General features: G+C 74.1%; 50 protein-coding genes and 2 pseudogenes (1 of these 52 only partly in view). 31 read left to right on the top strand and 21 right to left on the bottom strand.

The features are described 5' to 3' along the window. Positions 1-871: 871 nt before the first annotated feature. On the top strand, positions 872-2662 hold the full coding sequence (locus ABD353_RS09945) for a serine/threonine protein kinase (RefSeq protein WP_344623129.1): 1791 nt from the start codon (positions 872-874) through the stop codon (positions 2660-2662). Between the two features lie 102 nt (positions 2663-2764). Here the strand turns inward: ABD353_RS09945 and ABD353_RS09950 are convergent, their stop codons facing one another. The 4 genes from ABD353_RS09950 to ABD353_RS09965 form a co-directional block, all read right to left on the bottom strand. Next, positions 2765-4351 carry an alpha/beta fold hydrolase gene (locus ABD353_RS09950; protein WP_344623130.1) on the bottom strand — a complete coding sequence of 529 codons (1587 nt, stop codon included), beginning with the start codon at positions 4349-4351 and terminating at the stop codon, positions 2765-2767. Beyond that, complete coding sequence (locus ABD353_RS09955; protein ID WP_344623131.1) at positions 4351-5655, bottom strand: alpha/beta fold hydrolase; 1305 nt, start codon at positions 5653-5655, stop codon at positions 4351-4353. The genes ABD353_RS09950 and ABD353_RS09955 overlap by 1 nt, the downstream gene beginning before the upstream one ends. A gap of 511 nt (positions 5656-6166) precedes the next feature. After that, positions 6167-9400 (bottom strand): NACHT domain-containing protein, encoded by a 3234-nt coding sequence (locus ABD353_RS09960; RefSeq protein WP_344623132.1) that lies wholly within the window; start codon positions 9398-9400, stop codon positions 6167-6169. Between the two features lie 185 nt (positions 9401-9585). Further along, complete coding sequence (locus ABD353_RS09965) at positions 9586-10761, bottom strand: hypothetical protein (RefSeq protein ID WP_344623133.1); 1176 nt, start codon at positions 10759-10761, stop codon at positions 9586-9588. A 444-nt stretch (positions 10762-11205) separates the two neighbouring features. On the opposite strand from ABD353_RS09965, the gene ABD353_RS09970 reads away from it, so the two are divergent. Next, the gene (locus tag ABD353_RS09970; protein WP_344623134.1) at positions 11206-11931 is read left to right on the top strand and encodes an SDR family NAD(P)-dependent oxidoreductase; all 726 of its coding nucleotides are present in this window, start codon (positions 11206-11208) and stop codon (positions 11929-11931) included. 64 nt (positions 11932-11995) lie between these two features. Here ABD353_RS09970 and ABD353_RS09975 read toward each other — a convergent pair whose 3' ends face one another. Continuing rightward, positions 11996-13951: a S41 family peptidase gene (locus tag ABD353_RS09975; RefSeq protein WP_344623135.1), complete on the bottom strand. Its 1956-nt coding sequence runs from the start codon at positions 13949-13951 to the stop codon at positions 11996-11998. Positions 13952-14046: 95 nt separating this feature from the next. Then, positions 14047-14250 (bottom strand): hypothetical protein, encoded by a 204-nt coding sequence (locus ABD353_RS09980; protein WP_344623136.1) that lies wholly within the window; start codon positions 14248-14250, stop codon positions 14047-14049. 279 nt (positions 14251-14529) lie between these two features. On the opposite strand from ABD353_RS09980, the gene ABD353_RS09985 reads away from it, so the two are divergent. Then, positions 14530-15123 carry a hypothetical protein gene (locus ABD353_RS09985; RefSeq protein ID WP_344623137.1) on the top strand — a complete coding sequence of 198 codons (594 nt, stop codon included), beginning with the start codon at positions 14530-14532 and terminating at the stop codon, positions 15121-15123. Positions 15124-15160: 37 nt separating this feature from the next. Beyond that, positions 15161-15460, top strand: a complete 300-nt coding sequence (locus tag ABD353_RS09990; protein WP_344623138.1) for a hypothetical protein — start codon at positions 15161-15163, stop codon at positions 15458-15460. Positions 15461-15552: 92 nt separating this feature from the next. On the opposite strand, the pseudogene ABD353_RS09995 reads toward ABD353_RS09990, so the two are convergent. Next, positions 15553-16266: pseudogene (locus ABD353_RS09995) on the bottom strand (cytochrome P450); the annotation flags it as partial. Between ABD353_RS09995 and ABD353_RS10000 the strand changes: the two are divergent. Together ABD353_RS10000 and ABD353_RS10005 are read left to right on the top strand one after the other, a co-directional pair. After that, positions 16264-16713 (top strand): annotated as a pseudogene (locus tag ABD353_RS10000) (aldehyde dehydrogenase family protein); the annotation flags it as partial. The pseudogenes ABD353_RS09995 and ABD353_RS10000 overlap by 3 nt on opposite strands. Next, positions 16710-17456, top strand: a complete 747-nt coding sequence (locus ABD353_RS10005) for a gamma-glutamyl-gamma-aminobutyrate hydrolase family protein (RefSeq protein WP_344623139.1) — start codon at positions 16710-16712, stop codon at positions 17454-17456. The pseudogene ABD353_RS10000 and the gene ABD353_RS10005, both read left to right, overlap by 4 nt. A 31-nt stretch (positions 17457-17487) precedes the next feature. Here ABD353_RS10005 and ABD353_RS10010 read toward each other — a convergent pair whose 3' ends face one another. Then, positions 17488-18063 (bottom strand): MarR family winged helix-turn-helix transcriptional regulator, encoded by a 576-nt coding sequence (locus tag ABD353_RS10010; protein ID WP_344623140.1) that lies wholly within the window; start codon positions 18061-18063, stop codon positions 17488-17490. A 166-nt stretch (positions 18064-18229) separates the two neighbouring features. Here ABD353_RS10010 and ABD353_RS10015 point away from each other — a divergent pair, with 166 nt between their 5' ends. Next, on the top strand, positions 18230-18535 hold the full coding sequence (locus tag ABD353_RS10015; protein WP_344623141.1) for a DUF3040 domain-containing protein: 306 nt from the start codon (positions 18230-18232) through the stop codon (positions 18533-18535). 104 nt (positions 18536-18639) lie between these two features. Here ABD353_RS10015 and ABD353_RS10020 read toward each other — a convergent pair whose 3' ends face one another. The 4 genes from ABD353_RS10020 to ABD353_RS10035 form a co-directional block, all read right to left on the bottom strand. Then, positions 18640-20358 carry an aldehyde dehydrogenase family protein gene (locus ABD353_RS10020; protein ID WP_344623142.1) on the bottom strand — a complete coding sequence of 573 codons (1719 nt, stop codon included), beginning with the start codon at positions 20356-20358 and terminating at the stop codon, positions 18640-18642. A 43-nt stretch (positions 20359-20401) separates the two neighbouring features. Next, the gene (locus ABD353_RS10025; protein ID WP_344623143.1) at positions 20402-21703 is read right to left on the bottom strand and encodes an MFS transporter; all 1302 of its coding nucleotides are present in this window, start codon (positions 21701-21703) and stop codon (positions 20402-20404) included. Positions 21704-21753: 50 nt separating this feature from the next. After that, complete coding sequence (locus ABD353_RS10030) at positions 21754-22680, bottom strand: TauD/TfdA dioxygenase family protein (protein WP_344623144.1); 927 nt, start codon at positions 22678-22680, stop codon at positions 21754-21756. A 150-nt stretch (positions 22681-22830) separates the two neighbouring features. Continuing rightward, positions 22831-23376, bottom strand: a complete 546-nt coding sequence (locus ABD353_RS10035; RefSeq protein WP_344623145.1) for a TetR/AcrR family transcriptional regulator — start codon at positions 23374-23376, stop codon at positions 22831-22833. A gap of 227 nt (positions 23377-23603) precedes the next feature. Here ABD353_RS10035 and ABD353_RS10040 point away from each other — a divergent pair, with 227 nt between their 5' ends. Together ABD353_RS10040 and ABD353_RS10045 are read left to right on the top strand one after the other, a co-directional pair. Next, positions 23604-25424 carry a glycoside hydrolase family 15 protein gene (locus ABD353_RS10040; RefSeq protein ID WP_344623146.1) on the top strand — a complete coding sequence of 607 codons (1821 nt, stop codon included), beginning with the start codon at positions 23604-23606 and terminating at the stop codon, positions 25422-25424. 17 nt (positions 25425-25441) lie between these two features. Beyond that, positions 25442-26404, top strand: a complete 963-nt coding sequence (locus tag ABD353_RS10045; protein ID WP_344623147.1) for a cyclase family protein — start codon at positions 25442-25444, stop codon at positions 26402-26404. A 9-nt stretch (positions 26405-26413) separates the two neighbouring features. Here the strand turns inward: ABD353_RS10045 and ABD353_RS10050 are convergent, their stop codons facing one another. Then, positions 26414-27376 (bottom strand): 2-hydroxyacid dehydrogenase, encoded by a 963-nt coding sequence (locus ABD353_RS10050; protein WP_344623148.1) that lies wholly within the window; start codon positions 27374-27376, stop codon positions 26414-26416. 87 nt (positions 27377-27463) lie between these two features. On the opposite strand from ABD353_RS10050, the gene ABD353_RS10055 reads away from it, so the two are divergent. The 5 genes from ABD353_RS10055 (at position 27464) to cydB (ending at position 33662) form a co-directional block, all read left to right on the top strand. Then, positions 27464-28093, top strand: coding sequence for a gluconokinase (locus tag ABD353_RS10055; protein ID WP_344623149.1), 630 nt, complete (start codon positions 27464-27466; stop codon positions 28091-28093). A 63-nt stretch (positions 28094-28156) separates the two neighbouring features. Continuing rightward, positions 28157-29737 (top strand): GMC oxidoreductase, encoded by a 1581-nt coding sequence (locus ABD353_RS10060; RefSeq protein WP_344623150.1) that lies wholly within the window; start codon positions 28157-28159, stop codon positions 29735-29737. Between the two features lie 17 nt (positions 29738-29754). Then, a complete protein-coding gene (zwf, locus tag ABD353_RS10065) occupies positions 29755-31128 on the top strand; it encodes a glucose-6-phosphate dehydrogenase (protein WP_344623151.1) in 1374 nt (457 codons plus the stop codon). Between the two features lie 123 nt (positions 31129-31251). After that, positions 31252-32634 (top strand): cytochrome ubiquinol oxidase subunit I, encoded by a 1383-nt coding sequence (locus tag ABD353_RS10070; protein ID WP_344623152.1) that lies wholly within the window; start codon positions 31252-31254, stop codon positions 32632-32634. 11 nt (positions 32635-32645) lie between these two features. Then, a complete protein-coding gene (gene cydB, locus ABD353_RS10075) occupies positions 32646-33662 on the top strand; it encodes a cytochrome d ubiquinol oxidase subunit II (protein ID WP_344623153.1) in 1017 nt (338 codons plus the stop codon). Positions 33663-33682: 20 nt separating this feature from the next. Here cydB and ABD353_RS10080 read toward each other — a convergent pair whose 3' ends face one another. Both ABD353_RS10080 and ABD353_RS10085 read right to left on the bottom strand, forming a co-directional pair. Beyond that, positions 33683-34408 carry a class I SAM-dependent methyltransferase gene (locus ABD353_RS10080; protein ID WP_344623154.1) on the bottom strand — a complete coding sequence of 242 codons (726 nt, stop codon included), beginning with the start codon at positions 34406-34408 and terminating at the stop codon, positions 33683-33685. Between the two features lie 147 nt (positions 34409-34555). Beyond that, complete coding sequence (locus tag ABD353_RS10085; RefSeq protein ID WP_344623155.1) at positions 34556-35848, bottom strand: MFS transporter; 1293 nt, start codon at positions 35846-35848, stop codon at positions 34556-34558. A gap of 159 nt (positions 35849-36007) precedes the next feature. On the opposite strand from ABD353_RS10085, the gene ABD353_RS10090 reads away from it, so the two are divergent. Both ABD353_RS10090 and ABD353_RS10095 read left to right on the top strand, forming a co-directional pair. Continuing rightward, entirely contained in the window at positions 36008-37537 is a 1530-nt protein-coding gene (locus ABD353_RS10090) for a hypothetical protein (protein WP_344623156.1), read from the top strand. A 197-nt stretch (positions 37538-37734) separates the two neighbouring features. Then, positions 37735-39660, top strand: coding sequence for a lamin tail domain-containing protein (locus ABD353_RS10095; RefSeq protein WP_344623157.1), 1926 nt, complete (start codon positions 37735-37737; stop codon positions 39658-39660). Between the two features lie 91 nt (positions 39661-39751). Here the strand turns inward: ABD353_RS10095 and ABD353_RS10100 are convergent, their stop codons facing one another. Next, positions 39752-40642: a S41 family peptidase gene (locus ABD353_RS10100; protein ID WP_344623158.1), complete on the bottom strand. Its 891-nt coding sequence runs from the start codon at positions 40640-40642 to the stop codon at positions 39752-39754. 113 nt (positions 40643-40755) lie between these two features. Between ABD353_RS10100 and ABD353_RS10105 the strand changes: the two genes are divergently transcribed. The 3 genes from ABD353_RS10105 (at position 40756) to ABD353_RS10115 (ending at position 45655) form a co-directional block, all read left to right on the top strand. After that, positions 40756-41655 carry an aminoglycoside phosphotransferase family protein gene (locus ABD353_RS10105; protein WP_344623159.1) on the top strand — a complete coding sequence of 300 codons (900 nt, stop codon included), beginning with the start codon at positions 40756-40758 and terminating at the stop codon, positions 41653-41655. A gap of 307 nt (positions 41656-41962) precedes the next feature. Further along, on the top strand, positions 41963-43564 hold the full coding sequence (locus tag ABD353_RS10110) for a hypothetical protein (RefSeq protein ID WP_344623160.1): 1602 nt from the start codon (positions 41963-41965) through the stop codon (positions 43562-43564). Between the two features lie 9 nt (positions 43565-43573). Continuing rightward, complete coding sequence (locus ABD353_RS10115) at positions 43574-45655, top strand: WD40 repeat domain-containing protein (RefSeq protein ID WP_344623161.1); 2082 nt, start codon at positions 43574-43576, stop codon at positions 45653-45655. Positions 45656-45714: 59 nt separating this feature from the next. On the opposite strand, the gene ABD353_RS10120 is transcribed toward ABD353_RS10115, so the two are convergent. After that, positions 45715-46257 (bottom strand): MarR family winged helix-turn-helix transcriptional regulator, encoded by a 543-nt coding sequence (locus ABD353_RS10120; protein ID WP_344623162.1) that lies wholly within the window; start codon positions 46255-46257, stop codon positions 45715-45717. 215 nt (positions 46258-46472) lie between these two features. Between ABD353_RS10120 and ABD353_RS10125 the strand changes: the two genes are divergently transcribed. Together ABD353_RS10125 and ABD353_RS10130 are read left to right on the top strand one after the other, a co-directional pair. Then, entirely contained in the window at positions 46473-47537 is a 1065-nt protein-coding gene (locus tag ABD353_RS10125) for an alkene reductase (protein ID WP_344623163.1), read from the top strand. A gap of 101 nt (positions 47538-47638) precedes the next feature. After that, positions 47639-48544 (top strand): quinone oxidoreductase family protein, encoded by a 906-nt coding sequence (locus tag ABD353_RS10130; RefSeq protein WP_344623164.1) that lies wholly within the window; start codon positions 47639-47641, stop codon positions 48542-48544. 47 nt (positions 48545-48591) lie between these two features. Here the strand turns inward: ABD353_RS10130 and ABD353_RS10135 are convergent, their stop codons facing one another. Next, positions 48592-49221, bottom strand: a complete 630-nt coding sequence (locus tag ABD353_RS10135) for a TOPRIM nucleotidyl transferase/hydrolase domain-containing protein (RefSeq protein WP_344623165.1) — start codon at positions 49219-49221, stop codon at positions 48592-48594. Positions 49222-49519: 298 nt separating this feature from the next. Here ABD353_RS10135 and ABD353_RS10140 point away from each other — a divergent pair, with 298 nt between their 5' ends. The 7 genes from ABD353_RS10140 (at position 49520) to ABD353_RS10170 (ending at position 53622) form a co-directional block, all read left to right on the top strand. Continuing rightward, positions 49520-50098, top strand: a complete 579-nt coding sequence (locus ABD353_RS10140; protein WP_344623166.1) for a hypothetical protein — start codon at positions 49520-49522, stop codon at positions 50096-50098. A 64-nt stretch (positions 50099-50162) separates the two neighbouring features. Next, a complete protein-coding gene (locus tag ABD353_RS10145) occupies positions 50163-50918 on the top strand; it encodes a nucleotidyltransferase domain-containing protein (RefSeq protein ID WP_344623167.1) in 756 nt (251 codons plus the stop codon). A 145-nt stretch (positions 50919-51063) separates the two neighbouring features. Further along, positions 51064-51333, top strand: coding sequence for a hypothetical protein (locus tag ABD353_RS10150; RefSeq protein WP_344623168.1), 270 nt, complete (start codon positions 51064-51066; stop codon positions 51331-51333). A 67-nt stretch (positions 51334-51400) separates the two neighbouring features. Continuing rightward, positions 51401-52162 (top strand): SDR family NAD(P)-dependent oxidoreductase, encoded by a 762-nt coding sequence (locus ABD353_RS10155; RefSeq protein WP_344623169.1) that lies wholly within the window; start codon positions 51401-51403, stop codon positions 52160-52162. Positions 52163-52209: 47 nt separating this feature from the next. Further along, the gene (locus ABD353_RS10160) at positions 52210-52563 is read left to right on the top strand and encodes a MerR family transcriptional regulator (RefSeq protein WP_344623170.1); all 354 of its coding nucleotides are present in this window, start codon (positions 52210-52212) and stop codon (positions 52561-52563) included. A gap of 91 nt (positions 52564-52654) precedes the next feature. Continuing rightward, positions 52655-53167, top strand: a complete 513-nt coding sequence (locus tag ABD353_RS10165) for a MarR family winged helix-turn-helix transcriptional regulator (RefSeq protein WP_344623171.1) — start codon at positions 52655-52657, stop codon at positions 53165-53167. After that, complete coding sequence (locus ABD353_RS10170; RefSeq protein ID WP_344623172.1) at positions 53164-53622, top strand: MarR family transcriptional regulator; 459 nt, start codon at positions 53164-53166, stop codon at positions 53620-53622. The genes ABD353_RS10165 and ABD353_RS10170 overlap by 4 nt, the downstream gene beginning before the upstream one ends. Before the next feature lie 153 nt (positions 53623-53775). Here the strand turns inward: ABD353_RS10170 and ABD353_RS10175 are convergent, their stop codons facing one another. Further along, positions 53776-54192: a VOC family protein gene (locus tag ABD353_RS10175; RefSeq protein WP_344623173.1), complete on the bottom strand. Its 417-nt coding sequence runs from the start codon at positions 54190-54192 to the stop codon at positions 53776-53778. 60 nt (positions 54193-54252) lie between these two features. Here ABD353_RS10175 and ABD353_RS10180 point away from each other — a divergent pair, with 60 nt between their 5' ends. Then, entirely contained in the window at positions 54253-54711 is a 459-nt protein-coding gene (locus tag ABD353_RS10180; RefSeq protein ID WP_344623174.1) for a MarR family winged helix-turn-helix transcriptional regulator, read from the top strand. 14 nt (positions 54712-54725) lie between these two features. Here ABD353_RS10180 and ABD353_RS10185 read toward each other — a convergent pair whose 3' ends face one another. Continuing rightward, positions 54726-55148 (bottom strand): ATP-binding protein, encoded by a 423-nt coding sequence (locus ABD353_RS10185; RefSeq protein WP_344623175.1) that lies wholly within the window; start codon positions 55146-55148, stop codon positions 54726-54728. Between the two features lie 569 nt (positions 55149-55717). On the opposite strand from ABD353_RS10185, the gene ABD353_RS10190 reads away from it, so the two are divergent. Together ABD353_RS10190 and ABD353_RS10195 are read left to right on the top strand one after the other, a co-directional pair. Further along, positions 55718-56302 (top strand): AMIN-like domain-containing (lipo)protein, encoded by a 585-nt coding sequence (locus ABD353_RS10190; RefSeq protein ID WP_344623176.1) that lies wholly within the window; start codon positions 55718-55720, stop codon positions 56300-56302. A 52-nt stretch (positions 56303-56354) separates the two neighbouring features. Continuing rightward, the gene (locus tag ABD353_RS10195; RefSeq protein ID WP_344623177.1) at positions 56355-56756 is read left to right on the top strand and encodes a hypothetical protein; all 402 of its coding nucleotides are present in this window, start codon (positions 56355-56357) and stop codon (positions 56754-56756) included. Between the two features lie 57 nt (positions 56757-56813). Here ABD353_RS10195 and ABD353_RS10200 read toward each other — a convergent pair whose 3' ends face one another. Continuing rightward, positions 56814-56868 carry the 3' end of a DUF1905 domain-containing protein gene (locus ABD353_RS10200; RefSeq protein ID WP_344623178.1) on the bottom strand. The gene runs 254 nt beyond the window's last position, so only the last 55 of its 309 coding nucleotides appear in the window; its start codon lies off the right edge, out of view; its stop codon occupies positions 56814-56816.

The raw sequence follows: 56868 nt of genomic DNA on the forward strand, positions 1-56868 counted from the left end.
GATCTCCACCGCCTCGTACGCGCCGACCCGGCGGTACAGGCGGGCGGCGTCGGCCGGTGGCAGGGGGGACGGGTGGCCGGCGACCCGGTAGCCGGAGAGGTGGACCAGGCGGCGGGTGGTGGGTCGGGCGGCGGCCCAGCGCAGTACGTGGACGGCGCCGTCGCGGTCGGCGGCGGAGGCGTCCCGGCAGCGGCGCTGCAGCCAGTCGAGGACGCGCGCGGCGGACTCCGCCTCCTCGGCCGGGTCCGGGCCGCGGTCGACGCCGCCCAGGAAGGCGAGGACGGGAGCGAGGTCCGGCCGCCCGGCCGCCGTCTCCGCCTCCGCGAGCCCGCGCAGGGCCCAGCGGGGGATCTGCGTGTCCGGCACGGCGACCAGCGGGAAGGCCTCGTGGCACAGGCCGAGGGCGCCCGCCCGGTCGCCGAGCGGGTCGGTGGACAGGGCCAGGCCGACCAGGGCGGTGCCGCGCAGCGGCCGCAGGTGCGGCGGCGCCAGGGCGAGCCGCTCGGCGAGCCGGGCGTACCGGCGCCGCGCCTGCTCCGATTTCCCGGCGGCGAGCCGGGCGGCCGCCGCGGCGAGCGCCTTGGTCGCCGAGGCGGTGTCGAGGGCACGTCGATGGCGGACGAGGACGAAGCCTCCCACGCCGGCGAGCGCCGCCGCGATCAGCAGCAGCACGAACAGCGCCATGCAGTCTCCCCCTGCGGTCCGATGGGTCGGTTCCATGAACAACTGAGCATGGAATCGGTCACCTTGACGTACTGTCAACCGGTGTTCGGGCGAGATCAGAATAGGCCGCCTCCGGGGCATCCGGGCAGGAAAAAGCACTATCGTGGGGGTCGGGAGGCCAGGACCGACCGGTCAGGCGGGGGGCGGAGTGTCTGAGTCACGCTGGGTGCCGGGGCTGCGGTTCGGGCCGGAGTTCGATCCCGAGCAGTACGAACTGCTCGAGTTCCACCACCGCGGCGGAGAGGCCGAGGTGTGGCGCGCGGTGCGCACCGGCCGCAGCGGGCTCAAGGAGCTCGTCGCCGCCAAGATCATGCTGGAGCGCGACCCGTCCGAGGTGCGGCGCTGGCTCGGCCGCTGGGACGACGTCTCGCACAACGCCCACCGCCTCGCCGTCACCGACCTGGTGGTGCCCAGCTTCCTGCTCGGCCCCTCGCCGCACCGGCCGGGCAGCCCGCCCGGTGACGGGGTGATGGGCTACCAGATCTCCCCGTGGGTCGAGGGCGTGCCGCTGCACCGGTGGGCACGGGCCAACCGGGACGGCCTGCCCGCCGTGGCCGAGGTGCTCGTCCGGCTCTGCCGGATCGTCGACGAACTCCACCGCAAGCGGTGGGTGCACCGCGACATCTCGCCCGCCAACGTCCTCGTGGAGCCGGAGGGCCGGGTCAAGCTGATCGACCTGACCTTCCTCGCCCCGCTGGACCGCACGCTCACGGTCGCGGTCTTCACCCCCGGGCACGTCCCGCCGGAGGCCGAGCAGGTCGGCGGGTTCCCGGCCACCGCCAAGGACCTGTTCGCGGTGGGCACGCTCGCCCGCAGCCTGCTGCTGCCCGAGCACGGCCGGCTCGACCAGCGGACGGCCGCCCAGCAGGCCCGCCGCGAACTCCTGGCGGCCGGCTTCAGCGGCGAGCTCGCCGACTGGGTCGCCGAACCGCTGCACCACGACCCGGACCGCCGCCCCGCCCCGCTCGGCCCCTGGGCCGCCCGCGGACGCGAACTGCTGCGCGCACACCGGCCGCTGCCGCGCACCTCCTGCCTGGCCGTGCTGCCCGACACCGCGGGCCGGCCGCTGGTGGTCTCCGGCGGATCGGACGGCGTCGGCTACACCGGCCCCGGCCTCTCCCCGCCGGAGCTCCCGGCCACCCGCACCAACCAGGGCCCGCCGACGCTCCGGGAGATCGTGGCCGGACGGTCCGGCCGGGCGGCGGAACTCGCCGTCTTCGCCGAGGACGGCGCGGGAGCGCTCTGGGTGGGCAACCGCTCCGGCTGGTGGGAGGTGGCGCGCGGCGTCGCCGGCGCGGCCGGCGCGGTCAACTCCGCCGGCGAGCTGGTCGTCTGGACGGCCCGCGCCGGCGTCCTGCAGTCCTTCCGCTGGTCGCCCGGGGCCACCGTCACCGGGCAGGAGATGCCCGGCTGCCCGGCCGACCGGGTCCTCGCGGCCACCGAGGAACGCGTCGGAACGTGGTCCGTCCTGGTCGAGCACCAGGACCGGGTGCTGTGCTGGCAGGTGGGCTCCGGCACCCGGGCCGAGCGGATCTCCGCACCGGCCCGGGCCCGCGGCGCCGCACTGGCCAGGTCCTCCGCCGGGCCGCAGGCCGTGATCCTCGGCCCCGACGGCACGGCCCGGCTGTACCCGCTCGGCGGCGGCGCGCCGGTCGAGATCGGCGAGTCCGAACCCGCCCTCGGCGTGGCGATGGCCGGCCACCGCGGCGGCCCGACGATCGCGCTCGCCGGCACCGGCGGCGTCCGGCTGCGCCTGCCCGCCTCCGGCGGGGCACGACGGCCCCGCTGGTGGCGGCCCACACTGCGGCCGGCCACCCGGGTCGCCCTGTCGGTCGGCGACGACTGGCGGCTGTGCCTGGCCGCGGTCGTGGAGGACGAACTGCAGTGCTGGCAGGAGGACGCCGCCTACCGCTGGCAACCCGTCCGGCTGGACGTCTGACGCACGGCCGGGATGCACCACGCATAGGGGCGTGTGGGGGGCACCTCCCGGCCCGAAGGCAGGGGGAGGTGCTCCCCACGCGCCTCTTGGGGTAGATCCGCCCTACGGCGCGATCTCGAAGGCGGGCGGCTGGAGACCGGCGAGGCATCCGGTGTCCGGGGCGGTCGGGGTGTCGAAGAAGGACGTGGTGATCGACTGGGCGCAGGGCGAGTCGGCGAAGACCACGTGGGCGACGTACGGGACGGTGACCTCGGTGGCGCGGCTGAGCGTGCGGGCGGCGTACGGCCCGCTGCTCGGCGCGGTCTGGGAGTCGAAACCGCCGGACAGGACGAGGGTCGGGATGCCGCTGCGCGTCACCGCCCGGACGGAACGCGGGGCGGCAGGGACGTCCCAGGCGCGGCAGTCCGCGTGCAGCCAGGCCAGCCCCGGTGCGTTGGCCAGCACGGACTCGGGGAACGACGGGAAGGCGCGCCGTCCGGCCCGGAGGACGTCGGCCTCGCTCTCGAACGGTGTCCACTCGCTGCAGAAGACGCCGTAGGCGAGCCCGTGCGACAGCCTGCCGATGGCCTGGGGGCTGAGCTTGCCGCCCGCCAACTGCTCGGCGATCCGCTGCGGGTTGCCGTGGGCCAGCTCGTCGAGGGAGCGGGGCACTCCGGCGGCCAGGTGGCTGGCGAAGGTCAGCCAGTTGACCAGGGTGCCGCCGTCCAGCACGACCTCCACCGGCTCCGGGTGACCCGGGACCGTGACGGTGGTGGTGACCGGCCGGGCCTCCAGCTGGCGGACGAGGCGTTCGAAGGTGGCCTTCAGGTGCGGGTAGCGGTCGTTGCAGGCGGGCTGCTGCGCGCAGGCGTCGAAGATGCCGTCGAGGCCCTCGCGTGCGGCCTTCCAGGTGACGGCTCCGCTGGCGAGGGACGGCGGCAGGACGCCGTCGATGCCGACCGACCGGATGCCCTCCGGGTGCAGGCGCATGTAGAGGAGGGCCAGGTCGGTGCCGTAGGAGATGCCGAAGACGTTCCACCGCCGGATGCCCAGCGCGACGCGCAGGTCGGCGTAGTCGGCGGCGCTCTCGGTGCTGTTGTAGGCGCCCGGGTCGGCCCCGAGACCCACCAGTCGGTCGCGGCAGGCCCGGGTCGCCGCGACGTGCAGGCGTCCGGTGGACGGCGCGCCGTAGACGAGGCCGAGGGCGTCCGCGTTGAACTGGTCGATGTTCGGGCAGGTGAGCGCAGGGTCGGCCGAGTAGGTGCCGCGCTGGGACATGAAGACGACGTCCCGGTCGCGGTTCAGGTCGCCGTTGAGCGCCAGCTGGATCTCCGAGTTCGCGTCGTCGCCGGGACCGCCGGCGAGCCACACGATCGGGTCGGGTGCCCGCTTCTGCACGGCCGGCACGATCGCGACCGCAAGGGTGATCTTCCGCCCCCGGGGCCGGGAACGGTTCTCGGGCACGGTGAGCGTTCCGCAGTGGGCCGTCTCCAGGGCCGGGGTCGGGTCCGCCGTCCTCGGGCAGGGGCCCGGCTCGAACCGGGCGTGGCCCGCTGTCCGGGCGGCCGTGCCCAACGGTTCCTCGGTGCCGGCGTCGGCGCGGGCGGGCAGCGCGGCGAGGCCGGCGAGGAGAACGCCGGCGGTGGCCCCGGCCAGTGCGGTCCGCAGCCGTCGCACGGCGCGCCGGCGGTGGGATGGGCAGACGGGCATCATGTGGTCTCCGGCTCGGGGGTGATGGTGAACGGCGCGGGCGCCAGCCCCGCCACGCAGGACGTGTCGGGCGCGGTCGGGCGGGCCAGGAAGGAGGTCAGGACGTCGGCCGCGCAGGGCGACTGGGGAACCACCCAGTGGCCGATCCCGGGAATCAGCACGGTGGTCGAACGGGACAGCGTCCGGGCGGTGTACGCGCCCCAGCTCGCCCCGGTCTTCGCGTCGAAGGTCCCGGAGACGAGGAGTGTCGGTACGTCGCTGCGGGTGGCCACCCGCTGGACCGCGGTGCGGTCCGGGACGTTCCAGGCACGGCAGACGTCGTGCTCGAAGGGCAGCTGCGGGGCCTGGGCCAGGACCGTGTCCGGCCATCCGGGGAAGGCCCGGCGGCCCGCCTGCAGCAGGTCGGACTCCGAGTGGCCCGGAACCCATTCGCTGCAGGCCACCGACTGCGTCAGGCCGTGGGCGACCTCACCGACGACGGGCGTCGCGCCGGCGGCCTGGGCACGGGCGAAGCGCTCCGGGTTCCCGTGGGCGAGTTCGTCCAGCGCCGCCGGCACGTCGACCGCCTTGACGGCGTTGGCGACCAGCAGGTTCACCAGCGCGCCGCCGTCGAGGACGACCCTCACCGGGTCACCCCCCGCCGGCGGCCGCGCCGTCAACCTCAGCGGGTGCGCCTCCAGCCGCCGCACCTGCTCCGTCAGCGTGCGCGACAGGTTCGGGTAGCGGTTCGCGCAGAGCGGCTGGGCCGCGCACGCCGCGAAGATCGCGCCGATCCCCTCCCGTGCGCTGTCCCAGGTCCACGGCAGGCTCACGACCTGCGGGGGCACGACCGAGTCGATCGCCACCGAGCGGACCCCTTCGGGGTGCAGGCGCAGGTAGGTCAGGGCCAGTTCGGTGCCGTAGGAGTACCCGTAGACGTTCCACCGCCCGATGCCCAGCGCCGCCCGCAGGTCGGCGAAGTCCGCGGCGTTCTCGGTGGTGTTGTACGCGCTCAGCTCGACGCCGGAGGCCGTCAGACGGTCCCGGCACTCCGTCGCCGCGCGCACCAGCCGCCGCCCGGTCGACGGCGCGTCGTAGACCGACCCCACCGCGGCCGCGGAGAACCGGTCGATCTCCGGACAGGCGAGGCTCGGCTGCGAGTGGAGCGTCCCCCGCTGCGCCATGACGATCAGATCGTGGTCACGGTTCACGCCGGCACCGATCAGGAAGGGGATGCTCCCGAACGCGTCGCCGCCGGGACCCCCCTCCATGAACACCACCGGGTCGGCCGCCTTCGCCGCCGACACGGCCGGGACGATCGCCACGGCCAAGCGGATCGTCCGCCCGCGCCGCCCGCCGGGCCCGCGCCGCTCGCGGCTCTCGGGCACCTCCAGGAACCCGCACCGCCCGGGCACCGGATCCGCCGTCTCCGGGCAGGCACCGGGCACGAACCGCACCGAAGGCGCTGACACGCCCTCACGAACGGGTGACGGCACGGCGCCGCCCGGCACCGGACCCGCCGCGCCCACGAGGGCCAGCACACCCGCGACCAGCGCCACCCCCGGGGGAACACCCCGCGCGCGTCCCCGCGCGTACCGGCGCTGCGCCCACCTCCGTACCGACCCGCCGGTCCCGCGAACGGGTGGCGGACACCCCCGTGCGCTGCCCTGCTTCACCATGTGCTGCCGTCTCTCTGACGTCCCGTCCGCCCCCACGGGGAACGCCGCGTGGAGGTGCCCGCCGCGGTTTTCGGGCGGGCACTGACAGCCTGTGGTGACGCGGACGGGTCCACCACTCACGGGCTCCACCTGGAGCAGACCCGTGCGCGGCGAGGTCCTACGGTTCCTCGACGGCCGAGGGCGTCCGGGTGCGTTCCGCCATCGCCGTCCAGAACCGGCCGAGCTCACGGTCGGTCATGCCCTGCCAGCCCGCCTTCCTCCGCCGGGCGGTGCGCCGCCTCAGCAGGGCCTGCTGCTGCCGGCAGAACGGCTCGCGCAGCTCGCCGTCCGGCTGCGCCCCCTTCGCGGGGTACGGGCACAGCTCGAACTGGCAGCTGCGCAGGCAGCTCGTCCCGGGTTCGGCCGTCCCGGCCATGCCGACCGTGCGCTCGGGACGGAGCGCCGTGCGGTCCTTCGTCAGGCAGGGCGGGAGGGTGGTGCGGTTGGTGCGCTCCAGCCGGCTGTCGACCAGCTGACCGTCGCGTTCGGTGAGGTTGAGCAGCAGCAGGATGTCGGCGAGGAGCTGCTGGGCGCGCGGATGCAGGGTGCTCCACCCGACCGACGGCGGGATCCAGAGGTTGTGCTTGCGGTAGACCGTGGGGTCGGCCGGCTGCGAGCCGATGTTGGCCATCGTCCCCTTCTCGTCGATCCAGATGAACCGCTCGGGACGCCGGGTCTCCAGGGCGAGCGCCGCGAGGTCCCCGGCCTCGGCGACGAAGGGGTGCAGCCGGTTCCCGCCCCGCACCGACAGCTCGTCCGCGGGCCGGTCGCCGGGGGCCTGCTCGCTGCCCGCCATGGCGAGCCAGCGCTCCACGGCCTGCAACGGGTCGGAGCCGGACCGCCGGCCGTTCTCGCCGCCCTCCACCACCTCGTCGGTGCTGTCCGGCAGCTCCCACAGGCACAGCGCGTGGACGAGGGTGACCTGGGAGTACCAGTAGCGGGCGTGCGTCAGCATGTGCTCCGCCTGCTCGATCAGGTACTCGCGGGCCTCGTCGGAGGTGGCGGGATGCCGGCTGCGGCGGTTCGCCGCGGCCTTGAAGCCCTGGGCGAGGGCGATCTCCAGGGAGATGGGCAGGTCGGCGCGGCCCGTCGCGGGGTTGGGCGCGAGGTGCTGCAGCCACAGGCCCATGCGCTCCCGGGCCTGCTCGCACCGGTCGTTGCTCACCGAGCCCACGATCATCGGGACCAGCCACGCCCGGGTGACGAACTCGCGCCAGATCTGCTCCCCGGTCCGCGGTCCCCGCTCGGTGCCGTCCGCGGGGTCGGGAGGGCCGATCCTCCGCTCGCGTTCCGCACTCTCCCGGTGCTTCTGGAGCTCCATGGCCGTCTTGTACTGCTCCCAGGGGTCGTAGACCTCGACCGCGCTGTCCTTCCTCCGCTTCGGCCACGGGAAGAGCCTGCGCAGCGCGTCGAAGGCGTTGTCGCCGCCCGCGCCGATCTCCTGGGCGATGGCCAGCCGGACGGGATAGCTGGGCTCGACCCAGGTGACCCTCATCAGGTCGCCGTAGGCCGGCTTGGGCCACTTCTCGGGGTCGTCCCGGTTCGAGCGGTCGAGCCGCCGCGCCACCTCGCCGAAGGCGTGCACCAGCCGCAGTTTCGCCTCGTCGACGGTTCTCGGATCGCCGTCGACGATCTCCGGCCACCGCTGCAGGATCGTCCTGGCGAGGAGGGCGTGGGCCGAGTCGTCGGCCTGGCAGGTGTCGATCTCCAGTGCCGCGGCGAACAGGTCGAGGGCCTTGTCGTCCCGGCGTTCGCGGGCCGCTTCGAGCAGCAGGTCGACCGTGGCGCGCTTCAGGGTCTCGCCCTTGCGGCGGGAGCGCAGGACCAGGGCGATGAGGAGCTCGCGGCCGGGTTCCTCGAGCGCCCTGTCGAGGAGTCCGGCGTCGTCCCGCTGGACGACGTCGAGGAAGGAGGCCCCCAGGTAGGACTGCAGGATGCTGTGCGGGAACCGCACCTTGAAGCTCTGGGCCTCCACCAGCCCGAGTTGTTCACCGCGTGCCGCGTAGCGCGACAGGGCGGTGCGCCAGCAGGCGTCCTCGTCGTTCCTGGGCAGGCCCTCGACGCTTTGGCGCAGCGCCCGCAGGACCGCCCGGTAGGGGACCTCCGCCTCCTTCGGGTGGTCGCCGCCGTGGCCGGTCCAGCCGATGAGTTCGTCGAACCTGACCTCCAGCCGGTCGTTGAGCAGTCCGATGCAGGCCAGCGCCGACATCACGGCCACCGTCCGCCTGCGCTGCTCGGAGGAGATGTCGAAGCGGGCCTGGAGGTGGCCCTGGACGAGTGCCCTCATCCAGGAGTCCAGGAGGCTGAGCCGGATGCAGGTCCGGTCGCCGCCGCGGGTGTTGACGTGGTCCCACTCCTTGCTGTTCTCGAAGTGCTCCATGAGCTGGTGCTCCCGGAGCTGGCGGGCGATCTGGAGGTAGAGCGGGGACTCGGCGACCGCGGCCGTCTCGACGATCCAGTCCAGCCTGCGGTTGTCGACACCGGGTTTCCGGTGCGCGAGGTAGCCGAGTGCGGCCTCCTCGCTGAGCGGTTCGAGGTCGATGACGGCGGCCTGGGTGCCTTCGAGGGCGGGGTGCGGGCGCGAGGCGATCACCAGGGGGAGCTTCTGCTTCTGGGCGCGGCCGATCGCGCGGCGGATCAGGCTGTCCCGGTTCGCCTGTTCCTCGTCCTCGCAGAACGCCTCCTCCAGCCCGTCCGCGATGACCACGGCCTTGTCGTCCATGCAGAGCTGCCGCCACACCCGTTCGGCCTGGGCCCGGGAGATGACCCCCGGGTCCACCTCGTCGCAGAACCGCCGCTTGGCCAGTTCGCCGAAGTTCAGGTCGGCGCCGTCGAGGTCGATGCGCCGCAGGTGGATGGGGACGGGCACGGCGCCGTTCTCCGCCAGCACCTGGGTCAGCTGCACCAGCACGGCCGTCTTCCCGCTGCCGACGCCGCCCACCAGCACGTACGGCCGGCGCCGGCGCCGGTCCCGCAGCGCCTGGGCGATGACCGAGCACAGCTCCTGCCGGCCGACGACCTCGTCGACGATCGTGCCGGCCGTGGGCACCAGCTGCTGCGGGTTCTTCCGAGCGGTCCGGCCGATCGGCCGGATGGTCTTCCAGCGGCGTACGCCGAGGAAGACGGCGGTGCTCAGGGAGAGCACCAGGAACGGCGTGGTGAAGCTGATGACCACGCTGCAGGACTGGCTGGTCCGGCGGCAGGTGTTCTCCACGAACCCGGGACTTCCGCCGACGATCACGTTCAGGGCCAGCGCCAGCCAGCCCAGGAGCAGTAACGTGCCGATCCACGACAGGGCCTTCACGTAGTTCCCGGGCGTCCACCTCCCGCGCCACTTCTGGGGAATGGCCACCCGCTGCCGGCTCTCCTTGCGGACGCGCCGCATCCGCCACCGTCTGAACACCCGGAACCGCAGCCAGGACAGGACGCGCCTGCCCCGAACGAAGCGCGGCTCGCTCGGCGCTCGGAACCTCCCCGCCGGATGCCGGATGACCTGGTTCATCGGGGCCTTCCCTCAGAGGCGTCCACGACCGGCCGTCAGGACAGCCCGCCGTCGTCGGCGGTGAGGACGCAGCCGCGGACGGAGGCGTCCCCGTCGGCCCCCGTGTTCGTCCAGGACAGGAAGACCCGCTGCGGAGAGCCGTTGCCGAAGACCGCGGCCGCGCTCAGGTCGAACCGGTTGACCGCGGCACCCGTGCTGGCCCGGACCTGCGGACCGATCTCGAGCGCGCTGTCCGAGCAGAGCTGCGCCGTCACGGTCGGCACGGTGTCGTTGGTGTCCGCGCTCTTCTCCACCCAGGCGAGGACGAAGCGCCCGCCCGGCAGCGCCGTCAGCGCGGGCGAGGTCCGGTGGAAGTGCTTCGGTGAACCCGCCGAGGCGCTGGCGAAGACCTCTCCGTCGCCGCCCGGGTCGATGATGCCGGCCACCGCGGTGGTCTGCAGGACACCGAGGTCGCTCGGCACGGTCGCCTTGACGTGCGCCGCGACGAACCGTCCGTCGTCGAGGGCCGTCAGCACGCTCCGGCCCAGTCGTCCGAAGCCGGTGATGCCGGGGCGGATCTCGCCCGTCAGGGGTGTGCCTTCGGCGTCGAAGACCCGGTACGTCAACCCGCCGCCGCCCACCGCCGCACCGTCGGTCCAGGCGACCACGACGTCCCCGTCGCTCAGCAGCGTCGCGGTCGCATCGGTGTGGAAGGCCTCGCTGGTGTTGACGGCGATCTCCGCGCCCTGCTTCTGCCCGTCGGGGCCGAACCGCTGGGCGCGGACGCGCTGCTGGGGGCTGCCGCCCGTCCAGGTGACCAGGCAGCCGCCGTCGATCATCCGGGTGACCGTCGGCGGACACGAGGGATCGATGGAGTCGGTGCTGACCTGCACCGGCGGCCCGCCCGGCTGCGTGCCGGAGAAGCGCCGCAGGACCACGTGCGGAGTCGGCGGGGGCAGGTTGAACGGCTGCTCGATCCAGGCGGCGAAGGTGGTCCCGCCGATGGAGTCCACGAAGGGCCGCTGCCGGTCGGTGTTGTTGCCGGGCGGCGTGTCGCTGACGAGGAACTCGGCCCCGAGCGGCGTTCCGCCCGTGTTGACGTGCCGGCCCTTGATGCCGGCGTCCGCGCTGTCCGCCCAGACGGCGGTGAACAGCTCGCTGCCGATCAGCGCGTCGGCGCACGGCTGCGACTGGACCCCGGCGACGGATGTGTTCACGGCGAAGTCACCCATGATCGTCCTCCAAGACGGTGGGCGGCGGCGGATGTGTCGGACCACACCCCGGCCTGCGGCCGGAACCCGCCCACCGAGCGGCAGTCGTGGCGTCCGGTCCGGCCGGAACACGTGGGCGTCGTGCGTCCCCGGGGCTCTCGCGACGCTCCACAAAGGCCGCGAACCGGCGGGGGGTTGTCGGCGGGGGGTCAAGTTCCAACGTAACGCCACACGAACGGTGCAGGCATGTGGATCAAGCACGGGCCCTGGGGCGGCCCCGGTCACGCAGCGGAGCGCCCCGCCGACGGGTGCCGGTGACAACGGGTCATGGCGGGAGTGCGGTCACCACCCGGAGACACCGGACGGTCGACTTCGGTCGCTCGCCGCCCACCGGGGAACACGCGCGCAGAATGGAGACGGACCGAGCAGGAGACGACAGCGGGGCGAGTACAGGGAGGTGACCCGGTGAGCCGCATCCTGGTGACCGGTTCCACGGACGGCCTGGGCCGGGCCACCGCGGAGACGCTGCTGTCCGCCGGCCACCGGGTCGTGCTGCACGCCCGGAACCCCGAGCGGGCGACCGCCCTGCGACCCCTGCTCGACCGGGGAGCGGACGCCGTCACCGGCGACTTCACGGACCGTGACGCCGTCCGGCGGATCGCCGCCGAGCTGAACGACGCCGACCCGCTCGACGCGGTCGTCCACAACGCCGGGGTGTGGCGCGGCCCCGCCGTCATGCCGGTCAACGTCGTCGCCCCGTACCTGCTCACGGCCCTGCTGCCGACACCGCGCCGACTGGTCTACCTGAGCAGCGGCTCGCACTTCGGCGGGCACCCCACGCCGGAGGGGGTCGACTGGCGCGGCCGGAGCGCCGGCTCCTACGCCGACAGCAAGCTGTTCGTCACCACCCTCGCGGCCGCGGTGGCCCGGCTGCGCCCCGGTGTGCCGAGCAACGCCGTCGACCCCGGATGGGTGCCGACCAGGATGGGCGGCCCCGGAGCACCGGACGACCTCGAACTCGGGCACCGGACCCAGGAGTGGCTCGCCACCGGCGACGAACCCGGGGCCCTGACCACCGGCGGCTACTGGTACCACGGCGAACTCAGGCCACCCCACCCCGCCGTCCACGACGAGGCCTTCCAGGACCGCCTGCTCGCCGCACTCGCCGCGGAGACCGGCACCGCCCTGTGAGCGGGGCGCGCCCGGACCCCGGCGGGTGGATCCGCCGGGGTCCGGGAGGTCGGGGCCGGGGCCGTCAGTGGAGCTGCTCGGTGCGGCTGGCGACGAGTTCGCCGTCCACGTAGCCCTCGACGCGGGCGGAGTTCGCGGCGGCCGCGTCCGGCACGGTGACGTCCGCGTGCCCGTCGAGCAGGTCGAGGGAGGCCTTGGGACGCTGGTCGATGTAGACGTCCAGCCGGTCGATGTTGGTGGTCTTGACCTTGAGGCGCAGGGCGCCGCCGGTCGTGGCGGTGTCGGTGATGGCCACGGCGTGCGGGGTCATCGCCTTGAGGAGCTGTCCGGCGCGCTCCATCAGGTCGGCGTTGCCCTCCAGGAGGTCGCGCCGGGTCATCCGGTGGAGTTCGTCGGGGGTGACGCCGAGGTCCTCCACCGGGGTGCCGGACTGGGCGCCGACGCGCAGGGTGCGGCGGATGGCGACGCGCATGCTCGCCTCCGCGGGCAGCGGCCGGTACGGCGTCGCGGGGTCGTCGGCGAGGAGGGCGGAGAGCAGGTCGTGCGTCCACACGTTGGCCCCGCCGGCACCGGTGTTGCGGTCGACGCCGAGGACGGTGCCGATCCGGTGGTCCTGGAAGCCCGCGGTGAAGATGTCGGTCGCCGAGTAGCAGCGGGCGTTGGTGACCAGGACGACGGGCCCGGAGTAGCGCTGCCCGACGGCGTTGGCGCCGTCCTCGGGGGTGATCGGGAACGCCCGGGAGAAGGCGGCGCCGATCTCGACGGCCTGTTCCATGGACGGCACCCAGGCGCCGAGGTCGATGTCCGGGTCGTTCTGGTGGCGGCGGCAGATCCGCAGGTTGAGCGGGGTGCTGATGAACTGGGTGGGCTCCGGGGTGATCCGGCGCGGGGTGAGCGTCTGCAGGGTGAACTCGGCGGCGAAGATGTGGCCGCCGCCGTTGTCCCGGACGTCCAGCACCAGGCCGCGGTCCGGCAGGAGGCCGACCAGACGGACGAACTCCTCCACGAAGGCGACCGGGTCGTCCACGGCGAAGGTGAAGATCCGCAGGTGGCCGAAGGTGCCGGAGGCGGTGGTGACCTCGCGCGCCTTGAAGACCTTGGGCATGGTGGTGGCGATCTCACCGGCCTCCAGGCCGGGTGCGGGCTCGCCGGCCTCGACCGCCCGCTGCTGGGCGACCACCCTGGGTGCGAAGAGCAGCACCTTCGCACGGCCGACCTCGTCCGTCTCCAGGTCGATGCCCTGGGAGGCGCCGGCGGTGCCCAGCGTGCCGGTGCCGACGAGCGGCGGCAGGTTGTCGACGACCTGCCAGTCCTCGCGGAGCTCGCGCGCGGTGCCGTCGGCGTCGAGGTAGCTGACGGTCACCCACTCCTCGAACGGGGGCAGGTGGATGCGCAGCGGACGCAGGGTCAGCGACTGGACGCCGCGGGTGCGGCGGGCCTCGACGTTGCTGCCGGCGAACCGGGCGGCGTGCAGGTCGACGGCGGTGGAGATCGGGATGCCGCTCCAGTGGGTGATCTCGGTGCCGGGCCCGAACCCGGGCGGGGCGAAGCCCTGGGCGACCCGGGTGACGAGGAAGCGCTCGGCGGCCGTGCCGTCGCCCTGCTCGGTGAAGCTCTCGACGAGGAACGGCAGGAACGCGATCTTGCCGTTGAAGGGGGCGGGCAGCAGGTAGTTGGTGTGCAGGTCGCGGACGGAGAGGAAGATCTCCGAGACCTCGGCGTGGAAGGTCCACTCGGGCGGCATGTCGGCGTCGGTCTGCCGTTCCAGGCGCCGGGCGAGCAGCCGCAGCCGCTGCACCGGGTTCACGGCGTACATGGCGGCCTTCAGCGGCAGGTGCACGTAGTTCTGTTCGAGCAGGACGAGCGCCTGGTCGACGATGACGCGGCGCTCGTCGAGGGTGAGGGTGCCGGCGGTCTGCAGGAACGACGCCAGGGTCGTGGCGGCGGCCAGGTGGTCGCGGACGGGTGCCGCGGCCTTGGCGATGTAGTCGGGGACGGGGCGGTCCGTACGGGTGCTCATGGGGTCTCCGGGGGTGGCGGGACGGAGGTCGGTGCCGCCGGTCCCGCGGTGCGAGGGACGCGCCGCGGGACCGGCAGTCGTTCGACGCCTTGCTCCTAGAACAGGGCGAGGAGGTCGACCTGTCCGTCGGTCCGGGTGGCCATGATCGCCTCGCCCGGCCCCTGGGCGGGCGGGAGGTTGAGGTAGTTGGCTGCCGCGTCCGCGTCCGGCTGGATGACGTGGCGCCAGGTCTTGGTGGCGGCGGCCTCGCTGGCCATCGCCCTCTTGGTCTCTGCGGCGGTCGCGCTGAGCTGGGTCATGAGTCACTCCTTCGCATGGTGGTTCGAGAGTGCCGTCCCGAGCGGGCGGCAGCTGGAAGCTACCATCGGTAGTCGGACGAATACGTTGAGACACGGCGGTGGTTCGTCTCCGAACTGAATTCGGGTGGATGGGATGTCGTGGACGTCGCGGATGAGTCCGAGCCGGCTCCCGCCGCGCCCCGCATCGAACGTGCGTACGTCCCGGGGCCCGAAATCCGCCCCGGACCGTCGCCCCCTGGCGCTAACCTCTCGCCAGGAACACGACGAGGGGTGGGGCTCATGGCGTACGGCGGGAACACGCTGCCGGGACACGGTCCGGGGAGGGAACCCGGGCGCGGACTGACCGCGATCGGAGTGCTGCTGCTGGTGTACCTGGGGATCTTCGCGATCGCCGTGGTCGTCAGCATCATGCAGGGCAACTACGGCTACCTCATCGGGATGGCCCGCCGGCAGGCCGACCTGCCGGCACTGGCCGTCGCCGCCTACTTCACGCCGCTCGCCGTGACGTTGGCCTCGACCGCGGTGCTCGCCGTGCTGGCGTTCCGGGGGGTGTCCTGGGTGCGGCCCGCCGCGGCGGTGCTCCTCCTCGTGACGACCCTCTCCGCCTCCGGACAGCAGCTCTTCGCCCAGCTGACCACCCTGCGGCTGCACAACGTCTTCGACCTGCCGTTCGACGCGATGTTCATCATGCTGCAGCCGTACTTCGCGCTCGCCGTGGCCGTCGCGGTGACGGTCGTCGGGATCGCCACCCGCGCGCCCCGGCCGGGGCCGGGCGCCACCGGGCCGTTCGCCCCGACCTACCTGCCTCCGGCGCCCCCCGCTCCGGCATCCGGGCCCACCTCGCCCGCGGACGGGCCGAACCCCGCGCCGTAGCAGCCGGACCGGGACCGCCCCGTCGGCCCGGTGCCGGGTGTGCGCGAGGCAACGGGCCGAACCCGGCGGCTTCCTGCCGTTCGGCAGCACGATCGACGCCGACACGCTGGGCTGGCTCACCGAGGGCGAGCCCGACGCGTGGCCGCTGATCGTCCGACCCCGGCACGCCCCGCAGGGGCCCCGGTTGGCCGGCGGGCTGGTCGACACCCTGGTGGCGTGGCTGCGCGGACGGGATCTGGGGGAGGGGTTCCCGGGCCTCGACCCGGACGACGACCCGCTGGAGTTCGCCGCCTTCCTGCCCGCGGACTCCGCGGCCCGGCGACGGAGCGTAACCTGACACGGCGTGGCGTAGCTCGGGGTGCCGTAGCTGACGATCCGGCGGGGGGGGCGGGCGGGCGGATCCCCGGTCCGGTGGTGCTGCCGCGCCGGTCAGGCCAGGGTGACCTCCACGGGGAGCTTCTTGATGCCGTTGACGAAGTTGGACCGCACGCGCGGGACGTCCCCGGCGAGGCGGATCGAGGAGAGTCGCGGGATCAGCTCCTCGAACATGATGCGGATCTCGGTACGGGCCAGCAGGTTGCCGAGACACAGGTGCGGGCTGCCCTTGCCGAAGGTGATGTGGTCGTTGTCGGTGCGGGTGACGTCGAAGTCGTAGGGGTTGCCGAAGACCTCCTCGTCGCGGTTGCCCGAGGCGTACCACATGACCACCTTGTCGCCCTCCCTGATCCGCTTGCCGCCGAGCTCCACGTCGCGGGTGGCGGTGCGGCGGAAGTGGTAGACGGGGGAGGCCCAGCGCAGGAACTCCTCGACCGCGGCGGGGATCAGCGAGGGGTCCTCCTGGAGCCGGGCGAGCTGCTCCGGGTGCTGGATGAGCGCCAGCATCGAGTGGCTGATGGTGTGCCGGGTGGTCTCGTTCCCGGCGACGACGAGCAGCAGGAAGTAGTTGTCGAAGTCCTGCGCGCTGAGCGGGACGCCGTCCCGGGGGGTCTCGTTGACCAGCCGGGAGACCAGGTCGGTGCCGTTGCCGCCGCGCCGCTGCCGGGCCAGTTCGCGGCCGTACTCGAAGACCTCCAGCGAGGCCGGGGAGCGGAACGGCAGGTCGCGGTACTTCTCGCTCTCCGCGCTGTGGAGCAGGACGTCGCCCACCTCGACCGCGTCCTCGACCACATCGCCACCGGGGTCGACGAGGGCGCCCGGCTGCGCACCGGCGGCAGCCGGCTCGACCTGGGACGCGGCAGCTACCTCCGGCCGACCGTCTTCGACCGGGTCGACCCGGCCATGCGGCTCGCCCGCGAGGAGATCTTCGGACCGGTGCTCTCCGTCCTCGCCTTCGACGACCTGGACGAAGCCGTCGCCCTCGCCAACGCCACCGACTACGGCCTCGCCGCCGGCCTGTGGACCTCCGACCTGTCCACCGCCCACCGGGTCTCCCGCGCCCTGCGCGCCGGCACCGTCTGGGTCAACTGCTACGAGGAGGGCGACCTCACCGTGCCCTTCGGCGGCGTCAAGCAGTCCGGCAACGGCCGCGACAAGTCCGCCCACGCCCTGGACAAGTACACCGAACTCAAGACCACCTGGATCCAGCTGTGAGCACCGCCCGCCGACCCGCCCGGCCGGACCGGCGGCCCCTGGTCGCGATCCCCGCCCGCTTCGCCGCCACCACCTCCGCCCTGCGGTACGCCGCCGAGGTCAACGCCCGCGCCCTGGCCGAAGCCGTCTGGCGGGCCGGCGGCGAACCGGTGGGCCTCCACCCCCACGCCCCGGCGGGCGAGGCCGACCCGGACGAGGTCGCCGACCGGCTCGCCGCCTTCGACGCCGTACTGCTCCCCGGCGGCGGCGACATCGCCCCGCGGCGCTACGGCCACCGCCACACCCACGACAGCGTCTACGACGTGGACGACGGGCAGGACGGCTTCGACCTGGCCGTCGCCCGGTACGCGCTCGGCGCGGGGATGCCGCTGCTGGCGATCTGCCGCGGCCTGCAGGTGGTCAACACCGTCCTCGGCGGCACGCTCCACCAGGACATGGGCGGCCCGGAGCGCGAACACCGCCACCTCGTCCACCCCGTCACCCTGCGCCCGGGATCGGTCCTGGCCGCGGTCGCCGGTGCCGAGAAGGCCGAGGCCTCCTGCTACCACCACCAGCGGGTCGACCGCCCGGGGCGCGGGCTCGCGGTGACCGCCACCGCCGTCGACGGCACCGTCGAGGCGCTCGAACTCGCGCCCGGCGCGGGCTGGTTCGTCGGAGTGCAGTGGCATCCCGAGGACACGGCCGCCGACGACCCGGTGCAGCAGCGCCTCTTCGACGCCCATGTCCGGGCCGCCCGCGGCTGACCCGCCCGAAGCCCTGCGGTCAGCCCTGCCGTCAGTCCTGCTTCGGCCGGCGCCCGCTCCGCCGCGGGGCGGGCGCCTGCCCGTTCAGCAGCGACCGCCGGCGCTCCTCGCCGTGCTCCTGCACCTGCAGCACCACCCGGCGCAGCCCCTCGGCGGTACTGGCGCACTCCTCGTCGCTGAGCGCCCCGGTGACGAAGGCCTCCTCCTCGTTGAAGGCGGGGAAGACCCGCTCCATCAGCGCACGGCCCTCCGGCGTGAGGTCCAGCAGCACCAGGCGGCCGTCGGTGGGGTGGTCCGCCCGGGCCACCAGGCCGCGCGACTCCAGGGTGCGGGCCACCCCGGTCAGCGTCCCCTTGGAGATCCCCGCCTCCTCGGCCACGTGCCGGGTCTCCGACTCGCCCCAGATCCAGACCACCCAGAGCACGACGAAGGCCGTCCAGGTCAGGTCGGCCTCGCGCAGCACCGAGTTCTCCAGGTGCTGGCGCACCGCGGACGCCGCCCGGTAGATGTTCGCCACGACGGCCATCTGCTCGCGCCGCAGCGCGATCCCGCCGAGCCTGGCCTCGGCCAGCTTCTCGGCCTCGGTGAGGGAACGCTCCGCGGTCACCGGCCCACACTCCAATCGTTCGGGTCCAAAGATTGTATGCGTGCGGGGCGCCGGCCGGCGCGGCCGGTCCCCGGTTTGCCCGGATGCTCGGTGCATTCCGCGCCGGCCTGCGGGTAGAGGACCAGGTGCCGACGTGTGCGGTTCCGTGCCGGTCGGGAGGTGCCCCGTGCTCACTCCGCGTGAACTGCGTCTGCTTGCCGAAGCCGAGGACGAACTCGCCCGTGACCGGCGGCTGGCCCGGAGGCTGGGCCGGCACCGCGTCGGCCCCCGTTGGTGGGGGAGCGTGCGGACGCTCGCCGAACTGCTCGCGGTGCTCGCGGTCGGCGGGGCCGCCGCGGTGGTCGCCGGATGGGCCACCGCCACGTCGACCGGAGTGCTCGCCGGGGCCGCCGTGTGGGGGAGCACCTGGGTGGTGGCCGGTGTCCTGGTGGCGCGGATCGCCTCCCTCACACGGCCCGGGCGCGGCCGCTGAGCAGGAGTTGTCTTCGAAGGGCGCTCGGAGGGTCGGTTCAGGGGCGCTGGGGGCACCTCTCAGGCATCCGTACGCCTCTGACGGCACGCCCTGCGAGGTCCCGGTCAGCCGCGCAGGGCGGACGCGAGCAGGCCGGGCAACCGGCGGGCGGCGGGGGCGGCGGTGTAGTGGGCCAGGCGTTCCAGGGTGGCGCGTCCGGAGCGGTGGGTGACGAAGTGGGGCGGGCGCGGCGCCAGGGAGGGCGAGCCGGTGAACAGGCCGCGCGGTGCGGGGGCGAAGGGGGCGCGGAGCACGGTCTTCTCGACGTCGTCCAGCATCCAGGTGTTGTTGACGAAGCCGGTGCCGCTGCCGATGTCCTGCCGGGTGTGTCCGGGGTGCGCGCCCCACGGGGTGTGTCCGAGGAGGAAGCCCACGCCCGACCAGGTGTTCACGGCGATCGTGCCGTAGCGCAACCGGTCCACGGCGCCCGCCACGGCCGCCGGGTGGTCGCGCTCGGTGCGGGGGTGCACGAGCACGGTGGCGCCGAGCGTGCCGGGGAGGCGGTCGTTGGCGAAGCGGACGGCCTGGTCGAGGAAGGCGGCCGGGGTGTCGCCGGGGAGGCGGACGACACCGAGGGCGCTGGCGAACACCTCCTCGGTGAGCAGAGGGTCGGCGGGGTCGGCGACGTCGGGGACGAGGAGGCGACAGCCGTCGCCGTACATCTCGGCGCCGGGGTGCGCCTTGCGGACGGCCGCGAGCCGCTGGGCGGAGCCGGGGTAGTAGTCGGTGCGGAACGGCAGGTCGCGCAGGACGGCGCGGACGGCGTCGAGCAGGCGTTCGGCGCCGTCCCACTGACGGGGTACCAGGAGGACCTGGGCGGCGATGCAGTTGTGGCCGGAGTTGTTCATCTTGGCGGTCACGATGTGCTCGGCCTGGTGGCGGAAGTCGGCGGCGCTCCACGGGCCCGGGACGACGAGGAACGGGCTGACACCGCCGAGTTCGCTGGTGAGGGGCTTGTCGACCAGCGGGATGCCGGTGCGGCGGCGCTGTTCGGCCCGGTCGTCGGTGCCCCAGACGACGGCGTCGTGGGTGCGGGCGCTGCCGGTGATGTGGACGGCGTCGACCTCGGGGTGGGTGGTGAGCAGGGCGCCCTCGGCGGGGCCGCCGTCGACCAGGCGCAGCCAGCCGTTCCGGACGAACTCGGCGAAGATCCGCTCGTAGTGGGGCCGCAGGTAGGCGTTGACCGGGTTCAGTTTGGCGATGACCACCCGGTTCTCGGCGTACAGCTGGTGCAGGATGTCGGTGGCGGTGAGGGCGGCGACGTTGCCGGCGCCGAGGACGAGGGCGATGCCCGGTCGGGCGGTGCCGTGGCGGTGGCGGGCGGCGGCGCGCTCGCGGGCCTGCTCGGCACTCGTGCCGGGGAGGAGACGGACGCGGGCCCGGTAGCCGGCCAGGAGCAGGCGGTCCGCGGCGGTGGCGGGGAAGACGTCGACCCAGGTCCGGCCGTCCGTCTCGTGGACGCGGTCGGCGGGCAGCGGGTCGCGGCCCGCGGCGAGGCGCCGCAGGCCGTGCAGGCGGGCGGCGGTGTGCTGGGCGAGGGCCCAGGGGCCGCCCGCCCAGTCCTCGGAGGCCCATGGGGAGTCGGGCCGGTGGCCCTTGTGCCGGCAGGCGTCGGCGACCATGGCGGCGGCGGTCTCCCGGATCCTCGGCAGCAGCCGCTCCAGCATGCCGATCCGCAGGTCCGCCGGGGCGGCGGCCCAGGAGCCGGCGCCGGCGCGCAGTTCGGCGAGGGCGTGGTCGAGGTGGTCTGTCCCGGCGGGGGCGGGAACGGTGGGGTCGGGCACGGTGCTCCTCGAAGTGGGGTGGTGGTGGCGGGAGCGGTCGGGTTCAGGCGGAGCGGAGGCGGGTGATGTCCCGGGCGGGGTCGACGAGCAGCGTGGCGGCCGCGCCGAGCAGCAGCAGGAGACCGGCGATCCGGACGGCGAGGCCGTAGCCGGCGCCGCCGTGCAGATCGACCAGGTGGCCGGTCAGGACGGGGGCGGCCAGGCCGGCGGTGGTGACGACGGCGTTCATGAGGCCGAGGGCGCCGCCGCGGCGGTGCTCGGGTGCGACTTCGGCGACCGTGGTCACCGCGACGGTCACCATCGTGCCGCCGAGGCCGAACGCGGCGATCAGCAGCGGCACGGTGGCCGCGGAGTGCGGCACCGCGGGGAGGGCGAGGCAGGCCAGTGCGGAGACCAGCAGGACGGCCCCGCCGACGCGGGCCCGGGCCCAGCGGCTGGCGACGCCCCGGCGCAGCAGTCGGCCGGTCAGCCAGGCCTGGCCCAGCAGGGCGAGCGTGTTGACGGCCCACAGGGCGGCCACCAGATTCGCCGTGGCGGTGTCGGAGTAGCCGAGGCCGTCGTGGAGGTAGCTCGGCACCCAGACCAGCAGCAGTGCGGTCATCCAGTAGGTGCCGAAGTAGGCGGCCGTGCTGCCGATCCAGGTCCGGGTGGCGAGGATCCGCCGGTAGGACGGGCCGGCGGGCGGCGCGCCGATCGTGTCCGGGGCCGGATCCCGGTGCGGCCGGTCGGTGTCGGCGGTGAGGCCGTTCTCCCGTCCGGCGAGGGTCCAGACGACGGCCCACAGCATGCCCGCGACGGCGACGGCGCCGAACGCGGAGCGCCAGCCCAGGTGGTGGACGACCCAGGTCAGCCCGGGCGCGGCGACCACCACGCCCAGGGTGGTTCCGGCCATCACCAGCGCGCCCGGCAGGTTGCGCCGCCGGTCGGGGAACCAGGAGAGGGCGGTGTGCTGGGCGACGGGGAAGGCGGGTCCCTCCGCGGCGCCCAGCAGGATCCGCGAGGCCACCAGCAGGGCGGCACCGCCGCCGAGGGCCATGGGCGCCTGGGCGAGCGACCAGAGCAGCACCATGGCCAGCAGCAGCCGGCGCGGCCGCACCCGGTCGGAGAGCAGGCCGACGGCGGCGCCGGAGATCGAGAACAGCAGGAAGAAGGCGCTGTTCGCGAGCCCGAAGGCGGTCGCCGACAGGCCGAGCTCGCGGCGGATCGGGTCCGCCGCGAGGCCGAGGACGGACTTGTCGGCGAAATTGATCATCATGAAGACCGCCAGCAGGCCGGTCACGGTCCAGGCGCGGCGCCCGGGGTCGGTGGCCGGCAGGGCGGTGGTTCTGACGTCGGTGTCGGTCATCGGGGCTCCGCGGGGGTGGCGGCCGGCAAGGGGGGTGGGGGCGTCCCGGGTCAGGTGAGCGGGCCGCCGGCGACGGCGATCCGCTCCATGACGCGCCGCTGCGGGTAGTAGTCGCTGATCGCGTAGTGCTGGGTGGCGATGTTGTCCCAGATCGCGATCGAGTCCGGCTGCCAGCGGAAGCGCACCTGGAACTCGGGGATCCGCGCCTGGAGGCCGAGCAGGTGCAGCAGCTCGCGGCCCTCCGCCTCGGGCAGGCCGGCGATGCGGGTGGTGAACGGCTCGTTGACGTACAGGGTCGGGCGGCCGGTGCGCGGGTGGTCCACCACGACGGGGTGCTCGACCGGGGGCAGCACCGTCCTGAGGGCGGCGATCTGCTCGGGGGTCATGAACGAGCCCCAGGTGGGCTCCCAGTCGTGCACCGCGGTCAGGCCCTCGATACGGGCACGCAACCCGGCGTCGAGGTTGTCGTACGCGGCGCCCATGTCGGCCCACATGGTGTCGCCGCCGGCGGCCGGGACCTCCACGGCCCGCAGGACGGAGCCCATCGCCGGGGCGGCCATGAAGGAGTGGTCGCTGTGCCAGATGTTCTCCTGGCCGATGGCGGTGGCGTCCTTGGCGAGCCGGGAGACCCCGGCGGTGTCGCCCTTGGGGAAGAACGGGTTCGGCTCGGGCGGCCCCCACACGCCGGCCAGGGCGAGGTGGGCGCGGGCGTCGAAGCGGTGCTGGTCCCGGAAGAAGATCACCTTCCACTCGTCCAGGGCCCGGCGCAGTTCGGCGGCGAGGTCCTCGCCGATCGGGTCGGCGAGGTCGACGCCGGTGATCTCGGCGCCGATGTGCGGGGTCATCGGGGTGATCTCCAGCAGGCGGAAGTCGGCGTGCGGAGTGTCGGGCGCCGTCCGCTCCAGCCGGCGGCGGCCGGCGTGGAACAGCGGCTTGGCGAGGATCGGGTGCGAGGTGGTGCTCACGGCGGTGCCCATGCGGTCCTCCACGGTTCGCGGCGGAATTCGTTACCGGCAGTATTGATATTCGCCCGCGACAGGGCAAGAGGCTGGGACGAGGAGATTCGGTGACGCACCCTGGCGAAACAAGGGGCGCGTCCGCCCCCCGGCGGCCGGGGGATGCGCGGATCAGGAGGTGCGGCTGACCGCGCGCACCACGAAGTCGACGAGGTCGTCGACGAGATGACTGTCCGGCAGTTCGCGCTCCGCCAGCAGCCGGTAGATCATCGGGGCCGCCACCAGGGTCGCGGCCGAGCGGATGTCGATCTCCGGGCGGACCTCGCCCCGGGCGATGCCCCGCTCCAGGATGATGCGGGTCTCCGCCATGATCCGGTCGGTGTAGGCCGCGTAGGCGCCGTGCTCGCCGGGTTCCGCCGCGGCGGCGGCGCCGATCAGCTCGGCCACCAGCCGGTCCGTGCCGGGCATCCGGTAGGAGGCCAGACGCGTGGTCAGCACCTCGCGCAGTTCGGCCCGCAGATCACCGAGGTCGGGCACCGAGAGCGGCCCGATCCGGCTCTCGGCGGCCGCGATCACCAGGGCCTGCTTGGACGGCCAGCGCCGGTACATGGCCGGCTTGCTGACGCCCGCCCGGGCGGCCACGGCGTCCATGGTGACCGCCCGGATGCCCTGTTCGGTGACCAGCTCGATCACCGCGTTCAGGGCGGCGCCCGTCACCCGCTCCTCCCGCGGCCGTCCTGGTCCGCGCCCGCCACCGCGTGCCTGTGTACCGCCCATGCCTGCGAGCATACGGGCGCCCCGGCCCCGGCCGGCGCCGGACCCCGGCACGGCGCAGGAGGCGGCAGTGGCGTCGGCCGGACCGTCACGACAGTCTCGCGTCATACCAGGACATCCGTGACATAACGGCTACGCTGCGCCGAGGAAGCCGAGACCTCGGAGAGCTCATGGACCGTTACCCGCCCATCGCCGACCACGGACTGGTGGGAGACCTGCAGACCGCCGCGCTGATCTCCTCGAAGGGCGTGGTGGACTGGTTCGCCGCGCCGCGGTTCGACTCGCCCAGCATCTTCGCCGCCCTCCTGGACCACGACCGCGGCGGCCACTTCCGGCTGGCCCCGGTGGAGCACGCCCCGACCTGCCGTCAGCTCTACTACCCGGACAGCGCAGTCCTGGTCACCAGGTTCATGTCCGAGGACGGCGTCGGCGAGGTCATCGACTGGATGCTCCCCGACAACAGCAAGCGCGCCTCGGACCGCCACACCCTGATCCGGGCGGTCCGCGCCGTCCGCGGCACCGTCCGGTTCGAACTCGACTGCCGGCCGCGCTTCGACTACGGCCGGGCCGACCACCAGGTGACCGTCGACGGCCAGGACGCCGTCTTCCGCGCGCCCGGCGCGGCACTGCACCTGCGCGCGCTGTTCCCGCTGCACCGGTCCGACCGGGACGTCCGCGGCACGGTCACGCTCGACGCCGGCCAGACCTCGGGCGTCGTCATGACCTCCTGCGGCCCCGACGGCGAGGCCCCGCCGCCGCCCACCGAGGCCCGGCTCACCGAGCAGCTGTGGGAGGCCGTCGACCACTGGCAGACCTGGGTCCGCCAGTCGAACTACCGCGGCCGGTGGCCGGACGCCGTCCACCGCTCGGCGATCACCCTCAAGCTGCTCACCTACGCCCCGACCGGCGGCCTGGTCGCCGCACCCACCATGGGCCTGCCGGAGCAGGTCGGCGGCGAGCGCAACTGGGACTACCGCTTCACCTGGGTGCGCGACGCGTCCCTCTCGGTGCGCGCCCTGCTGGACCTGGGCTTCACCGAGGAGGCGGAGGCCTTCACCGGCTGGCTGAACGAACGGCTGCGCGAGCGCCTCGACCTCCCCGGCGAGCGCCTGCAGATCATGTACCGCATCGACGGCGACCCGCAGCTGACCGAGGAGATCCTCGAACACTTCGAGGGCTACCGCGGATCCGCCCCGGTGCGCGCCGGCAACGCCGCGATGGACCAACTGCAGCTCGACATCTACGGCGAAGCCCTCTACGCCCTCGCCGAAGGCCGGAAGTCCGGCGTCCAGCCGGGCTACGAGGGGTGGCAGGCCGCGGCGAAGACCCTCGACTGGCTCGCGGACAACTGGGACCGCCCCGACGAAGGGATCTGGGAGACCCGCGGCGGCCGCAAGGACTTCACCTTCAGCCGGGTGATGACCTGGGTCGCCTTCGACCGCGGCATGCGCCTGGCCGAGGAGTTCAGCCGACCCGCCGACATCGTCCGCTGGCGGAGCACCCGCGACGCCGTGCTGAAGCAGATCATGGAGCGCGGCTGGAGCGAGAAGGAGCGGGCGCTCGTCCAGCACTACGACGGCGACGTCCTCGACGCCTCGCTGCTGCTGATCCCGCGCGTGGGCCTGCTCGGACCAAAGGACCCCGCCTGGCTGTCCACCCTGGACGCGATGGACCGCAAACTCGTCTCCGACAGCCTCGTCTACCGCTACGACCCGGCCGCGTCGCCCGACGGCCTGCGCGGCTCGGAGGGCACCTTCAGCCTCTGCACCTTCCTGTACGTCGACGCGCTCGCCCGCGCCGGCCGGCTGCGGCAGGCCCGCTACGCCTTCGAGAAGATGCTCACCTACGCCAACCACGTGGGTCTGTTCGCCGAGGAGATCGGCCCCTCCGGCGAGCAACTCGGCAACTTCCCGCAGGCGTTCACCCACCTCTCGCTCATCATGGCGGCGTCCTCGCTCGACGACGCCCTGGACCGCGCCACCCGGCGCTGACCGCAGGGGAGCGGAGCATGGACGAGGAGCAGGACCGGAACCCGCCGCAGCAGCCGGGCGCGGCACGGCTCGACCGGGCCGCGTTCGACGACCTGTACCGGCGCGTCGCTGCCGCGGCCCCGACCGGTGCCCGCCCGCGCGGGGCCCTGGAGAGCATCACCCCGGCGCACGTCCTGGCGGCCGTGGGCGAGGTGCGGACGGGCCGTCACGTGAGCCTGGCGGCAACCGTGGCGACCCGCGCGAGGCCGGACAATCCCGAGCCCGCCCACCACCCGATGACCGGCGCGGTCGCCGGGCACCTGCGCGGGCAGGGGCTGGAGTTCGCCCGGGACCGGATCGAGATGAATGTGCACGGGGACGCCGACAGCCACCTCGACGCGCTGTGCCACGTCGTCTACGACGGCACGCTGTACGGCGGCGTCCCCGCGGCCACGCTGACCGCGACCGGTGCCGAGGCGCTCTCCGTCGGCCTCGCCGGGGCGGGAATCGTCGGCCGCGGGGTGCTGCTGGACATCCCCGGGCTGCGCGGGGTGCCCTGGCTGGAGCCCGGGGAGCACGTGACGGCCGAGGAGCTGCTGGCCGCCGAGGAGGCCCAGGGCGTGCGCTTCGGCGAGGGCGACCTGCTCCTCGTCCGCGTCGGCCACCGGCGGCGGCGACGGGAGATGGGGGCGTGGGACGCGGCCGCCGCCCGGGCCGGCCTGCATCCGAGCGCGGTGGAACTGCTGGCCGAGCGGCGGATCGCGGTACTGGGCAGCGACAGCAACAACGACTGCGCGCCCAGCCCGGTCGACGGAGTCGGCTTCCCCGTCCACGTGCTCGCCGTCCACGCACTGGGCGTCCACCTGCTCGACTACCTGCAGTTCGAGGACCTGCTGCCGCTCTGCGCCGAGGAGGGCCGCTGGTCGTTCCTCTGCGTGGTCGCACCCCTGCGGCTGGTCGGCGGAACGGGCTCCCCGGTCAGCCCGATCGCGGTGCTCTGACCCCTCCGGCTACCGCCCGGGCGCACCGGCAGGGCCCGGCACCACGTTCACCGGCGCGAGCCCTGCCGTGAAGCGCGCGAGCTGCGAGCGCACCAGCTCCCGGGCGCGCGGTTCGAAGGCCGAGCTGTTCCCGCCGACATGAGGAGTGATCAGGACGTTCGGTGCGGACCAGAGCGGATGGCCGGTCGGCAGCGGTTCGGGATCGGTGACGTCCAGCGCCGCAGCCAGCCGCCCGCTGCGCAGCTCGCGCAGCAGCGCACCGGTGTCCACCACCGGTCCGCGGGCCACGTTCACCAGCAGGGCGCCGTCCTTCATCCGGGACAGGAATCCGGCATCGACCAGCCCGCGGGTCTCCGGCACGAGCGGGACGGTCAGCACCACGACGTCCGCCGCACCGAGCAGGCCCGGCAGCTCCCCGAACGCGTGCACCGGACCGCCCGGGCCCTCCCGGGCGGTCCGCGCCACCCGGACGACCTCGCACTCGAAGGCCGCGAGCCGCGCCTCCACCGCCGTGCCGATCGATCCGTGGCCGACGATCAGGACCGTCCGGCCGGCCAGGGCGGGACGGAACCCGCCCGACCACCGCCCGGCCTGCTGGGCGACCGCGAATCCGGGGATCCCGCGCAACGAGGCCAGCACCAGCGTCACCGCCAGCTCCGCCGTGCTCGCGTCGTGCACCCCGCGCGCGTTGCACAGCGTCACGCCCGCAGGCACGTGCGGTGCCAGGTCGTCGACACCGGCGCTGAGCGACTGCAGCACCCGCAAGCGCGGCATCCGGGCCAGCAGCGGCCGGGCGGCCGCCGTGAAGGTGTACGGGATCACGAAGAACTCGACCGACCCGAGCACGTCCGCCCCCGGCGGACCGCCCGTGCCGTCCCAGACCGCGGCGGTCCAGCCACCGGGCAGCCCGCCCACCTCGCCGGGCGCCCAGGGCAGCAGCACGCGCGGACCGCTCACGACGCCGCCGGGCATGTCATCTCCTGCGGGAGCCGGGCCTGCACACGACAGTGGACGTGCACCAGTGTCACACGGTGCCCGCCGACCGGCAGGGAGACGTGCATGGAAGCAGCACCCGCGCCCCTCGTGGTCGTCGTCATGGGGGTCTCCTCCTCGGGGAAGAGCACGCTCGGATCCGCCCTGGCCGCCCGTCTCGGCGTGCCGTTCCTGGAGGGCGACGCACTCCACAGCCCGGAGAACGTCCACAAGATGGCCGCCGGCCGTCCGCTGACGGACGAGGACCGCGAACCCTGGCTGGCGGCGCTGACCGACCGCATCCGGCAGTGGGCCGACGCCGGCCGCAGCGGCGTCGTCACCTGCTCGGCACTCAAGCGGGCGTACCGCGACCGGTTCCGGCGGACCGGCGCGCGGATCTGGTTCCTCGAACTGGACCTCGACCCCGAGGTGGCCGCCCGCCGCATCGCCGCGCGTACCGACCACTTCATGCCGCCCGGCCTGCTCGACTCCCAGTACGCCGCGCTCGAACCCCTCGCCGCCGACGAACCCGGCACCAGGGTGAGCACGGCCGGCAGCGCCGCCCGGACGCTGGCGGCGGCCATCGAGGCCCTCGCCCGCGGCCCCGCCCGACCGGTCCCCGATGCCCGTCTGCGCTCGCCCTCCCGCGATCCCCGCTCTAGCGTCGGAGAAGACGGTCCCGGCCCGGCCGCCGCCCCCGGGCGGGGCAGCGGGTGAGGACCGCAGGACGCCGGCCAGCCCGCCCCGCGAGGGCGGCACCGGCCCGGAAACGGAGTCCCCGTGGCTGACAACCAGCACTACGACGTCATCATCATCGGCACCGGCGCGGGCGGCGGCACCCTGGCCCACCGGCTGGCCCCGACCGGCAAACGGATCCTCGTCCTCGAACGCGGCGGCTACCTGCCGCGCGAACGGGACAACTGGGACTCGACCGCCGTCTTCGTCAAGGGCAAGTACCGGGCGCCGGAGTACTGGTACGACAAGGACGGCAACGCCTTCCCGCCGGAGGTCAACTACTACGTCGGCGGCAACACCAAGTTCTACGGCGCCGCCCTGTTCCGGCTGCGCCCCGAGGACTTCGGCGAACTGCGCCACCACGACGGCGTCTCCCCGGCCTGGCCCATCCGCTACGAGGACCTCGAGCCCTACTACACCCAGGCCGAGCACCTCTACCTCGTCCACGGCCGGCACGGCGAGGACCCCACCGAGGGCCCGGCGAGCGCCCAGTACGCCCACCCCCCGGTCGAGCACGAGCCGCGGATCCAGCAACTCAGCGACGACCTGGAGAAGCAGGGCCTGCACCCGTTCCACCTGCCGATCGGCGTGAACCTCACCCAGGACGCCACCGGGAAGGCCACGCACGACAGCGCCTGCATCCGCTGCGACCGGGTCGACGGCTTCCCCTGCCTGATCGGCGCCAAGTCGGACGCCCAGGTCATCTGCGTGGACCCGGCGCTGCGGCACGACAACGTCCGGATGATCACCCACGCCGACGTGCGGCGCCTGGAGACCGACCCCACCGGCCGGACGGTCACCGGGGTGGTCGCCGACCTCGGCGACGGCAGCACCGAGACCTTCACCGGCGACATCGTCGTGGTGGCCTGCGGAGCGGTGAACTCGGCCGTGCTGCTGCTGCGCTCGGCCAACGACAAGCACCCGGCGGGCCTGGCCAACAGCTCCGGCGTGGTCGGCCGCCACTACATGCGGCACAACAACCTGGCGCTGATGGCCGTCTCCAAGGAGCCCAACCCGACGGCCTTCCAGAAGACCCTGGCCCTCCACGACTGGTACCTCGCCGGGGACGACTGGGAGTTCCCGATGGGCGGGATCCAGATGCTGGGCAAGTCGGACGCCGCGCAGATCCACGGCGAGGCCCCGCGCTGGGCGGGCGCCGTCACCCCCGACATGCCGTTCGAGGTCCTCGCGCACCACGCCGTCGACTTCTGGCTCTGCGGCGAGGACCTCCCCGCCGCCGACAACCGGGTCACCCTGGACGCCGACGGCAACGTCCACCTCGCCCTGGACGAGAAGAACAACACCGCCGGACTGAAGCGGCTCCGCCACAAGCTCCAGAGCATGCTCGGCAAGCTGGGGATGCACGAGCACCACCTGCTCTCGCACAGCATCTACCTGCACAAGGGCATGCCCATCGGCGCGACCGCCCACCAGGCGGGCACGGTGCGGTTCGGCACCGACCCGGCGTCCTCCGCCCTGGACGTCACCTGCAAGGCGCACGACCTGGACAACCTCTACGTCGTGGACACGAGCTTCTTCCCGAGCATCGGAGCGGTGAACCCGTCCCTGACGGCCATCGCCAACGCGCTGCGGGTCGGCGACCACCTCGCCGACCGCATGCGATGAGCAGGAGGGTCAACGAGATGGCAGCACAGCAGATGGACGCCCTGGTCATCTTCGGCGCGACCGGTGACCTGGCCAAGCTGGAGACCTTCCCCGCCCTGGTCGGCCTGGTGGACCGCGGCGTGCTCGACGTCCCCGTCGTCGGCGTGGCCAAGAGCGGCTGGGGCCTCGACCAGTTCCGCAACTACGCCGAGGCGTCGCTGAAACTCAACGGGATGGACCCGAACACGCCGGCCGCCCGGAAGATGCTCGGGCTGCTCCGCTACGTGGACGGCGACCTGGACGACGACGAGACCTACCGGGCCATGGCGCGGGAGATGGGCAGCGGCGAGCGCGCCCTGTTCTACCTGGAGGTCCCGCCGCCGCTGTTCGGCCGGATCGCCAAGGGGATCGCCGACGCCGGCCGGGCGAAGGGCGCCCGCGTCATGGTCGAGAAGCCCTTCGGCACCGACCTGCGCAGCGCCGGCGAACTCAACGCGACCATGCACGAGTACTTCCCCGAGGACGCGATCTACCGGGTGGACCACTGGCTCGGCCTCGACCCCGTGGAGAACGTGCTCTTCGCCCGGTTCGCCAACTCCGTCATCGAACCGCTGCTGAACCGCACGCACGTCAGAAGCATCCAGATCACCATGGCCGAGGCCTTCGACGTCGCCGACCGCGGCCGCTTCTACGACCGCACCGGCGCCGTCCGGGACGTCGTCCAGAACCACATGCTGCAGGTCCTCGCGACGGTGCTGGCCGAGCCGCCGTCGGGGGAGGGCCTGGAGTCCTGGCGCGACGCCAAGGCCAACGTGGTGTCCTCGCTGCGACCGCTCACCCCCGAGCACATCGTCCGCGGACAGTACGACGGATACCTCGACGTCGAGGGCGTCGCCGCGGGCTCGACGACCGAGACCTTCGCGGCCGTCCGGCTCGCCGCCGACTCCTGGCGCTGGGCGGACGTGCCGATCCTCATCCGCGCCGGCAAGTGCATGCCGGTGACGGCGACCGAGGTGAGCATCCACTTCCGCAGCGCGCCGCACGACGTGTTCGGGCTGCGCCCGAGCCCGGCCGCCAACAGCCTGCGGTTCCGGGTCTGGCCCGAGACGCAGGTCTCCCTCACCCTGGCGGGCAAGGCACCCGGCGGCGGCTGGCAGGCCAAGCACGAGGAACTCTCCTTCAGCGAGGTCCCCGGATCCGACATGCGCCCGTACGACCGCCTCATCGGCGCGGCCCTGGACGGCGACCGCTGGCTGTTCGCCCGGCAGGATACCGTCGAGGCCGCCTGGCGGGTCGTCGACCCCATCCTGGGCGACGCGGCACCCGCCCTCCCCTACGCCAGGGGCAGCTGGGGACCGAAGGAGGCCGACGGCCTGCTGCCCGACGGCGACCACTGGCACGACCCGAAGTGACGGGCCCGTCCCCGGGTACGCCGATCGGCCGACGGCCGACGGGATGACACCGGCCGTGCCGTCCCGTCCGGGCCGCCCGGGGCGTGCTTGACTGAGGCCGAGCCACCTCGCGATGGGGACCACATGAGTCAACTCGACCTCGCCAGGCTGCAGTTCGCCATGACGTCGATCTACCACTTCCTGTTCGTGCCGGTCACCATCGGCCTGGGATTCCTGACCGCCCTGCTGCAGACCGGCTGGCACCGCAGCGGCCGGGCCGAACTCCTGCAGCTCACGCGGTTCTTCGGCACCCTGCTGGTGATCAACATCGCGGTCGGGGTGGTCACCGGTCTCGTCCAGGAGTTCCAGTTCGGCATGGACTGGTCGGCGTACTCCCGCACCGTCGGTGACGTGTTCGGCGCGCCGCTGGCCATGGAGGGGCTCGCCGCGTTCTTCCTGGAGTCGACCTTCCTCGGGCTCTGGCTGTTCGGCTGGGACCGGCTGCCCCCGCGCGTGCACCTGGCGACCATCTGGCTGGTGGCCGTCGGCGGCGCACTGTCCGCGGCGTTCATCATGGCCGCCAACTCCTGGATGCAGCACCCCGTCGGCTACACGATCGACCCTTCCACCGGCCGGCCCCAGCTCAACGACGTCTGGAAGCTGTTCACCAACCCGGTGTTCCTGCGCGGGTACCTGCACGTCATCCTCGCCTCGCTGGTCACCGGCTCCGTCGTGATGCTCGCCGTCTCCGCCTGGCAGCTGCGCAAGGGGTCCTCCCCGCTCGCCTTCCACGCCGCGGCCCGGCTCGCCCTGGTCGTCCTGGTGCCGGTGATCCTCGCGGCGATGCTGGTCGGCAGCGAACTCGGCGTCACCGAGGGCAAGTACCAGCCCATGAAGATCGCCGGCGCCGAGGCGCAGTGGGACACCTGCCAGCCCTGCTCGTTCTCGCTGTTCCAGATCAGCGGCGGCAAGAACGACATGACCCCGACCCAGATCATCGCCATCCCGCACCTGCTCTCCCTGCTGGCCACCAACCACTGGAACGGCAAGGTCCTCGGCCTCAACGCCGTCCAGGCCCAGTACGAGCAGCAGTACGGGCCCGGCAACTACATCCCGAACATCTTCATCCAGTACTGGTCGATGCGGGTGATGGCCTACCTGGCCGTGGTCGTCCTGCTGGTCGGGCTGTGGGGCCTGTGGCTGCTGTGGCGCAAACGGCTCAGCGGCGCACGGTGGTTCCACCGGGTCGCGGTCTGGGCCGGGGTGCTGCCGTTCCTGATGAACACCGCCGGCTGGCTGCTCACCGAGAACGGCCGCCAGCCGTGGATCGTCCAGGGCCTCCAACTGACCAGGAACGGCGTGTCCCCGTCGGTGAGCACCGCCACCGTCGCCACCAGCCTGGTGGTCTTCCTGCTGCTCTACGCCGCGCTCGCCGCGGTGGCCTTCGTCCTGCTCACGAGGTACGCCCGCAAGGAGCTCTCCCCGCCCCCCGCCGAGGACACCCCGATCCCGGCCCTGACCTACTGAGGCCGCCCGATATGGCGCTCGCCACGTTCTGGTTCATCGTCACCGCTGCCCTGTGGACGGGCTTCTTCGTCCTGGAGGGCTTCGACCTCGGGGTGGGGATGCTGCACACCTTCGTCGCCCGCGACGAGGCCGGCCGGCGAGCGGCGATCAACACCATCGGACCGCTCTGGGACGGCAACGAGGTGTGGCTGATCGTCGCCGCGGCCGCGATGTTCGCCGCCTTCCCGGCCTGGTACGCCACCATGTTCTCCAGCTTCTACCCCGCGCTGATCCTGCTGCTGGTCGGACTGATCGTGCGCGGCGTGTCCTTCGAGTTCCGCGGCAAGGTGGACAGCGTGCGCTGGATCCGCACCTGGGACACCCTGCTGACCGTCGGCAGCCTGCTGGTGCCGCTGCTCATCGGCATCGCCCTCGGCAACCTGCTGCACGGCGTGCCGATCGACCAGAGCCAGGAGTTCACCGGCGACTTCGGCGACCTGTTCTCGGCGTACTCGGTGTTCACCGGCATCACCCTGGTGCTGCTCTGCCTGCTGCACGGGGCGACCTTCATCACGCTCAAGACCACCGGCGCGGTGCAGGAGCACGCGCTGTGGCTCGCCCGCCGCATCGCACCGATCACCGTCCTCGCCGTCCTGGTCTTCCAGCCCTGGACGCACTCCGTCGCCGGTGGCGGCGTCCTGCCCGACGTCCTCGAACTCGTCGCCATGCTCGCGGTGCTGGCCGCCGGCTGGCTGCTCGCCGGACGGCACGAGGGCTGGGCCTTCGTCGCCACCACCGTCGTCATCGCGACGACCGTCATGTCGTTCTTCGCCGACCTCTACCCCCGGCTGATGGTGTCGAGCACCAACCCCGCCTTCGACCTCACCGTGCACAACAGCGCCTCCGGCAACTACGCGCTGAAGGTGATGAGCATCGTCGCGATCGTCTTCTTCCCGCTGGTGCTCGCCTACCAGGGCTGGACGTACCACGTCTTCCGGCTCCGGGTCTCCGCCGAGCAGTTCGACGTGCCGCGGAGCCCGAGCAGCTGAGGCGGAGCGGCCGGGGCGGGTCAGGGACGGCGGGCGACGAACACGAGCTCCTTGCCCGGACGGTCGGGCGCGTCCCGGACCTCCTGCAGCCCGTAACCCGCCGCCGCCAGGTCGGCCTCGATCTCGTGACGCTCCCGGAACCGCAGGGTCGAATCGGAGGTGAGGTGGCAGCCGTCCGCGGTGAACACGTAGTTCCAACGGAACGTCACCAGGCGGTCCGCCACCTCGACCAGGTCGACCCAGCTCTCGACCCCGCCGACGCCCGGGACCTCCGTGACCCGCCGCGAGGCCGTGCGGTTCCACGCCTCCCAGGCCCGCGCGGCAGGGTCCCTCGTCTCGAACACCAGGTACCCGCCCGGCCGCAGCGCCTCGTGAGCCCCGGTCAGCGTCCGCCGCCACGCGTCCGGGGAGACGATCGCCTGGGCGACGTTCGCGGTCATCGTGACGAGGTCCACCTGCAGGGGCGGAAGGGCCGTCGCGTCACCGCAGATCCATCGCACCCGTTCGCTCCCCGGCTTGGCCCTGGCCACGTCGATGGAGGCCCGGGCGGGATCGAGGCCGACCACCTGCACCCCGCGATCGGCCAGCAGGAGGGCGAAAACCCCCGTGCCGCAGCCGATGTCCAGCACCCGCTCCGCGCCGACCTGCCGGGCGAGGTCGAGGTAGGCGCAGAGGTCACTGCGGTCCGGGTCGAGCGGGTCGTGGACGGCAGCCAGCCGGGGGTGCCCGAAGATCTCGTCAGCCATGCGACCGAATGTAGCGACGCGTCCCGGGACGGGCCGTACCCGTGTGTTCGGCCCTGCTCGGCTCCGGCGCTTTCGACGGGCGGTGCTCGGGTGGTGGGAGCAGGGGCGCGTGGGGGCACCTCCGCGGAGCCGGTGCGGGACGGTGTGTCAGCCGGGTTCGACCGCCGGGGCGGCCGGTGCTCCCGCCGGCGGTGCCGGCGGCGTCGGGGCGTCCGCCGGACCGCTGCCGCGCCGCAGTTCCGGGGTCGACGCGCCGCCCGCGGTCACCGCCGCCAGGCACAGCAACCCGCCCGTGACCAGGGCGGTCGCGCCCGACGACCAGCCGGCGACCGCGCCGGCCCGCAGGTTCCCCAGCTGGGGGCCGGCCTGGCCGACGATCGTCTCCGCGGCCGTCACCCGGCCGAGCAGCGCATCGGGCGTGCACGTCTGCACGATCGTCGTGCGGGACAGGACGGCCAGCGCGTCCGCGGCCCCCGCCACCACCAGGAACCCCAGGCCCGCCCACGCACTGGTCGTCAGGCCGAACCCGGCGAGGGCCGCGCCCCACGTGCCGGCCGCGCCGAGCATCACCGGGCCCGGGCGCGCCAGCCGGGTGACGGGACCGGACAGCGCGGTCGTGGCGACACCGCCCACGGCCAGCGCCGACAGGAACAGGCCCAGCGTGCGCGGGTCGCCGTCGAAACGCTCGCTGTTGACCAGAGGGAAGAGACTGGCCGGCATGGCCAGCACCGTGGCCGCCAGGTCCGTCAGCAGCGCACCGCGCACCACGCGGTGGCCCGTCAGGAAGCGCAGCCCGTCGGCCACCCCGCCCAGACCCGGACGGGACTGCTCGCCCACGGGCGGCATCGCGGGCAGGGCGAAGGACGCGGCGAACGACACCCCGAAGCTGGCGGCGTCCAGCAGGTAGCAGACGCCGATGCCCCACCAGCCGAGCACGACACCGGCGACGGCCGGACCGAGCAGCATCATCGCCTGCCCGGTGACCTGGTTCAGCGCCAGCCCCGCCGCCACCTGGTCCTTCGGCAGCAGCCGCGGCACGAACACCCCCGCCGCCGGCGCGCCCACCGCCCCGAACGAGGCCTGCACCGCCACCAGCGCCAGCACGGCGGCCACCGGGACGTGCCCGGTGAACCCCTGGACGGCCAGCAGCAGCGAACAGGCCGCCTGACCGGCGTTGCCGAGCAGGTAGACGCGGCGCCGGTCGGCCCGGTCGACCCACGACCCCGCGAACAGGCCGATGCCGATCATCGGCAGCGCCTGCGCCAGCCCCACCGCCCCGCTCCACACCGTGCTGCGGGTCGCGTCCCACACCTGGAACATGACGGTGACCACGGTCATGAAGCTGCCGAGCGTGGACACCGTGCGCCCGATCAGCAACCGCCGGAACAGCGGAGACGTCCTCAACGGCCGTACGTCGACCAACGCGCGGGCGAGGCTCATGACGGGAGGGCCGGGTGCGGCACGGGCTGATCCACGCCGAGACCCTAGCCCATCACCCCGGGGTCCGGCCGGGCGTTTCCGGCGAGCAGGCACCCCGGTGCGGCGCCCACGACCGGCACCTTTACCCTTCGTTGACCGAACGAAGGGGACGACAGCAGGATGATCGGCAGCTTCTTGGCCTTCGTGGTGATCCCGATGATCATCGCGGGACTGGCGCGGTGGGCGGCCGCACGACGGCGCCACGCCCTGGCGGCCGGCCGGCCGGTGGACTTCCGGTGCCGGCTGGACGGCCGCAGGGGCAGGCTGCTGGCCGACCCGCGCCTGGACGGGCCCGTCTTCCTCGACCGCGCCGGCACGGCCACCGCCCTGCCGCACGGCGGCGAGGTCCTGGTCGCCACGCTCCTGCGCGCCACCGGAGCCGCCGTCGAGATGGTCGGCCTGCGCTACCGCACGCCCGAGGGCACCGTGCTGCAACTGGGCATGCCCACCCGGGACGCACGGACCGTCGGCGCCTGGCTCGCCGAACCGCCCCGCCCCGCGCCGGCACCCGCCCGGCGGCTGCGGCCGGCCGCTCCGATGTGGGCGGCCCTCGCCCTCACCGGCGCCCTGTTCACGGCGCTGCCCCCCGCCGACGTCGCCCTGCTCGGCGACCGCACCACCGCCGAGGTCCTCGCCGTGGACCACGACAACGGCGGCTGCACCGTCGGCTGGGACGGCGGCGCGCAGCAGAGCGACGTCGACTGCGACACCGCGCACCTCCGCCCCGGCGACCACCTGCCGGTGATCGCCCTGCCGTGGCCCTTCCTCGGCGAGGCCGTCGACACCCGGACCACCCCGGGCGTGGCCGCCGCCCGCGCGGGCGGCCTCGGCCTGCTCGGCCTCGCCGCCAGCCTGGTGATCACCCCGCTGGCCTGCACCCGCCGCGTCCGACGGGCCCTGCGCACCGGGTCCGTGCCGGTGCCGTCGGTGGCCGGGGCCGCGGACGGGACCGAGGAGCAGTGGCCCGCCCTCGACGGCGGCCTGACCTTCGCCAACCTGGCCGCCGCCGCCCGCCACGCCGACCGGCACCACCCCGGCTCCCGCGTCACCCTGCCCCGCCGCGGCCCCGGCCGCACCTCCGTGCCCCCGCGCCGCTGGGCGGCGGCCACCGCCCTCGGCACCGGCGCCTGGGTGCTCCTGGTGCTCTCCCTCGGCGGCATCCTCGACGACCACTTCCACCTGGGCCACTGGCGGTTCCTCCTCCTCGGCGCGCTCGGCATCGCCGCCGTCGCCCGGATCGGCTGGTTCGCCACCGACCGGTCCTCGCTGTGGCGCCCCGTGCTGCGCGCCGCGCGCTCCGACCCGGCGGACGGCAGCTGGCAGCCGATGCGCTACGTCCGGCTGCGCGAGATCACCGGCGGGATGGTGCTGGTGCTGTTCCGGCCCGAGGGCGAGGACACCGCGGCACCCCTGTACGTCCAGCCGATCTCGGGCTCCCGCGGCACCGGCCGCGGCACCATCGGCGGGCCGCCGCCGGTCGGCGACGCCCTGGTCCACGACACCGGTGCCGGGCCGCTGGTCTGCGAGATCGACGGGATCCGCTACCTGCCCGCCGGCCGCGCCACGGCGGCGGCGGCCGACCCGGAGCGCACCCGCAGGGAACTCCTCCGCTACGCCGAGAGCCACCTGCGGCCGACCGGGCGGGGCTGAACCGCGGGGGGGGGGGGACATGCCTCCGCTCCGTCTCCGCCGGCCGTGATCGCCGGCGGACCGGCGCCCAGCGTTACGGCGGCCAGCGGGCGGCATTCAGCCGCCGTACACGCCGTTTCAAGGTCGCGCCACCAGAGTTCGGCCCCGTGCATACCTCACACTCGCGTGCAGGCGTCGCCTCCGTGTGCGCCGCGGCTTTGACGTTTTCGGGTCTGGTCGTCACCGGGCTGGTCGCCGCGCAGCCCGCCGCGGCCGCCGACCCGGCCGGCTACCAGAACGTTCGGATCAACGAGGTCACCTCGTCCAACAACGACACGGTGGAGCTGTACAACACCGGGTCGACGGCGGTGAGCATCAGCGGCTGGAAGATGTCCGACGACGGCTTCTCGCCGCAGTCGTTCAGCCCCTCCTCCACCACGATCGCCGCCGGCGGCTTCGTCACCTTCAACTCGCCCAAGGGACTGGGCGACTCCGACAAGCTGGTGATCTACACGGCCGACGGCACGGTGGTCGACCGCGTCGAGTGGGCGACCAACGGGGCGAAGCCGGCGATGGCGCGCTGCGGCGGCGACGGCACCGGGGCGTGGGTGACCGCGGCCACCGCGACCACGTTCGGCGCCGCGAACGCCCCGGGCTGCCCGTCGTCGATCCCGGCGGCGAGCCGGGTGCGGATCAACGAGGTCGCCTCCAACGGCTCGGACACCGTCGAGCTGTACAACGGCGGCACGACCGCCGTCGGCATCGGGTCGTGGAAGTACGTCGACGGCGACACCACCCACACCCCGGTCTCGATCTCGTCCTCCTCGCCGAGCGCGACCAGCATCCCCGCCGGCGGGTACGTCACCTTCAACTCCACCCTCGGCCTGGGCGACAACGACTCGGTCTTCCTGCTCGACGGCAACGGCAGCACCGTCGACTCGGTGACCTGGGCGACCGACGGCGCCAAGCCGTCCGACGAGCGCTGCGCCAACGGCACCGGCCGGTTCCAGACCGCGGTGACCGCGACGCTCGGCAGCGCGAACTCCTGCTCCGGCAGCGGCGGCGGTGGAGGCGGCGGTCAGACCGGCCAGCTGCTGGGCGGCGGCGGCGCGCTCACCAGCGGCTGCACCCCCGAGGCGCCCTCCGGCACGGGCTCCACCCCGTCCGGCACCCTGGCCTGGCCGGGCGGCCCGGACGTCACGATCGCCGACAACGTCTGCGCGTTCACCACGTCCACCGGCCCCGAGGGACGGGACGTCAGCGGGCTGGCGTTCGACCCGGCGAACCCGACGGTGCTGTGGGCCGCCAAGAACAAGAACTGGCTGTACAAGCTGGTCAAGAGCAACGGCAAGTGGGTCCCCGACGCGACGTGGAGCGCGACCGGCAAGCAGATCCGCTTCGCGGGCGGCACCGGTGAGCCGGACTCCGAGGGCCTGACGGTCGGTGCCAACGGCCACGTCTACGTGACCTCCGAGCGCGACAACACCCACAACACCGTCCCCAAGGACACGATCATGGAGTTCGACCCGGCCGCGACCGGCTCGACGCTCACGCCCGTCCACCAGTGGGACATGACCGCGCAGTTCCCGCAGCTCGACACCGGCAGCAAGGACGACGCCAACCTCGGCTTCGAGGGCGTCGGCTACGTGCCGGACAGCTGGCTGACCGCCAACGGCTGGGCCGACCCGCTGACCGGCAGCGCCTACAACCCGGCGAACTACCCGCTGCACGGATCGGGCCTGTTCTTCGCCGGCCTGGAGTGGGACGGCTCGCTGCACGTCTACGGCCTGAACTCCGACGGCACGTTCACCACGTTCGGCACGATCGCGACCGGCAAGGTCTCCGTGATGGACGTGATGTTCGACGCCGGGACCAGCCGCATCGTCGCCACCTGCGACAACACCTGCGGTGAGACGCACACCTTCCTGAAGGTCGACGCCGCCGGCGCCGTCGTCCCCGACGTGACCTACACCAACCCGGCCGTCATGCCGACCGACAACCTGGAGGGCTTCGCGATCGCGCCGACCTCGACCTGCGTCAACGGCTTCCGCGAGGCGGTCTTCAGCGACGACGGCATCCAGGGCTTCGGCAACGGCAGCTCCTCCTACGGCCACGCCGTCTACAGCGGCACCTTCCCCTGCTGATCCGACCGACCCATGGCACGGACGGGGAGGGGGCCGGTGCGGCCCCCTCCCCGTCGTCGGCGTTGCCGAGGCCCGGTCGAGGCTCCGAGGCTCAGCCGAGCTGCTCGCGCAGGTGCTCCAGCGCCGCCTCCAGCGCCCGGTCGGCCGGGAGGGCGAGGTCCGGCAGGACACCGACGCCCTCCCAGTTGGTGCCGGTCACCGGATTGATCGAGCGGGCGGTCGGCACCGTGACGGCGACGTGCGGGGAGACCGGGATGCGCGAGGTCGGGTGGGCGCCGCCCCGGGTGGTCTCGCCGATCAGCGTGGCGCGCTCCAGCACCTTGAGATTGTACGCCAGCTCCTCGCCGCCGGAGAAGGTGACGGCCGACGTCAGCACGGCGACCGGGCGGTCCAGGTAACGCGGGCCGGCGAGGTGGCCGACCGTCCAGTACTGCCGGATCGAGTCGGTGGCCCGGTCGTAGATGTCGTTCAGGTGCGTCTCGTCACCGGGGAAGAAGTAGCTGCACCACAGCTGCACCCCCTCCGGCGAACCGCCCAGGCACCGGCGCAGGTCGACCACCAGCGCGTCGGTGGCGGCGAGCAGGTGCATCGCCGCACCGAAGAGGGGACCGCCCAGCTCGGCAGGCGCGATCATGGACAGGTCGAGGTAGCCGATGTTGCCGTCGAGCTGCTCGACCCGCCGGACGCCGTGGTTGTTGGCCCGGCTGAACGCCTCGAAGCGGCCCCGGCTGACCTCCTCCGGCTCCTCCTCCATCGACTGCGGCTCCTCGCTCCACAGCAGCCGCAGGTGCTTGTCCGGGCACGCCCGCTGCAGGTCCGCGGTGACCCGCTCGCACAACTCCCGCTCGTCCAAACCGTCGTACGCGCTCTCGGCCAGCCGGCGACGGATCACGGCATCGATGCCGGCCGTCTGCTCGGGGAACACGTATCCGGCCGTGATCCGGGCCAGAGCGGTCTCGAGTATCTCGTGATGAAGCGTCATAGTGGCTGCATTCTGAGCGGTTCGGAGTCCGTGGGCAAACGAGTAACGACAACGGCGGGCCCGGCGCGACAGGGGTTGACGCTCGGGGGCGTCCGGCGATCGGATGGGGTGTCATGAGCACAGGGCAGATGCACCCCGGCATGCACCCCGTCGACGGCGACCTCGTGCGGCGGCTGGTCGCCGGGCAGTTCCCCCGGTGGGCCGGGGCGGCGGTGGAGCGGGTGCCGTCCGATGGCACGGTCAACGCCATGTACCGGCTGGGCGAGGACATGGTCGTGCGGCTTCCGCTGGTGGCGGGCGGCGCCGGTGACGTGGCGCTCGAACGGACGTGGCTGCCCCGGCTCGCGCCCCACCTGCCCACGCCCGTCCCCGAGGTGCTCGGAGCAGGCAGGCCGGCCGAGGGGTATCCGTGGCCGTGGTCGGTGTACCGCTGGCTCGCGGGGGAGAACCCCGAGCCCGGGGCGCTGAGCGAACCCGTCCTGCTGGCCGAGGACCTGGCCGGATTCGTCACGGCGATGCGGAGCATCACCCTGCCGGCCGCGCCGCAGGCCCACCGCGGTGGGCCGGTCGCCTCGCTCGACGCCGCGACCCGGGCGGCGATCGAGGAACTGCGCGGGATCCCGGAGGAAGGCGTCGACTGCGACGCCGCCACCTCGGTGTGGGAGGAGGCGCTGCGGGCCCCGGTCCGGGACGGCCCGCCGGTGTGGCTGCACGCCGACCTCATGCCGGGCAACCTGCTGGTGGCCGGCGGCAGACTGACCGCGGTCATCGACTTCGGGTGCGCGGGGGCGGGGGACCCGGCCTGCGACCTGTTCCCGGCGTGGAACCTGCTGCCCGCCGACGCGAGGGAGGTCTTCCGCGCGGCGCTCGACGTGGACGACGCGACCTGGACCAGGGGCCGGGGACGGACGCTCTCACAGGCACTGATCGCGCTGCCGTACTACCGCAGGACGAACCGGGCGATGGCGGACAACGCCCGGCACGTGATCCGGACGGTGCTCGCGGAGGCCTAGGGTGTGTCTTCGCAGGCGTATGGGTGCCGCATAGGGGCGTGTGGGGGGCACCTCCCGGCCGAAGGCTGGGGGAGAACTGCGCAATTCGGATGCGGCCCAGGGCTGAGCCGGATTGGTCAGGGGCACCACTCTCGGACTGCGCAGTTCCCCGCGCCCCTGAATCGACCTCCCGAGTGCCCTTGAAGACAGCTCCTGGAGTTGCCCTCAAGGGTGCTCGGACGGTTCTGGCGGTGCACCCGGCCGGTGACGGTGTCGGCGGGCGCCGTCATGCTGGGGGAGGCGAGTCGGCGCGGGAGGGGCTGCGGGGATGCGGAACGGGCTGGACCAGTGGGGGCACGCGCTTCCGTTCCTGCGGCAGTGGGAGGTGGGTCGCGGGCTCGCGCCGGAGGAGGACGCCGGACGGGACACCGCCCGGAGCGGATTCGCCCCCTGTCTGGTGACCCTCCTGCGGCTGTCCGCACCGCCGCGGTTCGGCGCCGACGCCGGGTCCCTCCCCCCGTGGCTGCTGGCGGGGCTCGCCCGAACGGGACACCTGCCGCTGGCGGCCGAGCTGGCCCTGTCGACCGGGGACGAACTCCGCCGGGCGGAGAGGCTGCTGGCCGTGGTGCGGGCCGCGGCCGACGCGGGGGACGTGCACGGGGCCCAGGCGCTCACCGACTCCATCGCCCTGCGGCAGTGCCGGGACCAGGCGCTGGTCGGCCAGGTGTCGGCCTGGGCGCGGGCCGGTGAACGCGACCGGGCCGTGGCGCTGGCGGAGACCGTCCGCTATCCCCACCACTGGGCCGTCACCTGGGCGCTGCTGGCCAAGGCGGTGGCGGACGGCGGCGACACCCGCGCCGCGCTCGCGTTCGCCGATCGTGCCGAGGACCACGTGCTCTGCAGCGATCCGTCGGCGGCGAAGGTGCTCGTCCTCCTCCTCGAGGTGGCCGACCTCGTCGGCGACCGGGACCGGGCGGACGACCTCGCCGACCGGCTGGAGGACTGGGCGCGGTCCCGGGGGCGCCACGGCGGGGGCTTCGACCGGGACCGTCCACGGCCGCTGGCGACGGTGCTGGTGCGCGACCTCGGCCGGGGGGACCTGGACCGCCTCGACGCGCTGCTCCGCCGTCCGCGCCGGTCGCCCCTCGACGCCTGGGTCATGACGGTCGTGCTCGCCTCGGCCCCCGCGAGCACCGACGTGGAGACGGCCCTCGCCCTCGCGGACCGGACGCAGATTCTGCTCGGTGCCTGTGCCACGTCCTCCGGGGAGGCCATCGCGCTGTGCACGGCGGCGGCGCGCATGCTGGCCCTGCACGGGCAGGTCGAGCGGGCCGCTGCCTTCGCCGACGCGATGCACGCCCCGGACATCCGCGAGGAGCGGCAGACGCAGATCGTGGCGGAGCTGGCCCGCGGCGGTGACACCGGCCGGGCGGAGGAGCTCGCCCGGGCGATCGGCGACGGCGCGGCGCGCAGTCACGCACTGGTCGCCGTGGTCCGCGAACTCGCCCGGCAGGGGGAGACCGACCGGGCCGTGAGGCTCGCCGACACGATCGACGACCCGTGGCTGCGGGACCACGCCCTGGTGGCGGTGGTCCCGGAGACGGCCCGCCACGGGCAGCGGGAACGGGCGGAGGCGCTCGCCCGGACGATCGTCCACCGGGCGACCCGGGCCCGCGCGCTGACCGAACTCGCCGAAGTGCTCACCGAGTCGTACGAACCGTCGGAGGCCCGCAGGCTGGCCGTCCGGGCGGCGGCACTCGACGGCTGGTTCAAGGTCCTGCCCCTGCTGGAACGGCTCGCGCCCGACGCGCTGGTGGCCACCGTCGACGCGTGGACGGGCGGACGCGTCGGCGAGCCGACCGATCGGGCCGACGGCCGCCACCAGAAGGGCACCCGGGCACCTGCCCAGGCCGACGGTGCCGATCGCTAACCTCGTCCCATGCGTGCGAAGCTTCCCCTGAACAGCCCCCGTTGGCGTGAGCTCGACGGGGTGACCGCCGAGGACGTGCGGCAGGTCGTGGATGCGATCGCCGCCCCCGGTGACGAGTGGCGGGAGGCCTGGCAGGGCCTGTCCGACAGCCTGATGCGCGAGGACGTCGTCCTGGACGGCGCCTACGCGGCACTGCCGCATGTGGTGGCCGCAGCAGCGGAGTTGCCGCCCGAGCGGTTCACGGACCTCTGGACGGACCTGGGCCTGATGGTCACCGCGGCCGCCCGTCCCCCCGTCCCGGCCGACCTCCGGCCGGGTTTCGAGGCTGCACTCCGCGAGGCCGAACGGGCAGCCGTGCGCGGCTTCCTCGCGGCCGGCACCCCCGCGGCCGGCTGCGCCGAACTGGCGCTGGCCTGCGTCGCCCTGGCCGGTCATCACACCGCCGAGGTGCTGTGGCGGTTCCTCGACCCCGAGGAGCCCTGCCTCGTGCTGGTCTGCCCCGAGTGCGAGACCGACACCGAGTTCCCGGAGTTCCTCGTGGACCCGGTGCGGCCGCCCTTCGAGGCCCCGGCGCAGCCGGGCCCAGACCGGGAGCGGCCCGGCCCCGACCTGGTCCGCGAGGGCGAGCACCCCTGGGGCGAGGTCGCCGACGCCCTGCGGGAGGACGCACTGGGCGAAGGGTGGGAGCCCTTCCTGCGGGTGGCGCGCGCGGTCGCCGCGGCGGGCGTGCCGCGGGGAACGCCGGGGCAGGACGTGCTGTGCCTGGTCGCCGCCATGGTCGCGGTCAAGGGCACGCCGGGGTGGGCCGGAGCCCGATGGGCCAGGACGCTGATGCTGCTGACCGGCCACGTCCGCTGCCCCGACTGCGAGCAGACCTGGACGGTCGCCGACTGCCTGGCGCCGCACCCCGACGGGGCGCGCCCGCAGAACCACGGCCGCCAGGCGTGGCCACCCACCGAGGGCGAGGGCGGGGACGAGGCCGCGGCCGGGGACGAGGCCGCGCACGGCGGCCGGGCGGCAGACCCCCGCCGAACGACCGCCGGACGAACCGGACTCCGGCGCGACGGGGATCGCCTGCTCGCGTCCGACGGCACACTCCGCGGCCGCGCCGAGGCGTTCGCCTCTCCCGAGCCCGGCGTACGCGCCGGAGTAAACGCCCTGGCGGTCGTGGTGCGGCCCGGCCTGCCGACGCTGGTCGCCGGCGGCGGGGACAGCGGCGTGCTCTGCCTCTGGGACCCGGCCGACGGCGGGCTGCGCCACGGCCCGCTCCCCGGTCACCCGGACCCCGTCCGCTCGCTGACGGTCCTTCCGCTGCCCGACGGTGACGTCCTCCTGGCGAGCGGCGGGGACGCCGGGACGGTCGGCGTCCGGAACACGGCCACCGGGCAGTCGGTCCGAGAACCGGTCGGCAACTGGCTCGGGGCGGTGATCGGAATGTGCGCCGCGGCCCTGCCGGACGGTCGGACGCTGCTCGTCACGGCGACCGACCGGGGCGCGGTACGGCTGCGTGATCCGCTGACGGGCGACCCCCTCGGACGTCTCAACCCCCGGGGCCGCCGGATCACTTCGATCGCCGCCGTCCCGATCGCCGCGGACCACACGCTGATCGCGGCCGCGGACGCCCAGGGCGACGTCCACCTGTGGGATCCGACCGTCGACGATCCCTGGGACCGCGGCGCGGCGGTGCCGCCGGACGAGCGGGTGCGCGGCGGCCTCCGCCACCGCGTGACCGTGGTCGCGGCGGTGCCCGTGCACGGCCGTACCCTGCTGGCCACCGGGGACCGCAACGGCGCCGTCGTGCTGTGGGACCCGGCGACCGGCCTCCCGGTCGGCGACGGCCTGCCCCCGGACACCGACGGCACCCCGCTGACGGCCCTGGCCGCCCTCGCACTCCCCGGTCGGCCCGGCCTCGTCCTCACCGGCAGCGGGCAGGGGCGGAGCCTGCGCCTGTGGGAGCCGGAGACCGGCACCGTCCGGCACATCCAGCTGGACGTGGCGGTCACCTGCCTGGCCGCGGCCGGGTCCGGCACCGGTGTCGAGGTCCTCGTCGGCCACGACCGGGGAGTCCTCGGGCTCTCGGTGAGCGACTAGCCCTCGCGGTCACGGCCCGACGCCACTGAAGTGCCCGGTCGCCCGGCGGGTCGCTGCGGTCACTCCGGCGGAGCGCTGGCCGGGTCGCCGGCCGGGTCGTCGGCGGCTCGGAGGAGGTTCTGCTCAAGGCGTTCCAGGGTGTGCAGGGCCGCGGCGCGTTCGTCGTCGGTCAGGCCGGCCGCCACCAGGTCCTCCAGCCGGCTCCACGCCTCCTCGACCTCGCGGCGCAGGGCGTGGCTGGCCGCGGTGGGTTCGATGAGCGACGCCCGCTTGTCGGTGGGGGAGGGGCGGCGGCGGACGAAGCCGGCCTGTTCGAGCCGCTGGACGGTACGGGTCATGGTGGCGGCGTCGGAGTCGAGGAGGCGCACCAGGTCGGCCTGGCGCTGCGGGCCCAGCTCCCACAGGTGCATCATCACCAGTTCCTGGCCGGGGTGGAGTCCGATCCGCCGCAGCAGCTGACCGGCGAACATGCGGTGGAGCCGGGCGAGGCGGAAGATCGCGTGGCTGATCGGCCCGCCGCCCGCCGCGGCCGGCACCGGGACGCTGGCCTCCCGTGCCGTCCCGGTGGGTTCCCTGCCGGCCTGCGGGGCGGGCTCTGCCATCTCTTCCTCACTTTCCTGGGCGGACAGTCAATGCTACCCGCCGGGCGCCGGATCCCGTGGAGCGGTACCGCCTCACTGCCTCGATTCCGCTGCTGGGTGCCCATGGTGGCTGGCAGGGGAATGCTCCGCGGTATTTACTTGTTCGAGCAGGTAACTGTTACGGTGAAGGTGACCGGGCCACCGCCCGCCACCGACCGCAAGGAAGAAGAGAGACCATGACCACCGCTTTCGATCCGATCGTCCTGGGCGGCCGCCGCCTCGCCAGCCGGCTCGTGATGGCGCCGATGACCCGCAGCCGCGCGTACGGGCCGGGCGCGGAGCCGACCGAGCTGATGGCGACGTACTACGCGCAGCGGGCCGGCGCCGGGCTGATCGTCACCGAGGGGATCCAGCCGTCGCCGGTCGGGCAGGGCTACCCCGACACTCCCGGGCTGCACACGGCCGGGCAGGTGCAGGCCTGGCGGCGGGTGACCGACGCGGTGCACCGCGAGGGCGGCGTGATCTTCGCCCAGCTGATGCACACCGGCCGGATCGGGCACCCCGCCCTGCTGCCCGACGGCCTGGTGCCGGTCGCCCCGTCGGCGGTCCCCGCCCCCGGACAGGTGTTCACCCACGAGGGCCCGCAGGACTTCGTGACCCCGAAGGAGCTGACCGAGGCGGAGATCCGCCGGACGATCGCCGACTTCGCCGCCGCGGCCCGGAACGCGATCGACGCAGGCTTCGACGGGGTGGAGATCCACGGCGCCAACGGCTACCTCGTCCACCAGTTCCTCGCGCCGAACACCAACCTGCGTGCCGACGGCTGGGGCGGCGACGCCGAAGGCCGGACCCGCTTCGCCGTCGAGGTCGTCACCGCCGTCGTGGCAGCGATCGGCAGCGACCGGGTGGGCCTGCGGATCTCGCCCGGCAACCCGTACAACGGCATCGCCGAGGACGACCCGCGCGAGGTCTACGAGGTGCTGCTGGAACGGCTCGCCGGACTGGACCTGGCCTACCTGCACCTGCTGGAGGGCCCGGACCGCGACCTCACCGTGCGCCTGCGCAAGACCTGGCCGGGCACGTTCGTCCTCAACCCGTTCACCCACCCCGAGGCCACCGGCCCGGCCGCGCTCGAACTGGTCGAGGACGGCACCGCGGACATGATCGCCTACGGGGCGCTGTTCCTGGCGAACCCCGACCTGCCGGCCCGCCTCGCCGCCGGCGGCCCGTTCAACACCCCGGACCCGGCCACCTTCTACGGCGGTGACCACCGCGGCTACACGGACTACCCCACCCTCTGACCCCGCTGCGCCCGCTGAACCATGCCCCGACCCGCCCCCGTCCGCCGCACCGCGGGCGGGCGGCGACCCCTCCGTTCCCCACCACTCCACGGGAGTTCCCGATGTCCACAGCGATCACCTTCTCCGAGTACGGCGCACCCGAGGTGCTGCGCCTGACGGAGGTCACCCCGCCGGAGCCCGGACCGGGCCAGGTCCGGATCCGGGTCCGGGCCGCCTCGGTCAACCCGCTCGACCTGAAGATCCGGTCCGGTCTGCTGGCCGCCAAGGCACCCGCCGACTTCCCGGTGGTGCCCGGCCTGGACGCGGCCGGTGTCGTCGACGCCGTCGGCGAGGGCGCCACCGCCACCGAGGGCGACGAGGTCCTCGGCGCCACCGTGGGCGGCAGCTACGGCGAGTACGCGCTGCTGGAGCGGCCGGTGGCCAAGCCCGAAGCCCTGTCCTGGGAGGTCGCCGCCTCACTGGTCACCGTCGGCCGGACGGCCCACCGCGTGCTGGAGCAGTTGGGCGTGCAGGAGGGACAGACCCTGCTCGTCCACGGCGCCGCCGGCAGCGTCGGAGTCGTCGCCGTCCAACTGGCCGCCGCGCGTGGCATCACCGTCGTCGGTACCGCGGCGGAGCGCGACCTGGAACGCGTCACCGCCCTGGGCGCCACCGCGGTCCGCTACGGCGAGGGCTGGGCGGAGCGGGTGAGGGCCGCGGCCCCGCAGGGCGTCGACTTCGTGTTCGACGCCTCCGGCGCGGGCGTGCTGGCCGAATCCGTCGCCCTGACCGGGGACGCGGGCAGGGTCATCACCATCGCCGACCTGTCCGCCGCGCAGCACGGCGTCCGCTTCAGCGCCGGCGCCTCGGACGGGGCCGGCGAACCGCTGCCGGAACTGGTGCGCCTGACCGCGGCCGGGAAGCTCGCCGTGCCGATCTGGCGCACCTACCCGCTGGCGGAGGCCGCCCGCGCCCACACCGACCTGGAGGCCCGCCGCAACCGGGGCAAGGCCGTCCTGATGCCCTGACCCCGCGGGCCGGCGCCGGTGCCGGGGCCGGTCAGTGGTTCAGTTGTTCAGTGGTCCGACCGCAGGTGCGCCAGGAGGTCGTGCAGGGGCGCCGGTACGTGGTCGAGGTCGAGGGCTTCGACCAGGAGGTGGCCGTAACGGATCTTCCGGCCCTTCTTCGTGCCGAGGAAGCGCCGCATCTGCTGGTGCGGGAGCCGCCCGTGCTGGGCGGGCTGGCGCACGAAGGTCCGCCAGGCCGGGAGGTCGCCCTCGGCCCGGACGATCTCCTCGACCCGTGCCACGCCCAGCGCACGGACGAGCTCGTCCTCCAGGTCCGTCGTACAGGTGAAGAACCCGCGGCGCGGTGCACCGGCCCGGTCGAGACCGCGGTCGTAGAACCGCTGCTCGCCCACGTCGCACAGCCCGGCGAGGCGCAGGCCCAGACCGGGCGGCCCGAGGAGGCCGGCGTAGCGGCCCACGTTCATCGCGCCGCCCATGGGAATGACGCACACGCCCTCGGCGGACAGGTCCCGGCCGTGGCGGGCGGCCAGCGTCTCCACGGCCGCACCGTCGCTCGGCCCTTCCACCAGCACCGCGGTCCGCACGCCCGACCGCACGGCCAGTTCGCCCGCCGGGCCGCCGGGACCGCCCGCCGCCCAGTCGGTGACCGCATCCCGGAACGCCCGCATGTCCGCCATGGGACGATCCTGCTCCTGCCCGGGCAGGCACCGCACCGGATTTTCCGGTCGGCCGGCCGGTCCGGATTTTTGGTGGGCCGGGTTTCGGGCGCGCCTCCCCGCCGAGTCCGGTCGTCGGTCCTATCGTCGTGGGTGTGAGGAGGCCCGGTCCGCCGGTCCACCTCCCCCGTACCCGGCCCGGTCGCCCTCCCCCCTGGCGGCCGGGCCGTGTCATGCCGGTACGCGGCCCGAAGGCACGATCATCGGCCACCCCGGGCCCCGTCCCCGTGCGTCGGCGGCCCTCGCTATCGTCCGTGCCGTGCCCTCAAGCGACCACCTGCTCGACCTGATCCGCAGCACCCCGGAGATCGACCTGCTGCTGCGGACGTCGTTCGGCTTCGACATCCACCGGAAGCACAACGGCGACGGCCTGGGGCTCGCCTCGGGTGCGCCGCTGGAGCCGATCGCGGGGGAGTGGGCCGGCGGGGCGTACCTCCTCTGCGCCGAGCAGGACGGCCGGCGGCCGGTGGTGTTCGCGAGTTCCGAAGGGCAGGGCGGACTGCTCGCCGAGGACCTGGCGGACGCGCTGGAGATCATCATCGGGCTGGCGTGGCACGACTGCCTCGGCTTCTCGGGCGGCGGCGACCCGGACGTCATGCAGACCTCCGCACGACACCTCGAACGGTCGCGCGGCAGGGACAACCCGGACATCGACCAGGACGCCGCCCAGGTGGCCGCGGCCCTGTCGCTGCGCGTCCTGCCCGTCACCGACCTCGTCGTCAGACTGCACGCCGCAGCCTCCAAGACCGAGCCCGACCACCTCGTGACCGACGGCGGGCAGGCCTACGACCCGCCGTTCGGCGAGCACTCGGAGCCACGCCACGGCGGCTGGCGCTGACCCGCCGTGCCGCCATCTCGCCGTGCCGCCACCCCGCGGAGCCCGGACGGGGGAGGATGCCCGCATGACAGACGACGCGGCCCGGCACCTCCTCGACCGTTTCGTGGGCCTGCTCCGGCCGATGCCCTCGCTGGTCGCCGTCTGGGCGCACGGCTCGCTCGCCGCGGGCGACTACCAGCCGGGCCGCAGCGACCTCGACCTGATCGCCGTGCTGGAGCAGCCCTGCACCCCGCAGCAGCAGGCGCACCTCGTCCGAATCCACGAGGCGCTGGCCGCCGAGCTCCCCTCGGCGGCCAAGTTGCACTGCAGCTACGTCGCGGCCGACGGCTGGGACGACCACGCGGCGCCGCACCTCACCTGGGCCCACGGGGAGTTGATGCACCGCCCGGTCACGGCCGTCACCCGCTGCGAACTGCACCGGTTCGGGACGGTCCTGCACGGACCCCCGCCGACGGACCTCGTGCCCCGGGTCACCGACCGGCAACTCGCCGACTTCGTCGCCGACGACCTGAGGACCTACTGGCGTCCCGCCCTCGACCACCCCGACCGGTGGCGCCGGGACATCTGGGTCGACCTCGGCCTGCTCACCCTGGCCCGGGCGGCGACGACCCTCGGCAGCGGCCGCCTCATCACCAAGTCCGAGGCGCTCGACGTCCTGACCGGCCTCGGCGCCCCAGCCGAGCTGGTGCACGACATCGGACAGCGCCGCCACGGCTGGCCGGCTCCCGCCACACCCCGGTGGATCGACCGGCGGTCGGACCTCACACGCGCATTCCTCGGGCCGGCCATCGACGAGGTGCTCGCCAACCACCGCCCGTAGCGCCGAGCCGAGCCGCCGGGGGCGGATCACCTCGCCCCGGCCGCCCGGACCCGGCGCGCCGGACACGCTGTCAGGAGCCGTGAAGCTGCGCCTCCGCCGCGCGCTGCCCGAGAGGATCCGCAAGGGCGGGCCTACTGTGGCCGGTATGACCAGCGATGACGGCCGGGCGATCGACCTCACCCCTGCGGCGCGGCAGCTCGCCGACTGCTACCGGAGGCTTCTGGAGCTCGTCGAGCGGTGCGGGCGGTCGATGGAGGTCGGCGACTGGGTGGCCCTCGCGGACGAGGCCGGCGACCTTTCGGTGACGGCGGACGAAGTGGCGTCCGCGGCCGAGGCCCTGACGCGGGACGAGGTCGCCACCCGGCCGGTCGACGTCCTCGCGATGGTGGAGCGGCTGTCCCGACCGCCCGAGTGACCGGGGATCTGCGGACGTCGACGGCCGCTTGACCCTGACACCGGTGGCAGGGTCGCAGGATGGCGGCATGGACACCAGCGCATCGCAGCGACCTCCCCGCATCGTCGCCGTCACGGGAGCCGGTACCGGCATCGGCCGGGCCACCGCCAGGGCCTTCGCCGCCGAGGGCGCCCACGTGGTCGCGATCGGCCGCCGGACCGGGCCGTTGACGGAGACCGCCGACGGGTTCCCGGGCATCACCCCGCTCGCGGCCGACATCACGGCGGAGGGTGCCGCCGAACGGATCGTCCGGGAGGTGGGGGAGCGTCACGGCCGGCTCGACGTCCTGGTCAACAACGCCGGCATCGTCCGCAGCGGCCCCCTCGGCTCGATCCGTCCGGACGCGGTCGCCGACCAGCTCGCCGTCAATCTGGTCGCTCCCGTCCTGCTCACCCAGGAGGCGCTGCCGCTGCTGGAGCGGGCCCGCGGAGTGGTCGTCAACATCAGTACGACGGTGGGGCAGCGGGCCTGGCCCGGCAGCTCGGTCTACGCCGCGACCAAGGCGGCGCTGGAGACGCTCACCCGCAGTTGGGCGGTGGAGCTGGCGCCGCGCGGGGTGCGGGTGGTGGCGGTCGCGCCCGGCGCCGTCGACACGCCGATCGGCGAGCACCAGGGGCTGACGCCGGAACGCCGGGCCGCCGTCCGTGCGTGGCAGCTGGCGCACACCCCGCTGGCCAGGGTCGGCGAGCCGGGCGAGGTGGCCTGGGCGATCACCCGGCTCGCCTCGGCCGGGGCCTCGTTCGTCACCGGCGTGGTGCTTCCGGTGGACGGCGGCGCGCTGGTGGCGTGACAGGGTCGCCGGCGGGCGGCGCAGGGGCCGGGCAGGGGGCGGTGGGAGTGAAGATCGGTGAACTGGCGGCGGAGACCGGGGCGAGTGTCCGGTCGCTGCGGCACTACGAGCAGGCCGGGCTGATCACCTCGGAGCGGGCGTCCAACGGCTACCGCCGTTTCGGCCCGGGGTCGGTGGTCCGGGTCCGAAACATCCGGCTGCTGCTGGCCGCCGGGCTGACCCTCGACGACGTCCGGGTGTTCCTGCCCTGCCTGGACGGTGACATCGGTGCGGCCGCGCCCTCGGACCGGGGCCTGCGGACCGCCCGGGCCCGGCTGGCCGTCCTCGACGAGCGGATCGCCGCCCAGACCGCCGTCCGCGACCGGCTGGCACATGCTCTCCGGCTCACGACCGGCAGCTGACCGGGGGAGTTGTGTGTCCTCGGGCCCGGCCCTCGCCGGGTGGTCCGGCAAAACAGTAGCCATGGACATAATGTCTATGTACTCTTTCGGTATGAGCAAGGGTTCACCCGGTCCCACACCCGGCTTCCTGGTCTGGCGGCTCGCCAACAAGTGGCGCGTCGCGGTCGATCGCGCAGTGGCCCCACTGGGCCTCACCCACGCGCAGTACTCGCTGGTCGCGTCGCTGTACGGCATGCAGCGCGCCGGCGAGCGGCCCAGTCAGCGCAGACTCGCCGACCACACCGGCCTGGAAGCCCTGTACGTCTCGAAACTGGCGCGCGCCCTGGAGTCGGCCGGCCACATCGAGCGCACCCGCGACCCCCGCGACCCGCGTGCCGTACAGCTCCGCCTCACCGAACAGGGCGAAGCCGTCACACGGCAGGCCGTCGCGGTGGTCCAGGACCTGCACCGGCAGTTGCTGGAACCGCTCGGCGGCCTCGACGCCCCGCGCACCAGCGCGTTCACGGACGAGCTGGTGCTCCTGCTCGACACGCCCCTCGCTCCGTCCGCACCGAGCACCGAGAACTCCCGGAACACCGAGAACTCCCAGGGGGAAACACCATGACCACCGACGCCACCGCCACGCCCGTGCCCCCGGCCGACGCCCGCGCCCTCGGCCTGGCCCACTACGCCGCCCGCGGAGTCCTGGAGAACGTCCTGGCCCGGCACGGCTGCACCTTCGAGCAGCAGGTCGCCCTGCGCGCCGCCGTCACCGCCGAGGAGCCGCCGACGGCCGACGGGCTCCTCGCCCAGGTCGGGACCTCCCTCAAGGCCGACCCGGCCGTCGTCCGCGCCACGCTCGACGACCTGCTGGCCGGGCAGTTGCTCGTCCGGGACGGCGAGCACCTCCGCCCCACGGAGGCCGGCCGCGCACTGCTCACCGCCGTCGGGGCGGAGACCGCCCCGATCACCGCCCGCATCTGGGGCGACATCCCCGCCGACGACCTGGCCGCCGCCGGCCGCGTCCTCGCCCTGGTCGCCGAGCGCGCCAACGCGGAGCTGGCCGCGCTCACGGCCTGAGCCCGTGGCCCGCCGCGCCCGCCGTGTCGGGCTGATCGGGTGTCACCGTTCCGCCCGGACGGGCATCGGGAGCGTTTCGGGGCTCCCGGCGGGCTGCGCCGTTGCCTGCGCGGGTGGGCGGTGGCGGGCCGGGCCCGGCCGTGGCCGGGCGGGTCAGTAGGACTGCAGCTCGACGAGGGTGCCCTCGGGGTCGCGGAGGTGGGCGGTGCGCAGGCCCGGACCCCACTGCGGGCGGTCGGTGGGGGCGGTGACCGGCTCGGCGCCGTGCCGCAGGCAGAGGGCGTACCCGGCGTCGACGTCGCCGACCCGGCACACGAACATCACGCCACCGCCGTCGCTGCCGCCGAGGGCCGGTCCGGTGCCGGAGGGGCCGGTGCCGAGCGCGGCGGCCAGTGCGGCACGGTCGAACAGGGCCAGTACCCCCTGCCCGGCCACGTCCCAACTGGCGTAGGGGCCTTCGGCGTTCCCCCGGGCCAGTTCGGCGCCGGCGAGCTCGGGCAGGACGGCCCGGTAGAAGCGGAAGGTCTCGGCGAACCGGTCGACCAGCAGGCGGGGGTGCAGCGCGTCCACGGAGGCTCCTCGAAATAGTGGGTCTGCACCCACTATAGGTCCTGACCTAGAATACGGGTCGTGAACGAGCCCACCGCCGTCCCGCCGAGCCTGCTGGACCTCAGCACCTACCTGCTGTCCCGCACCGGCAAGGCCGCCCGGACCCGACTCGCCGAGCGGCTCGCCCGCCGCGGACTGCGGCTGTGGCACCTGGCCGTGCTCGCGGCGCTCGCCGACTTCGGCCCGCACGCACAGCGCGACCTCTCGGTGCGGCTGTCCGTCGACCCCAGCGACATCGCCAAGGTCGTCGACGAACTCGCCGCGGCCGGCTGGGTGGACCGCTCCCGCGACCCCGCCGACCGCCGCCGCATCCGGGTCACCGTCACCGACCCCGGACGGACGGCCCTGCGCGAACTGCAGGCCGAGGCCGCGGCCGTCCAGGCGGAACTCCTCGCCCCGCTCTCCGCCGCCGAGCGCACCCGACTCCACGGCCTGCTCAGGCGGCTCTTCGACGGAGACCCCGGCACTCCGGAGGTCTGACGCCCCGGCAGGGCTCAGTGGCCGGGGCGACCGGGTGGGTGGAAGCAGGCGGTGACGGTCTTGCCCCGGGTGTCGGGGCGGCTCTGCCATGCGTCGGCGAGGGCGTCGACCAGGCGCATGCCGCGACCGGAGGTGGCCTCGGGCCCGGCCTCGCGCGGGCGCGGGAGCTGCGGCGAGTCGTCGTGGACGCTGACGTAGAGGCAGGAGCCGTCCCAGGTGAGGACGAGATCGGCGTCGCTGCGGGCGTGGATGTGGGCGTTGGTGATGAGCTCCGACACGGTGAGCACGACGGCATCGGCGGTCTCGGGTGCGTGCACCGTCCAGCCGAGCGCGTCGAGGTGACGGCGCGCCCAGGCGCGGCCGGCCCGGACGCCGCTCGACACGGGCAGGGTGCGTGCCCAGCCCATCGCCCTCAGCGCGTTGTCACGGTGGTCCATCGCGGGCCTCCCCTCGTGGCCTCTTCCGTGACCGGCTGCCCCGCTTTCCCCGCCGCACACCCCCCGCGCCCGCGCCGGACCGCACGGCCGGGGAACGGGCGGCCCGCCGAACCGCTCAGGAGTGGTGGAGCGCGGTGATCCGGGCGATCCTGCCGGAGGAGTCGAGGGTGAGGTCGTACATGTTGCCGTAGCAGCCGAACTGGCCGGTGGCGCCGGGGTTCTGGGTGCAGGCGTTGACCTGCTGGCGGAGCCGGGAGACCGGGACGTCGTGGGCCCGGGTGCCGGCCAGGAGCCGGGCGGTGGCCTCGACTGGAACCGACCAGGTCGCTCCCGGCGACGTGGCCGGACGTCGTGCGGAAGTCCCGGATCACGAGGTCGCTCATCGCGCCCTCCTCCGTGCCGCGGGTGCCGGGCGGGCCGTTCCCGCCTCGGCGCGTCCTCCCCCGACGGGCCGGCTGCGCCGGAAGCGGCCCGCCGCACGTCCTGACTTCGCGGCGCCGTGATACCCCGGGCGGGGTCCGAGGCGTCTGTAGGGGTACACGACCGACTCATCGAACGGGGAACGGAACATGCGACGTTGGACGGCACTGCCGGTGGCACTCGCGCTGGTGGGACTCGGATCGGCGGTGATGCCGGCCGCCGCCGCGACGGGAACGGCGACGGCCGCCGTGCAGTGCGACTCGGGCTGGGGCAGCCTCGACAAGGCCGGTCGGGCCGGGACGGACGCCTACCGGTACATGACCGGCATCAGGACGGGCACGCACCCCTGCTTCGACCGCATGGTCGTGGACGTGCCCGGTTCGTCGCCCGCCGACCCGGTGGCGTACCGGATCGACTACCGGGACTCGCCGATCGGCACCACCACCGACGACCGGCGGATCCCGGTCGCCGGCGGCAAGGTCCTGAACATCGTCATCGGCGCGCACACCACCGACGCCGACTGGAACACGACCTACCCGCTGCGCACGGGGGAGAAGCTGCCCGGGCTCGACTTCACGGGCTACCCCACCTTCGTCGAGGCCCGGGGAGGCGGCTCGCACGCGGGTGAGACGCAGATCGGGCTCGGTGTCCGGGCGCGGCTGCCGTACCGCGTCTTCCAGCTCGACGGCCGGCTGGTGATCGACGTGGCGCACAGCTGGGGCGCCACGGGCTGATCCGCGGGCGCGCCGGACGCGTCGCGAACCACAGGGCGAACTCGGGGGTGGCATGGAAGCGGTGAAGGACCGTCGGCGGGCCGGCGGCTGCGGCTGGGTGGTGCTGTGGGTCCTCGCGGCCTTCGTGCTCGCCACCGGCGGCGTCCTCTACGGCACCGGCCGGGTGACGGAGACCTGGCACTGGTGCCTCACCCAGGACCACGAACCCGACCCCCGGATGGCAGCGGCCACCCGCTCCGTGTGGGCCGTCGTGTTCGTCGTCCTGCTGCTGCTCGGCGCGGTGCTCTCCCCGCTGCCGCGCAGCCGGTGGTACCTGCTGCCCGTCCTGGCCGTCACCGCCGCGGTGCTGACCGGGCTCTACGTGACCGGAATGGGCACCCCCGCCCCGACCCGCCCGGGCACGCCGCCCGAAGCCGCCTGTTGGAGCCTGCCGAGCTTCCCCTTCACCGGCTGATCCGCCGCCGGCTGCTCCGTCGCCGATCCCGGCCGATCCCGGCCGGGCTACGCCGGGCTACGGCCGGGCCGTGCGGCGGTCGAGGCGGACGGTCATCTCGACGCTCACCTCG

The organism is Kitasatospora arboriphila (assembly GCF_039528095.1).
GTDB lineage: Bacteria > Actinomycetota > Actinomycetes > Streptomycetales > Streptomycetaceae > Kitasatospora > Kitasatospora arboriphila.

Bases quoted from the DNA above. Each gene is read 5' to 3' on its own strand.
- cydB (WP_344623153.1), top strand. From the start codon at position 32,646: ATGGCGCTCGCCACGTTCTGGTTCATCGTCACCGCTGCCCTGTGGACG.
- ABD353_RS10155 (WP_344623169.1), top strand. From the start codon at position 51,401: ATGGACACCAGCGCATCGCAGCGACCTCCCCGCATCGTCGCCGTCACG.
- ABD353_RS10165 (WP_344623171.1), top strand. From the start codon at position 52,655: ATGAGCAAGGGTTCACCCGGTCCCACACCCGGCTTCCTGGTCTGGCGG.
- ABD353_RS10150 (WP_344623168.1), top strand. From the start codon at position 51,064: ATGACCAGCGATGACGGCCGGGCGATCGACCTCACCCCTGCGGCGCGG.
- ABD353_RS10195 (WP_344623177.1), top strand. From the start codon at position 56,355: ATGGAAGCGGTGAAGGACCGTCGGCGGGCCGGCGGCTGCGGCTGGGTG.
- ABD353_RS10050 (WP_344623148.1), bottom strand. From the start codon at position 27,376: ATGCCCGGCGGCGTCGTGAGCGGTCCGCGCGTGCTGCTGCCCTGGGCG.
- zwf (WP_344623151.1), top strand. From the start codon at position 29,755: ATGGCAGCACAGCAGATGGACGCCCTGGTCATCTTCGGCGCGACCGGT.
- ABD353_RS10070 (WP_344623152.1), top strand. From the start codon at position 31,252: ATGAGTCAACTCGACCTCGCCAGGCTGCAGTTCGCCATGACGTCGATC.
- ABD353_RS10090 (WP_344623156.1), top strand. From the start codon at position 36,008: ATGATCGGCAGCTTCTTGGCCTTCGTGGTGATCCCGATGATCATCGCG.
- ABD353_RS09950 (WP_344623130.1), bottom strand. From the start codon at position 4,351: ATGCCCGTCTGCCCATCCCACCGCCGGCGCGCCGTGCGACGGCTGCGG.
- ABD353_RS10115 (WP_344623161.1), top strand. From the start codon at position 43,574: ATGCGTGCGAAGCTTCCCCTGAACAGCCCCCGTTGGCGTGAGCTCGAC.
- ABD353_RS09980 (WP_344623136.1), bottom strand. From the start codon at position 14,250: ATGACCCAGCTCAGCGCGACCGCCGCAGAGACCAAGAGGGCGATGGCC.
- ABD353_RS09975 (WP_344623135.1), bottom strand. From the start codon at position 13,951: ATGAGCACCCGTACGGACCGCCCCGTCCCCGACTACATCGCCAAGGCC.
- ABD353_RS10080 (WP_344623154.1), bottom strand. From the start codon at position 34,408: ATGGCTGACGAGATCTTCGGGCACCCCCGGCTGGCTGCCGTCCACGAC.
- ABD353_RS10120 (WP_344623162.1), bottom strand. From the start codon at position 46,257: ATGGCAGAGCCCGCCCCGCAGGCCGGCAGGGAACCCACCGGGACGGCA.
- ABD353_RS10100 (WP_344623158.1), bottom strand. From the start codon at position 40,642: ATGACGCTTCATCACGAGATACTCGAGACCGCTCTGGCCCGGATCACG.
- ABD353_RS10125 (WP_344623163.1), top strand. From the start codon at position 46,473: ATGACCACCGCTTTCGATCCGATCGTCCTGGGCGGCCGCCGCCTCGCC.
- ABD353_RS10055 (WP_344623149.1), top strand. From the start codon at position 27,464: ATGGAAGCAGCACCCGCGCCCCTCGTGGTCGTCGTCATGGGGGTCTCC.
- ABD353_RS10085 (WP_344623155.1), bottom strand. From the start codon at position 35,848: ATGAGCCTCGCCCGCGCGTTGGTCGACGTACGGCCGTTGAGGACGTCT.
- ABD353_RS10190 (WP_344623176.1), top strand. From the start codon at position 55,718: ATGCGACGTTGGACGGCACTGCCGGTGGCACTCGCGCTGGTGGGACTC.
- ABD353_RS10030 (WP_344623144.1), bottom strand. From the start codon at position 22,680: ATGGGCACCGCCGTGAGCACCACCTCGCACCCGATCCTCGCCAAGCCG.
- ABD353_RS09965 (WP_344623133.1), bottom strand. From the start codon at position 10,761: ATGGGTGACTTCGCCGTGAACACATCCGTCGCCGGGGTCCAGTCGCAG.
- ABD353_RS10170 (WP_344623172.1), top strand. From the start codon at position 53,164: ATGACCACCGACGCCACCGCCACGCCCGTGCCCCCGGCCGACGCCCGC.
- ABD353_RS09985 (WP_344623137.1), top strand. From the start codon at position 14,530: ATGGCGTACGGCGGGAACACGCTGCCGGGACACGGTCCGGGGAGGGAA.
- ABD353_RS10130 (WP_344623164.1), top strand. From the start codon at position 47,639: ATGTCCACAGCGATCACCTTCTCCGAGTACGGCGCACCCGAGGTGCTG.
- ABD353_RS10145 (WP_344623167.1), top strand. From the start codon at position 50,163: ATGACAGACGACGCGGCCCGGCACCTCCTCGACCGTTTCGTGGGCCTG.
- ABD353_RS10135 (WP_344623165.1), bottom strand. From the start codon at position 49,221: ATGGCGGACATGCGGGCGTTCCGGGATGCGGTCACCGACTGGGCGGCG.
- ABD353_RS10045 (WP_344623147.1), top strand. From the start codon at position 25,442: ATGGACGAGGAGCAGGACCGGAACCCGCCGCAGCAGCCGGGCGCGGCA.
- ABD353_RS10025 (WP_344623143.1), bottom strand. From the start codon at position 21,703: ATGACCGACACCGACGTCAGAACCACCGCCCTGCCGGCCACCGACCCC.
- ABD353_RS10110 (WP_344623160.1), top strand. From the start codon at position 41,963: ATGCGGAACGGGCTGGACCAGTGGGGGCACGCGCTTCCGTTCCTGCGG.
- ABD353_RS10105 (WP_344623159.1), top strand. From the start codon at position 40,756: ATGAGCACAGGGCAGATGCACCCCGGCATGCACCCCGTCGACGGCGAC.
- ABD353_RS10040 (WP_344623146.1), top strand. From the start codon at position 23,604: ATGGACCGTTACCCGCCCATCGCCGACCACGGACTGGTGGGAGACCTG.
- ABD353_RS10185 (WP_344623175.1), bottom strand. From the start codon at position 55,148: ATGGACCACCGTGACAACGCGCTGAGGGCGATGGGCTGGGCACGCACC.